We start from the raw sequence: 57,671 nt of genomic DNA, 5'->3' as shown, positions 1-57,671 counted from the left end.
ACAGCCACTTTCAGTGCCAATATTGGCTTTAGACCGTTCGAACATGGATTTATTAATCTCGCAGCTGAACTAAGGGACAAAAATGCCACTAACCGCTCTGGTATTGACCAACGTGAACAATATGCGCGTGACGGAAACGATAATCTTGACACAAGAGAGTTCTCAGCACAGCGTTATAATCACCGCTTTGGTAAGCCAGAAACCCAAGATCTCGCACTATTTTACAATGCAGGTTTAACGCTTGATGGTGATGCTCAGCTATATTCTTTTGGCAGTTACTCAGCCCGCGAAGGAAACTCAGGGGGGTTCTTTAGACGTGCAAAAGACAGTAGAAATGTTTCTGAAGTATACCCTGATGGATTTTTACCTCAAATAGAGTCTGATGTAAAAGACCTTTCTTTTGCTATTGGTATTTCTGGAACTCACGGAAACTGGGATTATGATTTAAGTACAAATTACGGTCGGAATGACTTTTCATTCGCGGTGGTCAATAGTATTAATACTTCTATGGGCCTTGCGAGCCCAACAGAATTCGATAATGGCGCGCTTATTTATGGACAATGGCTAGTTAATGCTCAAGCAAAAACAGATTTTGATTTAGGCTTGTACGACAGTGTATTTTTTACCGTCGGTGGTGAGTATAGAGATGAAAACTACAAGATCAACGCTGGCGAACTTGCGTCATACCTTACCGTGCTTGATTCACAAGGCCTACCTGTTGCCGCAGGAGGCGCACAAGTACTTGCTGGTTTCTCACCGGCCAGCGCGGTGAACGAATCAAGAGATAACATTGCATTGTTTGCTGAATTTGATACATATATCAATGAAAGCGTAAACGTCATATTCGCAACCCGTTTTGAAGATTATAGCGATTTCGGTTCAACATTAACGGGAAAACTAGCATCGCGTTATGTCGTAAACGAACAACTATCGTTGCGCGGTGCCATTAGTTCTGGATTCAGAGCGCCTTCATTGGCACAAACGTCCTATAAATCTGTAGCCACTGTTTTTGAAAATGGCGTGCCCAATGAAGTTGGCTTATTCCCCGTTAATACAGCTGCCGCCCAAGCGCTTGGCGCTAAGCCGCTAGAAGCTGAAAAGTCCACCAATATGACCGGTGGGTTTATTTATGAACGCGACCAATTTAGCTTTACGCTCGATGCTTACCAAATAGATATCAACGACCGAATTGTACTATCTGAAAACTTAAGTGGACCCGCGGTAGAGCAAATATTAACAGAGGCAGGTGAAAATAATGTTCAGCGGGTACGCTACTTCACCAATGCCATTGACTCTCGCACTAAGGGGGTCGATATAGTAGCGACTTACAATTTTGATGTTAAAAACCTAGGCCAATTAAGGCTCAGTGCCGCGATAAACTTTAATGATACTGACGTTACAAATGTCAAAGCAAACCCTGCAGAACTTTCAGCATTAGGTGAAAGTTATCAGTACTTTGCGCGTCGCGAAATTGCCCGTTTTGAAGAAGGTACCCCTAAAGACAAATGGAACCTTGTTGCAAAGTGGCACTATCAGCAATTTACGACAACGCTAAAAGCAACACGTTATGGAGAAGTGGTTGATTCATCGAGCAACATTGATAACGACGAGGTGCTTGCAGCAAAATGGATCGCAGACTTAGATGTCGCTTACCGCATTAACGAGCAATGGCGCATTGCCATGGGGGCAAACAACCTATTTGACCAATATCCTCAGGATACCGTTAGTAATATTGGATTTAGTAACTTTAATCAAATATTCCCCTACTCTGGCTTTTCAGCTTACAACACCGATGGGCGTTTTGTTTACGCGAAAGCATCTGTCACCTTTTAATACGCCGCCATTAAAAGAGCCAAACAACAGTTTGGCTTTATATTTCTTTTAGTTTGAGAAAGACTCTAGTGCAACGCAGCTGTAAATGGAATACTCTTACAGATCTCAGCTTCGGCAATTAACACCTCTTCTAAGCGCGTATCAATGAGTGCTTTATCGAAGTATTCATACGCCAATTCAACAAATAGATTCTTATGCTTTTCTTCTGATTTAGCAATGGCCACATAAAACTCTTTTTCTTTGCCTTCAGGCAAAGCTTCTGCGACCAAAGAGAACCGTTCGTGTCCTCTCGCTTCTATAACAGCAGCAACCAATAGGCGGTCAATTAAAAATTCGTCTTTACCGTTTCTAAAAATGGCTCTAATTTTTTTTATATAGGGGTCTTTTTGATCATTACCTAAAATTATTTCTCGCTCATTCAGCAACTTTAACACTTGTTTAAAATGGATCATTTCTTCAATTGCGAGATCAGCCATCGCCTTCACTAATTTTATTCTGTCTGGATAATGGCTCAACATAGACATGGCCATACCTGATGCTTTCTTTTCTGCTGCGGCGTGATCTTGTAAAAAGGTGCCAAAGTCTTCAAGTACTTTATGTGTCCATTCAAATGGTGTGTGATATTTTAATTCAAACATACTTACTTCTCTTTTATCCTACCTTTCTACTCATTCATAAATATCTAGTAAAAAGCACTAACTAAAAATTGCGTGCATTCTATCGCACATACCAGCGATGACAAAGGCTAAACTGGCGATAATAACACCGTATCTTTATCGACTTTGCCTTCTCGAGTAGAAGACACTTTGAGTGGGTGTTTTATCATATTCCAAGCCGTCACTTTGCCCTTTTTATTCAAAAACGGCATTGTCGCTTGCGTTTCTACCTGTAAAAATTCAGCAAGCTTACTCATTGCATCATCCGTCGCTAAATTTAATTCAATATAATCGAGGTTGTGTTCATTGAAAAAATTAATCGCTATTGCTTTATGCTCATTGTAACACTGTGTTAGAAATTGATTATCGCTTGTATTATTAGGCGTGAGGCCATAAAACGTCGTTAAATAGCACCGCTTAATGGTGTCATTAAATCCACCTTGCTCACTAAATAAATTGTTCGACATACGTGTTAGTAACTGCGATATAGAAGGAAGCCACTGATCAAGCGCTCTATCCAAGTATATGTATTTGGCATCTGGATAGCGATTAGCTAACATTCGATAATCATTAAAGATTGGGGTGTCTGCTAAGACTTCAGCATTTTGAAACGTTTGTCTCGTATAAGCGGTATGTGCCGTCTTAAACCCCAGCTCTAAACATGCTACACATACGCTCGTCGTACCTGTTCTAGGCAGGCCCACTATAAACACTTTTTTCATCAAACGATATACACTATTAAACTCGTTGCACTGAGCCCTAATAATACCAAAAACGTTAACGCCATGCCCACGACTCGAAGTTTTAAATTCTCTCGCTTAATCGCTTGCCAATGAATAACCCTAGCTACAAGAAACACAACGCCAGCAGTATGCACTATCCAAGAGCTAATACCTTGAAACTCTAATATAAATAATAATATAAGGGTAAGCGGAGTATACTCACTAAAATTTGCGTGGGCCCTAATGGCATTCGTTAAAGACTGATTTCCACCATCCCCAAGCCCTACTTTTTGTTTTTTGCGAATCGCTATAATTTCAAAGCTTAATTTAATATAAAATAATATAAGCAAAGCCGCATACAGGCTGATCGTCATAGGTCACCTTGTCATGAATTAGTGTAAAGTGGCCAATATAGCGAAAATAAACGTAGAGCACCGCTTTTATTTAGTTATCAATTGTGTACACCGCATAGACTTTGGCATTTAGTGTTAATGCTCCAGTGTTATAAGCTTGTTCAACATTTCCTGATGATGCATGCATCAGCTTCATTGACTCAGCACGTGCGTATGGCGTACGAGGTGTTTCCATGGGCGAGAATGATACAGAATACAAGCCATCTAATTTAACTTCAAAATCACTCGCAAGCTCTTTTGCTGCCAATTTAGCATCCTTAATTGCCGCCTTGTTTAAGTCTTTCATTAACGTACTTCTATTACTGACTTCAAACTGGGTGTTATTAAACTCGTTAATGCCTGCATCAACCAATTTTTGTAGTAATACAGGATAGTCCTCAAGCTTTTTCAACGTCAATGTGAGTGCACGGCTGACTCGAAAACCCTCGAACTCTTCTTGATTAGTTGTGCGATTATAACGAGTTTGCCTATAAACATTAAGCTGTTCAGCATGAATATCGTCCACTCGAATATGGTGAGACTTGGCGATAGCAATTGCATTGGCCATTATATCATCCACGGTTGTCTTTGCCTCTGGAAGCGATTTGCTTTTTTGCGTAATTGCAACTCGAATAACCGCCTGATCAGGTTGCACCTGCATATGCGCATTGCCTTGGACATAAAGGTGAGGAGTTAGTGGCAAAGAGCCTGCATAACTGTGTGCACAAAACAGTGCTGCAACAACGGTCGAAATTAGTTTCATATTTGTATCCTTATATATTACTGCTAAACATTGAAACATAATGGCCTTAATCATGGCTGAATATTATAGGCATCTCTTAACCCTTGCTCTATAAACACCATCTCCTGTTTAAAAAACAGACCTTTATGTGCGTCAATAATCATTTGCTGCAAAGCGCTATTTTCAAGTGCTAGCTCGAACAAACTAACTGCCTTTCTGCCTTGTTCTGAGTTAGCACAAGCAATATAGCCAAATATAGTGAGGTCCGCACTCTCTATTTGATGATAAGTCACGCCATCACGTTGTGCTTGTTGTTTATGATGCTCTATGAAAACTGACGTATATTCAATAATACCATCCAGCTTTCCTTGAATGAGCATTTCACGCAGCCGATAAGCACTATTAGCCCCCTCTCCTACAATCAAATTATTACGGTAGGTTGCTATAAAATCGTCTACTTCCTTTCCATAAGAACGCCCTTTAGTCACACCCACACGTAACCCTTTAGAAACGACAATATCTTTCAAAGAAAGCTTTTTTGGTAAATTAGGATGACCACGGAGGATCAACCTATTGGCTGGAAATGCCATCAACGGATATTCAACAAACAAAGCGATTGCTTCACGCTCAGCTGTTTTTACTTTGTTATATAAGCAAATATTCGGATAGGTCTCAAGCTCACGCCACTCTCTAAGGCGGCTTGCTGGAATAAACTCTAATGACACTCTACCCTGAAGTTCGCGTTGCACGTTCAACAATAGCATCGTAGCTAAGTCTCTTGGTTCTTCACCTAAGCTTGGATTGTAATCTGATGCAATTTGAATTTTCAACGGCCGAGTATCCGCCATTGATGTAAATAAAACCAACGCTAGCAAACAGATTTTGAGCATTTATGCCTCCAGTTAGGTGAATAAAATGCATATCTCCTTAGCACTTGAACTATAAGTATAGAGTATTTTTGATACAAAAAAGCCAGCATGTGCTGGCTTAAATAAAGTGAATTAGATACTACAACGTTTATAATTCCTATATTTCGGTAGCCAGTAATTTCGATTAATAGCAGCCCAAATCGCATCATCATCCATTTCAAGCGCAACACCTTCTTCCATTGCGGCTTTAGCAACTGCGAACGCAATGCGTTTACTCAGCGCTTCAATCTCAACTAATGCAGGAAGTAAACTGCCTTTACCAGTATTGGCAAGCGGTGACGACTCAGCCAATGTTTTACTTGAAACCATTAACATTGCGTCTGTAATGCGTGTCGCTTTAGCTGCAATAACACCGAGCCCAATACCTGGAAAAATATAACTATTATTACATTGTGGAATTGGGAATGTATTACCCTCAAATTCAACAGGATCAAACGGGCTCCCTGTGGCAACAATTGCTTGTCCTTTAGTCCACTCAATAACATCTTTAGGGTGTGCTTCTACTTGACGAGATGGATTGCTTAGAGGGAAAATGATTGGCCGTTCACAGCCACTGTGCATTGCACGGATCACTTGCTCAGTAAATAATCCAGGCTGACCTGATACACCAATTAAAATATCAGGTTTTGCACAGTGCATAACATCAAGTAATGAAGCAAAATCACCACTGTAACTCCAATCTGCAAGTGCGTCTTTTGATTGCATTAATGCAGCTTGGAAATCACGTAAGTCACTCATACCTTCAGACAGTAATCCAAAACGATCTACCATATAGATTTGGCTGCGCGCTTGCTCGCTTGAAGCGCCTTCGGCTACCATTTGGCTAATAATTTGTTCGGCAATACCGCAACCTGCAGAGCCAGCACCTACAAACACCACTTTTTGTTCTGAGAGCTTTGCACCTTTAACACGGCAGGCCGCTAACAATGAACCAACAGTAACTGACGCAGTGCCTTGAATATCATCGTTAAAGCTGCATATTTCATTTCGGTAACGTTTAAGTAGCGGCATTGCATTAGGCTGCGCAAAGTCTTCAAACTGGAGTAACACACTAGGCCAACGACGCTTTACAGCATCAATGAACAAACCTAAAAACTCATCATACTCGTCTTGCCCAATACGCTTATGACGTGCTCCCATGTACATAGGGTCACTTAGTAACTTCTCGTTATTAGTACCAACATCTAACATAACAGGTAAGGTGTACGCTGGGCTTATGCCTCCACATGCGGTATATAATGACAATTTACCAATTGGGATCCCCATACCACCAATACCTTGATCTCCTAAACCAAGAATGCGCTCTCCATCCGTCACAACGATGACCTTGACTTTGCCTTTAGTCGCATTTCTTAAAATATCGTCTATTTGATAACGATCTTCATAAGAAATGAACAGACCTCTAGAGCTGCGATAGATATCAGAAAACTTTTCACACGCATCACCCACCGTTGGTGTGTAGATGATCGGCATCATTTCTTCTAAATGGTCACGTACCAACCGATAATAAAGTGTTTCATTGTTGTCTTGAATAGCACGCAAGTATATATGCTTATTTAAATTATCATTGAAGCTAGAATATTGTTGATAACAACGTTCAACCTGTTCTTCGATTGTTTCAAAGCGCGGTGGGACCAATCCCGTTAAATTAAAATTCTCTCGCTCACTTTGGCTAAATGCACTGCCCTTATTAAGTAGCGGCGTTTCAAGAAGATTAGGGCCAGAGAAAGGAATATATAGATAATTTGGATCTGTTTTTTTAGTCATATTTGCAGGCTTGACACATTTTAAAAGGCTAAGAATTTATTATTGCTGAAAGTGACCAAATATCAATGAAATTCGTTCACATCAGACCAATACAATCGACTCTGTAAACACATTGTTAAGCGTAGTACAGAGCCAACTATTATAGCGTAATTCTTTCTGCAAACCTATGACTATTAGTTACTTTCACCAAGAGCAATACCTTCTCGACGCGGATCAGCGCCACCTAAAAGCACTCCATCTTGGACTTGGATCACATGCAGCCCGGAATTTAAGTCTCGTATTTGTACTTTATGCCCTCGTTGTTCAAATGTTTCTTTTTGCTCAACAAGATTTGTCCCCTTCTCAAGCGTTGTATAACGATTTCGATTCGTGATTTTTGGCAAATTGATAGCTTGTTGTGGGCTTAAACCCCAGTCGAGTATTCCAATAATCGTTTGAGCCACATAATTAATAATACGGCTGCCACCGGGGGAACCTACGACCAATTTCAAACTCCCATCCATGTTAAACACCATAACCGGCGACATCGAACTTCTTGGTCGTTTATTCGCCTCAACCCTATTTGCCATCCACTTGCCCCCTTTCTTAGGGCTGAGTGAAAAATCGGTTAGCTGGTTGTTTAACAAATAACCATTAACCATGACCGTAGATCCAAATCCCATTTCAATCGAGCTGGTCATAGATACTGCATTCCCTTCCTCATCTACGATAGAAACGTGGGTTGTTGACGGCAACTCATAACCATCATCTTTTGCGTACACTAACACGTCACTTTTAGGAAGACCGACAGGTACATGATGGTCATCTTTATCAGTAATGAGTTGAGACCGCTTCTTTAAATAGCGTGAATCGAGTAATGCTTTGGTGGGTACATCAATAAAATCAGGATCGGCAACATAGTGATTTCGATCCGCAAAAGCTAACCGAGATGCTTGAGTAAATAGATGCAATGCGTACGCATCATTCGCTTTATATTGACTCAGCTTCTTCTCTTCTAACAACTTCAGTATTTGCAGCACAGCGATCCCTCCGCTACTGGGTGGCGCCATAGAGCATACTTTGTATTGATGGTAAGGAATGCAAATCGCATCTCGTGTTTTACTCGTATACTTAGCTAAATCACTGAGCTGCAATGTCCCCGGCGCAATTGCCGAAGTTTGCACAGCATCCACCATCTGTTTGGCATACGGTCCATTATAAAATGCATCAATGCCGTTGTTAGCCACTTGTTGGTACAATAGTGCTAGCTCTGGATTATTTTTTAGTGTGCCAGTGGCTAATGCTTGACCATTTGGATAAAAATATTCCTTGGCCGGCGATAGTTTTGACAAGCCAGGGTTAAAGTTCTTTTCGAGCAACATATTAAGCCTAGGGGAAACAACAAACCCTGATAAAGCAAGCTCAATTGCAGGCTCAAATAGCACTGACCAGCCAAGTTTACCATGGTCGTTATGCGCACTTTGGAAGGCGTGAAGTAAACCAGGTACACCCACAGAGCGTCCGCCGACAACGGCATCAATCCAACGGACAGGCTTTCCGGTTTTATCTAAAAACAGTGTATGGTCAGCGCCTGACGGGGCTGTTTCCCTACCATCATACGTGATTAGTTTCTTGGTTTTGTTATCAAAATACATTAAGAATGTCCCACCGCCAATACCCGATGACTGTGGCTCAACTAACGTCAAGACCAGCTGAGTGGCAATAGCAGCATCAACTGCATTACCGCCTAAGGCTAGCATTTTTTGACCTGCTTTAGTGGCGTAAGGGTTTGCCGCTGCAACCATAAATCTATTTGCGGTAACTTGTTGTTTGTTTTGTAGCCCCGTCGCCCCTTCTGGCTCTCGGGTTTCTCTTTGCTGTTTTCCTCCCGAAATACACGAAGAAACCAACAAAGTAGAGGTGATGGCGACGAGTAATGGCACAGACTTAATCATTTTATTCACTTTTGTATTGTTCTAAGCATTGGCATCATAAAAGTAAATAGGCACAATATGCAAAAAATAAAGATGCTTATAACCAAATTATTATGCTCGACTTACCTTTTGATAAAAAATATATTTTACCACCTCTTTGCCTAATATTGCTAAGTACACTGTTAATGCTGTTCAATAACAATGCATTATTAGAGTTTAACCGCAGCCTCATCGAACAACATCAGTGGTGGCGGCTATTCAGTAGTCAGTTTGTTCATGCCAATTGGACTCACTTAGGGTTAAATGTACTTGGTATTGTATTTATATGGATCCTTCATGCAGAGCACCGTAGCCCGGTTTGTTTCGCGTTACATACGCTATTTTTAGCAATTTGGACCGGTACAGGCATATGGCTTTTTTGTCCTGATATCAATATTTACACCGGATTAAGTGGCTTGCTTCACGGCGTAATAGTTTGGGGGGCTATCAAAGATATCAGCGTGGGAATGCGCTCGGGCGCTTTACTGTTCATTGGCATTTGGATAAAACTAGGTTGGGAGCAATGGCAAGGTCCTAGCGCTGATGTTGGCGCGTTAATCGAATCACGTGTTGCGATTGAAGCACATTTAATTGGTGCTCTCGGTGGTTTGTTGTTAAGTGCGACGTTACTCTACCCCCCAAAAAAAGGCAACTAGACTAGAAACTTTCCAGGATAAAATAAAAAACGCCAACTCAAAATGTTGGCGTTTTATACATGCAGCGTACCTTATAAAATCATAAATTTTCTTTAAATAGCTTGTATATACGGCGATATTCATCTAGCCAACTAGAAGGTTGTACAAAACCATGGGGCTCTACGGGGTAAATAGCCGTTTCAAAGTCTTGCTTTTCAAGTTCAATTAATCGCTGTACGAGTCTTACTACATCCTGAAAGAATACATTGTCATCAATCATTGGCGCATTGATCAACAAGTCATTCTTCAAGCCTTCAGCATGATAAATCGGTGAACTTCTGCGATATGCAATTGGATCAACATCAGGGTGATTCAAAATATTCGAGGTATAGGGTGTATTGTAGTATGCCCAATCAGTTACAGGACGCAGTGCTGCACCCGCCTGGAATAAATCTGGTTGCGTAAACAAAGCCATAAATGTCATAAACCCGCCATATGAACCGCCATACGTGCCGACTGCATTGGTATCAACATTCGCATGTTCTGCCATCCATTTAACGCCATCAGCTAAATCTTCAATTTCTGGTTTACCCATTTGACGGTAAATAGCGGTGCGCCAATCTCGACCATACCCTTTTGATGCGCGATAATCCATATCCATAACTACGTAGCCTTCACTTGCTAACAGTGAGTGGAACATGAATTCACGGAAGTACCCAGACCACCCCATGTGAGAGTTTTGTAAATAACCCGCTCCATGATTAAAGATAACGGCTTTACGTTTTTTGCCGACTTCACCTTCAACATAATCAGCCGGATAGTACACTTTGGCATACACTGGCTGTTCGGTGTGACTTGAAGGCACTGCCACTATTTTTGGCGCAATCAATTTCTTATTCAAAAATGCATCTGATACAGTATTCGTCAAACGCGTTACCTGCGCGTTCGTTTTAGCATCGGCCACATATAGCTCATTCGGCATCATTATTTTTGAATGATTTAGAAGTAGCTTTGATTCATCCGGACTCAAACTATAATCAGTCATACCATTTAAGTCTGTGAGCGTTTCTTTCACGCCTGTATTTGGATCTACTCGATAAATTTCATATAAACCAGGGTGCTCAATATTCGCTTTGAAGTAAATTGCGCTATCGTCTTTACTCAATGTTAAATGCGAAACGACATAATTACCTGACGTTAACTGTTTAGACTTCCCCGATAAGGGCTTTATGTATATGTGGCTATAGCCTGACTCTTCAGATAAATAATAAAGTGTGTCTGAATTATTCAACCAGCCAAAATCATTGTATGTATAGTTTACCCATGCGTCATCATGCAGACGATGCTGTGGCACAAACTTATCTGCATCAAAATCTACAGTTGCAATCCAGCGGTCTTTGTTATCCCATGCTTCAAGCATAACAGCAACCTCAGTTCCAGATTGATTCCATTGAATGGCACTTTGATCCCAGCCCCAATCGCTTATCAAGTTAATAGCACGAGGTGCTTTAACTGCTTTGTATGTCTCTCCTAACGCTTTCGCATTCTCAGCTTTGACAGCGGCCAATACGTCCTCATCAAAACCAGGTAACGAATTATAGCTCAGGGTAACTTGATTATTTCGGGCCAAATCAAGTAGTAGTACGTCGGAACTTGTTGCTTGTGCTTGCGCTACACGGCGACGCGCTTTAACAGGGTCGATATCTCCATTTTGGCTGACATAGTTAGGCATAATGTCAGTAGCCGCTCGCCAATCTGCGTTATTTGCTGTAACTACAATCAATTTATCACCTGCTGGTGATAAACTCGCTGATACTAAATACTTGTCTTTCCCCAAGTAAAAATGACTATTCGCGATCGTCGTATTCTGTTGTTTAAGTTGCTCTAGGCGCTGTTCTTTGTCTTTGCTATTTTTATGCTGTAAAGCAACATACTGAATCAGATTATGCTGCTCTTGTGCTATATAGCCTTTAGGCTCCAACGTACCTTTAGGCGCATCATCTAAGTGCAACTTTACTAGCTCTTTTGATTGGCCGGTATTGACATTAACTGTATAAAAAGTATTTTCAACTCGATATGCAATATCACCCGTTAGTAAAAACTTCAGCTGAGATGCACTTTCTGATGAGAAGGTAAGCTGTTTTATTTCACCAGAACTAATGGCTTTTACAAATATATTACCCTTAAAAGTATACGCTTGATGTTTTGCATTATCAGAATATATTGCGTTATCCGCACCAAGAGAGTGCAACTCTGCCAAAGTTACAGGAACCGGCGCGCTATTGTTAGCTACGATAAACGTATCTTTTAAATCAGTTCCTTCTTGCTTTTGTTTAAACACAACAGTGTTACTATCAGCTGCCCAAAACGCACTTTGTGGACTTCTCCCTAACCAATCTGGGTGAGCCATCGCTTGTTCTAATGTTATTTTTTTACCACCAAAGTCGACGGGGGTGGTGACAACGGTTGCAGGTGTTATTTGTGGCTGAACCTTGTTAGAAGAGTGACTTGTTGTTTGGCAACCAGTTAAAAGTAAACTTGATGCTATAGCGGCTGAGATAATAGATTGTTTAATCATTGCGCTTCTGTTGTTATGAAAATTGTCTCATTTAAGCAAATATGTCTTCATATTTCGACTTATTTAAGACTAACAACCAAGTTTCAAGATAAAAAAAGGCCAGTAAAGGTTACTGGCCAAATACTCTCTGCGCTCACATAATCGTTGATGGACAACGAGTATGAAGTGAGGCCTATCCACGCCTCATAAAATAAGACCGCCGAAACCACAAAAGAGTTCCAAATTAAATAAAACTTTTTACGAAATGTAACCATCTTTTATTAGTAATAAAAGCACACTGCTTACTATGATCCATAAAATCATGGCCATAGCGAATGGCCGCCAGCCAGTTTCTATGAGTACCTTTCTCGAAACGCCAGCACCAATCAAGAATAAAGTCGCAACCAAGATGTGTTTTGCCCCCGAGTAGACACTCTGCCAGACAACTTCGAACTGCTCAAACCACGTATTGCATAATGCCGCAATTAGAAACCCAAATATAAATAGTGGAATGTTGGCCTTTTCTTCACTTTTCCAAAATACGCCAGCCAATGCTGTATAGGGAATTATCCACATCGCCCGCGTTAACTTTATCGTTGTTGCAATACCCACCGCCAATGGGCTAAATGTTGCCGCTGCAGCAACCACACTACTGGTGTCATGAATAGCCAGTGCAGCCCAAACAGCAAATTGCTGTTCTGAGAGTACAAAGTAATGGCCAATAAGGGGGAATATTATAAGGCCTACCGCGTTTAACAAAAACACCACTGCAAGCGCAACAGCAATCTCATGTTCTTTGGCTTTAATAACTGGCGCCATAGCTGCAATGGCACTACCGCCACATATTGCGGTACCAAAAGAGATTAAAATACCGGTGTTTTTATTTAGTCTAAATAGTTGAGTCAGTATTTCTCCTAAACCAATGATTGCGGTAATGCTAACAATGGTTAACACGATTGAACTGCGACCGACTTCTAGTACATCATATATATTGACATTAAAACCGAGTCCAATCACTGCGACTTTCAGCATCCATTTACTGACTTTGCTACTCCAAGCCTCCATGGGGTTTCCCCAGCACCACGTATACAGCATCCCCATGGCAAGGGCCAATGCGGGTCCAACGAAGGATGTAAAACTCGCAATAAATAACAACAAGAAACTACATTGACTAAAAGTCATCATATGCCACGTTTTTAAATCCAAAAAAAGCCGGATATTAAATCCGGCTATTGGTTAATTTAGAATAAGTTGGTGCCCAGTCGCGAGTACACCGGGGTAGTACTCCTCTGGCAGAAATTCTGCAAGTTCACCTAGCTTTTCTCCCAACTCATGCAGCGAGTTAGCTGACACATTAATGTGCCCCATTTTTCGACCAGGCTTCGCAGTTTTACCGTACCAATGGCTCGTCACGCCATCGACGGTTAGTACTGTACTCGGAATGCTTTGCTGACCCAACACATTGATCATCGCTGTCGGCCTAATCAAGGTGGTCGAACCCAACGGCAATCCAGAAATTGCACGCATATGGTTCTCAAATTGACTTGTATGACAGCCCTGTTGTGTCCAATGCCCTGAATTATGAACACGTGGCGCAATTTCGTTAACCAGCAGCTCCCCTTGTACATCAAAAAACTCGATGGCTAAAACACCCACATAATTAAGCGAATTGGCCAATGCATTAAAAGCATCTTCAGCTTGTTGCTGAATATCATTTTTCTCTTTACCTGCAATCGACAAGGTCAACACACCATCCGTATGTTGATTTTCAGTCAATGGATAGATTTTACACTGTCCGTTACGATCACGAACACCAATAATCGATACTTCACGATCAAATGGGATCATTTTCTCAGCAATAATAGAATGTGGACTCAGTGTTGTACCTGTCGATAAAAACTCAGCCATTTCTAACCAGATTGACTCAATATCCTCGACTGATTTAACACGCCACTGCCCTTTACCGTCATAACCGGCTTGACACGTTTTGACAACCATAGGCAAAGCCAATTGTTCTACGGCATCTAAAAAGTGCTGTTTTTCGGTGATCAATTTATAAGGCGCACATTTCACTGCCGCTTTATCAAGTAACGCTTTCTCTTTCGCTCGATCACCGCCAGTCGCTATGGCTTGCGCACCTGGATAAAACTTCCCGCTGAGTGAACATTGTTCAAGCACATCATGAGGGATATGCTCAAACTCAGCCGTGATTGCGCAACTTGATGCAATCGCCTGTGATAACGATTGCTCACTAAGCTGACCGGTAACCGGATTAACGACCTTTTTAGTGCTAACGTCATACGCTAACACATGTAAATCTAAATGCGTCGCAGATAAACTCATCATCCGCGCTAACTGCCCTGACCCTAAAACTAATATATTCATATTATTCAGCTGGATTCGGGTTAGCTAGAATTGTTTCCGTTTGCGCTTTACGGAACGCTTCAACTTTTTCGAAAATCTCCGGTTGCTGACAACCCAAAATTTGTGCAGCAAGCAATCCAGCATTAGCAGCACCCGCATCACCTATCGCAAGGGTACCAACAGCAACACCTTTTGGCATTTGACAAATAGAAAGTAATGAGTCAACTCCGTTTAATGTTTTAGATTTAACGGGAACGCCTAATACGGGTAAACTCGTAAAAGCAGCAGCCATACCTGGAAGGTGTGCAGCACCACCTGCGCCTGCGATAATGACTTTAATACCACGCTCAGCAGCAGTGGATGCATAGTCAGCCAATAATTGAGGAGTCCGGTGCGCTGAAACAACTTTAGTTTCATACGCAATGCCAAATTTGTCTAACATATCTGCTGTATGCTGCATGGTAGGCCAATCTGATTTTGAACCCATAATAATGCCAACCGTCATAGTAAATCCTCGGTAATAGTAAGTTAAACGATACAATATAAATCACAGTTTTGAATGTATGTTGGGGTAATCAAAACTATGTTAATTTTTGCGCGGTATTATACCTAAGTGCGATGCTAATACCATTTTTATTGCCGCTTTGTGATATACAGCCTTTGATATTAAAAACGACAATAAAGCGCGTAACAAAAAACCGCACTCTACAGCGCGGTTGATTAAGTTATGCCAGTTCTTGTGATGCAAGGTACTCTTCGTAACTACCTCTAAAGTCAATTACTTTCCCGTCTTTAATCTCCCAAATTCGGGTCGCAAGTGATGATACGAACTGTCGATCGTGAGATACAAAAAATAACGTGCCTTCGTACTGCTCTAACGCTAAGTTTAATGCTTCAATTGACTCCATGTCCATGTGGTTTGTTGGTTCATCCATCAATAACATGTTGTGTTTGAACATCATTAACTTACCAAAAAGCATACGACCTTGTTCACCACCTGAGAGCACTTTCACCGACTTCTTAATGTCATTTTGAGAGAACAGCATACGGCCTAAATAACTGCGAATAACTTGCTCGTCGTCCCCTTCTTGCTGCCATTGCTCCATCCACTCAAAAACGGTCATATCTTTGTCAAATTCATCAGCATGATCTTGCGCATAATAACCAATATTGGCATTTTCAGACCATTTAAAGTCACCCTCTTTTAGGTCAAGTCTACCAGCAAAAGAATGCAATAGTGTTGATTTACCAACCCCATTCTCACCAATGATCGCGATGCGTTCACCTACTTCAACTAACCCTTCAAGGCCAGAAAATAATAACTCATCATAGCCTTGGCCAACGTTATTAAGTTCAAGTGCGTTTCTGAAAAGCTGTTTTGACTGTTCAAAACGGATGAATGGTGACTGACGAGATGATGCTTTAACATCATCTAGCTGAATTTTATCTATTTGTTTAGCTCGAGAAGTCGCCTGTTTAGCTTTCGATGCATTGGCAGAAAAGCGTGATACAAACTGTTGTAGCTCCGCAATTTGCGCCTTTTTCTTGGCATTTTCACTGAGCAGCTTTTCACGTGCTTGTGTTGCCGCGAACATATATTCGTCATAATTGCCCGGGTAAACACGTAACTCACCATAATCTATGTCAGCCATATGTGTACACACTGAATTTAAGAAATGCCGATCGTGGGAAATAATAAGCATAGTACAATCACGTTGATTCAAAACGTCTTCCAACCACTTGATAGTATAGATGTCTAAGTTGTTGGTTGGTTCGTCTAGCAGCATGATATCTGGATCAGCAAACAACACCTGCGCTAACAGCACTCGCAGTTTAAAACCAGGCGCAACTTCAGACATTAAGCCATAGTGCTGCTCAGTTGGAATCCCCACACCTAACAGCAATTCACCTGCTTTAGCTTCGGCGGAGTAACCATCCATTTCTGCAAATTCCGTTTCAAGATCTGCGACCTTCATCCCGTCTTCTTCACTCATCTCTGGTAATGAGTAAATACGATCTCGCTCTGCTTTTATGCTCCAGAGTTCTTTGTGACCCATAATAACCGTGTCAACAACGGAGTACTCTTCGTAAGCAAATTGGTCCTGATTTAATTTAGCTAGACGGGTGTTAGGTGACACACTTACGTTACCAGCGCTGGCTTCAAGTTCGCCACCAAGGATCTTCATTAACGTAGATTTACCACAACCGTTTGCACCGATAAGGCCATAGCGATTGCCATCTCCAAATTTTACAGAGATATTTTCGAATAATGGTTTTGCACCAAACTGCATGGTGACGTTAGCTGCGCTTAAAATAACAGGCTCCTCAGGATTATCTGAATTTACATTTTATCAGTGCTTGATTTTAAACTAAACGCGCGCGTAAAACCACGAAAGTTCATAGTGAAGTACTTGCTTTATGCTTTCTAAATGTATTTTTTATTGGGGTTCAACCATTCTCCAGCGTTCCACAGCAATTAAATACCGATATTAAAAAAGAGTAGCAACATACCTGCTGGGCATAGCACCTCCTTCTAATAGCGAGCGTAATCGCCATGGATGAAAGTAAATAACTGAAAATAGTCCATGTCCAAATATCTGAGACACAGCACGTTACTTTAAATTGAGCGCACTCATAAAAATAATTGAGCGCGCTCATAAAATAAGCATTTTATGTGTTTGTATAAAAATAGTGCTAAGATATTTGCTTCTTCGGATAGGGACTATTATGAATAAAAGAGAAAAAACATACTCTGCAATTTTAAACGCAAGCTGGGACCTATTTAACGAGTATGGGTACCACGACACCACAACTCGGCAAATATCACAATATGCTGGTGTAGCAACTGGCACGGTGTTTAGCCATTTCCCGTCAAAAGCCGACATACTGAAAGTCGCAATGTATCGCAAAATAGATTCGGTAATACAGGAGGCGGCAGAAACAGATACGCACCATACACCCAGATTAAAGCTTCGCCATTATGCCAAATATTTGTATGCCTTTTATTTAGAAAATAAAGAGTTTAGTAAAGAGCTAGTGGTTTGCATTTTATGGCAACAAGCGTATTTTCTAGATCAATTGAACGCATTTAAATTAATGCTATATTCCGAACAGCAATATGATGCGACACAGGCAAACGTCATGATGGATTGCTATTTCATGACTTTATTACAAGGGTTATGTGACGACAATACCACTGCACAGGAGATGGTCCGTACTCTCAGCAATAAATTACATTTGATCCAAAAGTAATGTATCTGCTCCCTGCTCGTACATAGCATTCGGATCTGCAGCTTCTAAGAGCATGATATATTCATTTACGTTCGATTGCGTAAACATCAAGCGTGTTAATAGTTTTATGCAGTTCTTATTTAAACTCTCAACTTTTGCTCTTACCAGCAAAGGAAGCGCATTCTGTGCGATGTTTTCAACTAAATAGTTAAATAGGCACTCGAGTGCTTCACGCATAATACCTTTTCCCCATTCGGATGGCGAAAGCTCGAAACCTAAAAAGCAATGCTTTTTAATAATATCATGGTCATAGATGCCTAATGTGCCTATAAATTCATTTGATATTTTATTAATAATAACAAAGCGCGTACCTGTTCCCTGATAAGCTTGCTCAAGATCCCATTGGATCAATGATTTTGCTTCATCACGGCTCACTGTTTGCCCATAATCATTATACTGAGCGATCAATGGCTCATTAAGTAGCCGCAACAGGGCATCTATATCTCGATGCGAGATAGGCCTTAAAAATAAACGGGTGGTTTGTAATACCATCGGAGCTACATAGATTGGAAAATTCTATAATTAGTATAAACTATCTGCGCAAAATCAGTCCATCTAGGAAATATAATGTCTGAAGAGTTTAAAGTGATTCAACCCACCACGAAAGTCTACTGCCCTGAACGCGGCGAAGGTTGGACACTAACCGGAATAACAGGTATTGATGAACAAACTTCTGTTATGTTTAATGGAGTCCGCTATACCATTAGTGCAAAAAAAATTGTCGAAGAGCTATTACCTAACTATATAAAAATGAACAACAAAGCGTAACCCCCACAAAAAAACCAACCCTTTAGTACCAAATAAATGTTGATAAAATGTTTTTAAGTGTAGATAATGACCTCAGATTGCAAAGTCAATAACGGAAGCACTCGCCTCAAAGGATTAAGAAATCACACCTGCGATATGGACCGGGTGTGACATTACTTTGTGTTGTATTAGTTGTTCAGGATGAACTACCTTGGATACTACACCATGACAAAAACTTCATTAACCATGCCTGCACTATCACTCATAGCTATTAGTATTTGCGCTCCGAGCTATGCAAACGAATGCCTAGGGGAACTCTATGGGATCAATGCCGGTCGCGGAGATTTAGGTCTGCTCTTCAGCCTCAATGAGGAAGTGCAATCAGCGCAAGCTAAATCAATTGCTAAGTTCAGCTCTAGTGCACTCGCCTATGATAACAGTAATAACCGAATGTATTATGTCGCCTCCCCGCGCCCAACAGAGTATGAGGTTGACGTGAGTGCCTTGGCGATTAGCGCCGATGAACTTGCACACCTACCAATTAAAGGTAAAAGGTACAAATCAACAAAGTTAGCTTATTATGACTTTGCAAGCCAAAGCCATACTATTGTTGGTACAACAAAATCAGTAATAGGCATGGTTTATGATAATCAGAATGATACTTTACTCGCCAGCAGCTACAGTAAGCTGTATCAAATAGACAAGCAAACTGGTGAAGCAACCGAACTTGCTAGTTTAGGTAACCTATCAGGTAAGTATCGTGGTGACTTGGTAATTAAAGGCAGTCAACTGCTGCTCGTGACGTCAAGCTCAACCTACGAAATCAACCGCAGTACCTATGCACTAACTTTACTTTCTAATCACGGCTTAACTTCAGTTACAGGCGCAACCCTAAATCAAGCAGGCGATGTGGTGATCAGTCGGACACTCATTAACGACCATGGGCACGCTAATAAGTCGCAAATATATATGTTGGAGCCTAATACGGGGTCAACTTGCTTACTTGCCACTGTGCCCGTTAGATTAAATGATTTAGCAACTAATACTAATCAACCTGTCGCATGCTACACAAACGTGCAATGCGGCACTGCACCCAAACCCACTTTTTCACTTCAACCCGTCACAGACTCGGTTGTCGAAGGTGGAACACTGACATACAATGCAACAATAAGTACAACATTTACTGAAGATATTACGGTTGCATTGTCGGTGACGGATGGTACAACATCACCAAGTGATTACACATTATCAACGGCATCCGTGACAATTCCGTCTGGTCAAACAAGTGCCGCAGTCTCTATTCTAACAATTGATAACACTGTACATAGCGCAGATAAAACGCTAACCGTTAATGCTGTTGCACAATCAGGCATTTCTGGACAAAGCAGTGCCGGTGGCACAATTGTTAATGATGACGCTCCATGCACGCCTGCAAATTACACGCGTATTAATTATCAATTCGTTTCTGAAGATTCATTATTTAATAATGACTGGGGTATAAAAGTGAATGGTAGTTATGTCAAACTGCTTGATGAGTATGGTGCAAATGGCAGTTATGATGTGTTGCAATCGAGCTCAATCTCATACGTTATGGCTATCAATGGTAACAGTGGCCAATTAACGACTAATATGAGGCAAAGTGGTAACATCCAGTATTGGGAAGATCAAAACGATAGTGATTACAATGACTTTGTAGTTAGAGTATCAACTCAAACTGTACAAAAAGGATGTAATTAACCTCAGGTTTGGGTAAAGGTTTTGGAATAGAAAATGTTTTGAAAACAAACTTACGTACAACCCAATGATGATATTTTGTTCAATATCAAGGCGCTTTTATGCAGTAATAGCGGGCTATTACAAATGAAAGCAACGCCGAGAGTGAGAAAAATAGCTTTATTGGGCAAATTCGCTTATCCAGAGCTGAGATTAATTAAGCTTCAGTACTATCTCCAACCTGTAGCACGCAAAGCCAAAGTGAACCTTTCACTTTGGCTTTTTATGTATTTAAAGATCAATACCAAATAAGTTGGTCAATGCAGCATGGATCTGCAAGGTAGGGGTTTCTTCTGTGTAAGGCGCAACAGCGAGTAAAGGGGCGCTTATTCGCTGTCGAAGAGACGCTAAGTTTTCGTCAAACTCAGCCATATCTCTATCAATCTGATTGGCAATCCAACCTACACACTTTACGCCTTGAGATTGCAAAACCTGCATCGTCAAAAGTGTATGGTTAAGGCAGCCAAGTTTCATACCTACGACCAGTATGACAGGTAATTGCTCAGCAATTACCCAGTCGTAAAGGTATTGTGTATCATTGATTGGTAACGCCCACCCGCCCGCACCTTCCACGAGTCTAAATTCGGCACCCAGGTCATCTAACGCGAGATAGTGCTTGTGCAAAACTTGAACAGAAACTTCAAAACCAGCCCGTTTTGCAGCAATATGTGGTGCAATTGGAGGGGCAAAACAAATAGGATTTATTTGCTCATATTTACCGTGTACCGACGCACATTCCATTAAGCTGAGTGCATCTTCGTTGACTAATTGGCCAAAAGCTTCCTCAGCCCCTGCAGCTATGGGTTTAAAGCCCAAAGCTTTCCGCTTGTGCTTGGCTAAAAACTTCAGTAACAAAGAGGTTACGTAGGTTTTGCCAACCTCAGTATCTGTACCTGTAATAAAAAATGCGCTCATCGTTTGAATAACTCCAATAGTGCGACTTGGTAGGTCACAGGCGCACAGCTATCTGTAATTGGATACCCATCAAGTACTTTTCTGTACGCTTTTCGCCCCATCAAGCCTTTCTTTTCTCGGCTACCTTGTAACTTATTTGCTCCAATATGTTTGATTGATTGTATTGCTGCTTTCGCATCAGGATACTCGTCTACCAACGCAATTTGCTTAGCACTGCCAATGTCGAAGCCAGCCTCTGCTGCATACCCAATCAGTGCCGATAAAGTCAAAAAGTGATTAACATGTGTTTCACAATCATTTGCCTGCCATGCTACCGCTATCTCATTTAGCGAACCAGTTAATACAGATGATAGGACAACCTGCCCTCCTGACTTACATACTCTCGCCAATTCTGTAAACAACTGAGCTGGGGACTGACTCCATTGAATTGCAAAATTTGAAAACACCGCGTCAAAAGTTTCAGATTGAAATGGCAAGGCATCCATATCAGCGCACACACGTCCTGTCGTATTTGGTCCCTGCATTAACATGGCATGACTCAAATCCATATGTACTACATCGGCGGCCCGGGCTGCTAATATATCATGGTGTAGTAGTGGCCCCGCCCCCAAGTCTAGTATATACCGATTACTTAAACGCAACTTAGTGAATAATAATGCCGCTGCTTTAGTTTGTACTTTTGCATATTTACCATAATTATCAGCCGCTTTGGAGAAGCATTCAGCCGTATGTTGTTTAATAGCATCTGACATTACACTGCTTTTTGGTGAGTGGCGGTTCATAATACCTCCCCCAAAACTTGTACTAAATAGTGTATATCATCACTTTTATGGGCTGCTGTTAAGGTAACTCTGAGCCGTGCCGTATTGTGAGGTACCGTCGGTGGCCTAATGGCCGTCAACCAAATATTATGTTCTTTAAGCTTTCTCTGAGCCTTTAAAGCATTCTCGGCGGACCCTAACACAATAGGTTGTATCGGTGTGTTCGATGTCAATAAAGGGATATTTACGTTTGCACATAACTGTTGAAATAGCGCAATATTTTGTTGTAACTGAGTACGTGCGTCATCTGCATTAATCACTTTATCTAACTGTTGTAACGCACTATGTGCCATGACTGGCGACATTGCGGTAGAGTATATGTAATCCCTATTTACCTGTACTAGATAGTCAATAACATCGTGGCTAGCCAATACTGCAGCGCCTTGGCAAGCCATTGCTTTACCAAATGTGATCACTAATATGTCCGGTTTGTTCTGTGTTTGTGCACTACCTAGTCCCTGCTTCCCGGTAATACCAAAAGCGTGCGCATCATCAATCATTAACCAAGCATTATGCTGCTGCTTTAATGCATGTAACTGCGCTAATGGCGCGCTATCACCATCCATTGAAAACACCCCTTCACTCACGATCAACTTATTTAATGCGTTACTTTTTTCTAAACGTGCTCGCAAGTGATTCATATCATTGTGATTAAATCGAATGTGCCTTGCATCACTGTGCAATGCGCCATCAATTAAACTGGCATGATTGAGCTTGTCTTGAAAAATAGCACTGTCTTTTGCAACTGATTGTTCATTAAAAAGCGCTTTTAATACACTGCTATTCGCGCTAAACCCACTGCTAAATAACATTGCATCATCGTAACCCAACAATTGACATAAAGCATGCTCTAGCTTTTTATGAACATCTAAATATCCCGTTACCAATGAAGAACTTCGGCTCCCCGATAATACGTCGTTAGCCAAAACCGGGCCACCTAAGCCTAAATAATCATTGCTGGCAAAATTCAAGTAACGTTTTGAGTCAACGTTAATATACCTTGCATCACTGCTTTGTATACATATACGACGGCGTAGCAACGACTTAGTACGTCGTTGCTCGATACTGTGCTCAATAAAATCAAACGCCATTAATTTGCTTCGTAAAATAGCTCTGAGGTTGCTTTATCAGCGATGGCTGAAGATAGAGATGCCTCATAAGCTTCATCAGAATAATCATGACGTTCTTCAGGCTTCATTCCTAACTTTTTCAGTAAGTTCATATCTGCATCCGCTTCAGGATTTTCAGTAGTCAGCAGTTTGTCACCATAAAATATTGAATTGGCACCAGCGAAGAAACACATTGACTGCATTTGCTCATTCATTGCCGTGCGACCTGCAGAGAGTCGTACGTAACTAAATGGCATCATAATGCGCGCTACTGCAATTGTGCGAATAAATTCGAAATGATCTAAATCATCCACATCTTCCAGTGGCGTCCCTTTAACTTTAACCAGCATGTTAATTGGTACACTTTCTGGTTGTTGGTCTAAATTCGCTAATTGAATTAGTAAACCGAAACGGTCAGACGCTTGCTCACCCATACCAACGATACCACCTGAGCATACTTTCATGCCTGCATCGCGCACATGGTCAATGGTGTCAAGTCTGTCTTGATAAGTGCGGGTTGTTATTATTTGCTGGTAATATTCTGGTGAAGTATCTAAATTATGGTTGTAGTAATCTAGCCCAGCGTTTTTAAGCGAGTGAGCCTTATCATTGTCTAGCATGCCTAATGTCATGCAGGTTTCTAAACCCAACTCTTTAACTTCTTTAACCATTTTCTCTATATATGGCATATCACGGTCTTTAGGATCTGACCACGCAGCCCCCATACAAAAACGCGTTGCACCTTTATTCTTAGCTAAACGCGCTTGCTCCACCACTTTCTCAACTTCCATCAAACGTTCACGTTCAAGGTCTGTTTTATAATGACCTGACTGAGGGCAGTATTTACAATCTTCAGGGCATGCCCCTGTTTTTATAGATAGCAGGGTTGAGATTTGCACTTCATTGGGATTAAAATTTTCGCGATGAATACTTGCAGCCTTAAATAGTAAATCATTAAATGGCATTTCAAATAGTGCTTTTACTTCTTTATGAGTCCAATCGTGGCGAACTGTGATCATATTGTTTCTCTTTATTCTTGTAGCAAGTGTCTAAATTATGTGCACTTAACTTGACGGTGATTGGCTTAGTCTACTGAGTGACGTAGTATTGTCAACGACAAAGCAAGTAGCAGGGTTTACAAGTGAGTAAAAATAACGCAGTTGATTTAGATTTTGACAAAGAGCATATTTGGCATCCTTATACATCCATGATTGACCCACTCCCCGTTTACCCAGTGAGTCATACGGATGCCGCACATATATATTTAGAAACTGGAGAACAACTCATCGATGGCATGGCATCTTGGTGGAGTGCGATTCACGGCTATAATCACCCAAAACTTGTGAAAGCCATCACTGAACAAGCGCAGTCTATGAGCCATGTTATGTTCGGTAGTATTACGCATGCGCCAGCGATCAATTTATGCAAAAAATTAATCAACATAACGCCAGAACCATTACAAAAAGTATTTTTGGCCGATAGTGGCTCGGTCAGTGTTGAAGTGGCTATTAAAATGGCGCTACAATTTTGGATGAGTCAAGGGGCGCAACATAAAACGAAACTAATGACGGCAAGAAAGGGTTACCATGGAGATACCTTTGCGGCAATGAGCGTATGTGATCCCGTTAATTCAATGCACAGTATGTACCAAGGGTTTTTACCAGAACATATTTTTGTGCCAGCACCAGCATCATCATTTGGCGGTAATATTAATCATGATGAATTAGTAGAATTAGAAAATAGCTTTAAGCTACATCATCATGAAGTCGCGGCGTTCATTATCGAGCCTATAGTTCAAAATGCAGGCGGCATGAATTTCTACCACCCCGCTTATTTAAAAGAGCTACGCATACTCTGTGATAAATATAATGTGTTATTGATCCTCGATGAAATAGCAACAGGTTTTGGCCGTACAGGGAAATTGTTTGCTTGTGAACATGCGAACATAAGTCCAGACATACTGTGCATAGGCAAAGCCTTAACCGGTGGAACCATGACACTATCTGCAACACTTACCACAAACCATGTCGCCACCGAAATAAGTAAAGGCAATGCCGGTGTACTTATGCATGGGCCCACATTTATGGGCAACCCATTAGCCTGTGCTGTGGCGTCAGCAAGCATTGATTTATTATTTGAAAATAACTGGGAAGCGCAAGTAACGAGGTTATTTGGTGCAATGCAACATCTTCGTTTGTGTGAAAAGCTCGACGCAGTAGAAAATGTGAGAATACTCGGGGCTATAGGTGTGGTGGAAGTAAAGCACACTGTCAATGTTGCCAAAATTCAGCGATACTTTATAGACCAAGGACTATGGATCAGACCTTTTGGCAAGTTAATTTATATTATGCCTCCTTACATTACGTCAAACCAACAAATTCACGCCCTATGTAATGGTATTTATACTGCTTTAGAGCAACAACAGTATTAAAAGACTATGCTCTAAAGGAATAGGGCTAACGGTTTTATTGACTTAACCCAGTCTATCAAATTATTGCAAATTCTAGTATTTACACTGAAATTTGTTCCTAAAGATGATAGGCTATGTCCTTTTTGAATCTAGCAAGCTTAAAAGGGCAAATATGCATCAAACCGTCAAATTGCAGCCAGTCGAAGCGTATAAAGCGCCTCGATTTACCGTTTATCAACATCGTCAAATCGACAAGATTGAACAGCTAGACAAGCTACCAGAGCACCTTCGTTTTGAAATGAAAGTTGTGGCTAACGTCTTCCCATTTCGGGTAAACAATTTTGTTATCGAGGAATTAATAGATTGGGACAAGGTGCCCAACGATCCAGTATTTCAGCTTACCTTCCCTCAACGTGGTATGCTTGATGATGAATCTTATGATGAAATGGCTGCTTTGTTGCAAGGCGATCATACACCTGAAGATGTGTTTAATCTTGCCACAGAACTTCGCCAAAAGTTCAACGCACACCCTGCGGGGCAAATGGAAAAAAACGTACCTGAATACGAAGGCGAACGGGTTGACGGTATTCAGCATAAATACAAAGAAACCGTCTTATTCTTCCCTTCTCAAGGTCAATATTGTCACTCTTATTGTACTTTTTGTTTCCGCTGGGCCCAATTCGTAGGCAAAGCAACTCGATTCAACAATAATGATGAAGAACTGTTACATAATTATCTTGCAGAACACACCGAAGTCACTGATTTACTCATGACCGGTGGTGATCCGATGGTAATGCGTACCGTTAAATTGCGTAAATATTTAGAAGCATTAAAAGAACCCCGCTTTGATCATATTCGCACTATTCGTATTGGGACTAAATCTTTAACGTTCTGGCCATTCCGTTACGTTACTGATCCAGATGCACAAGAGTTACTCGCGCTTCTTAAGGAGCTGGTTGATGCAGGCAAACATGTATCCATCATGGCGCATATCAACCATAAGCAAGAATTACGTACCGAAGTAACTAAAGAAGCCATCCGTTTGATCCGTCAAACTGGTGCACAAATAAGAACCCAAGCTCCTCTTCTGAACAACATCAATACCGACCCTAAAATGTGGTCTGAAATGTGGAAAGAACAAACTCAAATGGGCATGATCCCTTATTATATGTTCATTGAACGTGATACCGGTGCCAAGCGTTACTTTGAGTTGCCTCTTTATAAAAACTGGGAAATATTCCGTGAGGCTTATAAAGAAGTATCTGGCGTAAGTAGAACTGTGAGAGGCCCATCAATGAGCGCTGGGCCCGGTAAAGTAGAAGTTTCAGGTGTCAGTGAAATAAACGGTGAGAAAGTATTTGTTTTACGCTTTATTCAAGCGAGAAACCCTGATTGGGTACAACGGCCTTTCTTTGCAAAATACGACGAGAAAGCCACTTGGCTTGATGGCTTAGTCCCCGCGTTTGGAGAAGAAAAATTCTTCTGGCAAGATGAATACGACGCAATGTAAATATTTATATATACATTAAACAGATGCATTATAAAGCCGATTAAATAGCAGTTTCAATTTTATCGGCTTTTTAAATGAACATACACTTTTGCTCACGTGCCATCAGGCTTAATGACAAACCCTTTCTCAATACCACTTTTGAACCCTACAGACTCATAAACACGGTGCGCCGCAGTTAATTTTTCACCCGATAATAGCATCACTTTACAACAACCTAGCTGCCATGCCAACGCAACAGCATATTCTAGTACCTGGCGACTAAACCCTCGTCTACGAAACCCACTTCCAGTGACTACATGTTCTATGATTGCAAATGGTTTTCCACCATTAGCAATGCTTCTATTTAAACCTAACGCACACGTTGCGGCTATCTTCCCCCCAGCTTCTGCAACAATTATATGGGAATGCTCATCATCTATTAATTCCGCCCATTTCTTTTTCATAACTTCCGGTTCAAGTACTGGATCATGTGGCCTAAGCTCATCATACAACCCCAATACACCAATTAAATCATTTATATTTGCTAATCTGATCATAACCGCCACTGATTTATCGTTCTATCACTATGAAACGGCTTATTATTGGGCACCACCTCACAGCACATTTGTCCCTAACTTTTGACCATAAATAAAATTTACTAGTGCGTCAACCATCTACCCCGCCGTTACTTATTTTTGGCCGCATGATTTGCTTCATTAAACACTGTTTAAATAAAGGAAAGAATATCCACCCAAATGAATTAAGCCAAGACTAAATTTGGCTCAGAGTACCTATTTAACTGCTGATTATTTTACCTTTCTCAATAAATATTAAAAATAAATAAACTTTATTGTAATAAAAACAACTTTAAATTTTTTCATACTGTGAATGTATTTATTTACCTACAAACAATTAGTTAGGTAAATGGTATGGGTTTATGTAACTTAGTTTGTTACATTTTTATTGCGAAAAATGTCAACATGTGAAAATAAAGTATTTTTGATCTGAATCAAACTATGTTTAAATTGCTTTTCAAGGACTCAAAAACTTATTCTTTTAATAACAATAAGTTTGCTACATGGAGGTGTATTTTAAGAACAACAATCATTGTGGTAATCAATATGAATAAAAAACTACTTTTATCTGCAGTACTCGCACTATCATCAACATCTTTACTTGCGTCTAACCAAACATTTCAAGCCAGCATAAATGGTTGGAGTGAACCCACATTTGCAGAAACAAATGCGCTACATTTCGGTAAGATTCGTCTTGCTGCAGGATCAGCCTGTACCATGGATAACGCAGGGGCGGTAACCGGCGACTGTGATGCATCTGATGCAAATATTCAACTTGGTGGTATTACAGTGTCGGGTTTAGCACCAAACTCGGCAATGAATATTACCGTTTCAGGTAGTTCAAGCGCCAATTTAACTTTTGCACCAGCAACGACCGCAACTGACGGCACATCAACGGAAACCACTGCGGATGGCGTTGCAAGTGCATTCACAACGGACGGTTCTGCGTCTGATATTACTATCAATGTATACGGTCAAATGACAGTTGATACAGCACTAACGGCTGGTGGTGACTATGACGTAGACTATACTGTAGATGTGTCATTCCAATAAATTTATGACCTTTATTCAATGGGTTAGATAATTTTTTTATTCGAACTTGTGGAATGTCACTCCGCAAGTTCATTTCTTTTTTTAGTCTGTAAGCTGTATTATGACCTGCAAAAAACACATCGCTCTTCTGCTCGTTTTATCATTAGTATTCTCCAGTAAGGTATTCGCCAATTTAGCACTATCGGAATACCGTTTATATTTTGATAATCGTACAAAAAATAATTCTCTTATGATCAGGAATACATCTGGTAAAACGTTAGATTTTAGATTAGTACTTACCCATAAAGATATGACGGAAGACGGCGCACTCATTGATGTACCACTGTCTGAAGTTACAGGACGCTCCGCCAAAGGCATGCTCAGATTTTCTCCAAGAAGAGGCCAAATTGCAGCTAAAGAAGTACAAGCTATTCGAATGACGGTTCGTAAAAAAGCCGACTTAGCGCATGGTGAATACAGAGCAGTTTTAAGGATCATCGCCTCGGAATCTCAAGACCCGAATGCCTCAGGGATCAGTATCAAGCCCAAAGTTGCCTATAGTGTCCCCGTCATAGTAAGGCATGGTCAATTAGAGGTTAGTTCTCAACTTATCAATCCACAACTTGTTACACAAAATGGCCGCTCGAATGTGCTGGTATGGCAAACTCTTCAAGGCAATCGCTCTTTATACGGTGATTTCAAAATACTGGATAGTGACAAACAAATTGTAGGTGAAATCAGAAACGTGGGCGTATATACGCCACTGAATAGACGGAAAGTGTTCATCCCACTACAAACGTCAGTTCAAGGGCCTGTCACGATTCAATATATTGAGAATAATAAGTATGGCGGTTCTATTGAGTTAGAAGTACCGATGCAACTTTAGGCGCTACTTCAACTTGATCAACACATTATTATATAGACTACAGCTTATCGTGATTGTGGGCTGTATTCTCTTTAGTTTGCCATTACACGCACAACCGTTACAGCCTTTGTATCAGTGGACTGTTGACGATGACGCTTTTGTCATCGTCAATGTTAAATTGAATGGCAGCTCGGTCATATCCGATATGGAGGCGTACTACACAAAAGATAATCGACTGTTAATGCCAATACACTCGGTGAGCACAACATTAGGTATTACATTAACCATAAAAAACAATATCCTCATAGGCCAACTAGAACATAGTGACAACCCCTTTTCAGCGGTATTACACAACAATGCGGGCGCTCAAAACGCATGGCTTTGGGCAAAAGACGACTTTGATCATTATATTGACCTCGAGATATTAAATAGCGTATTAAAAACTCAATCTAAATTTAACTACTCACTCATGCAGCTTTCTTTTACAAGTTCGCTTTTAAAAGCTAAAAATAATAACGCGACAAGTACACCTGTTAGCTATCGTAATAAGGCCATCCAATTTGACCACAGTATTCCTGATTTATACCAAACAATTTCCTACCCTATTACTGAATACGCATTAAATACCAGTTATAGCTCGCGTACAAAACGCTCAAAAGGGTTAGTGAGACTTAACAGTTACTTTGACTTACTTGAACATCAAGCCGAGTTGCGCTTTAACCAAAATAAGAATCAAACCAGTACTTTTTTCAAAGTTAAAAAACACATTGATTTATTTAATAGTGATGAGCGACTTATCAACACCCACTATCAAGTGGGTGATATTCAATCTAGCAGAGATCCACTGGTCATGTCTGCGACTCAAGGTCGTGGCGTTACCTTCTCAAATACAAACCCAAATACATCACAAAGCTTCTCGACCATAACCATCGAGGAACCCACCCTCCCTGGTTGGATAGCCGAACTCTACCGCAATGGGCAATACATTGCGTCATCAGTTTCCCAGAATGAGAATGTAGTCCGCTTCGAAGACATTGAAACCTTCTATGGTAACAACGTATTTGAGATAAGATTATTCGGCCCACAAGGCGAACAACTCACTAAGAAACAAAAAGTAACCGTGGGAGAAAATGCACTTGCTCCAGGTAAATTCAGCTATAAACTTGAAGCGATAGATGCCCAAAAAAGTTTATTCGGTAATAAACAATCTAATACAACGCCTTTTGAACACGCTTTAAATGCTAACCTTTCATATGGTTTAACCGACAAACTCACGTTCGACTCAAGTATAAGTGCCTTAAACGCCGAACACCCTAATCGCTATATAAGTGCGGGCATAAATGGAATTTCTGATAGTGGCAGCTATAAAGTCATTGCAGCCAAACAACTCTCAGCTGGGCACGCATTATTTACCGGTTATCGAGGTATCATAACTGGTCTAACGGACCATGACATTAACATCAATGCACAGGCGAGTTTAATCGACAACTTTACCAGCGCTATTTTCTCAAAACAAAAACACTTACTTAAAAGGCGCATGTCTGTGTCTCTTAATGGAAAGTCATCATGGATAAGTGACCTGAATTGGGACTTTCGTTGGCTCAATGAACATCGAAATAACAAGTCCGAACGTAATATTACCTCTTTTGGCGTCAATAAGAATTACCTCGGTGGCACCTGGTCGAGTCAATTTCAGTATGATGACTCTCAAGATATGCTGACAAACCGTGCTTACTGGTCTCTTGATCTCAAAGGCTGGCGATGGACAAATTCAGTTGATTGGCTGCCAGTAAATGACCGCAAATTGAAAAGTTTCAGAAGCAATTTACGGTGGCCACAAACCCAAGATAGCTTCAACCAAACTCAAATCTCATACAACCCAAATGCCAATGCTAAATTATTGCTAGGGCATCAATACACTTATCGACATCATGATTTTAATGTTAACTTTTCAGGTCAATACGACAGTGAAGATGATTGGCAAATATCGATTGGTTTAAGCGGTACATTCAGTTTTGACCACGTTGAAAACACATTTGAGTTTGACTCCCCTAGGACACTTAGTAGCGGGCAACTTGAAGTATTATCATTCGTAGATTGGAATAATAACCAAGTCTTTGATAGCGACGATCAACCTGTTTCTGATGCTATTTTAACGGGTAATTATCGCTGGAAAGACCTAAAAACCAATGATAATGGTCGAATACTGCTACCCAGCAGCAGTGGAGGACAAATTTTGGAAGTCGACGTTCGTTCACTCTCCAATCCATACTATCAGTCATCATATGGTAAAATAAAAACCCTCTCGCACCGTGGCGGCATTAGTCGAGTGAATATACCCATCTCTGTTTTCAATGAGGTTGAAGGCACACTTTATTTTGCAAATTCAAATGCAAGTAAGCCAGCTGCTGGGGTGTCTGTTATGCTATTAGATGTAAATGGTGATATTCAATATGAGACAATCTCAGAGTATGACGGATACTACTTTTTCTCCAATGTTTCTGCCGGTAAGTACACGGTTAAAATAGAGTCTAACCAGCTTAACATTGCTAATTTAATAGTAAAAAACCTACCTAATGAAATAATAACACCAAAAACCGGTGACACACTGATCCTAAAAGATATCATTTTATTGGAACAGCATGAGCAGCTGGAACACTCTCATATACTGACAAATCAAGATATTTCTGAGAATAGCTACTTTGTACAGCTCGGTGTTTTCAAAAAGTTCTCTTCTGCGCTAATTGTTGCCAAAAACGTACCAAACAATCTCAATAAGTTACACATTTATCATAATCAGTTAAATATGAATTACTATTTAATATCAGGATCATACGCCTCTAAAGCGCTTGCGCAACAGGCTATCAATTCAGTATACGCAGTGCCATCCTTATTCGGCAGTTTCATGGTTGATGCAAGACGCTATGACGCTAAAACCTGGCATAACCTTGGCACTATTAATCAAGATAGCAACCACCGCTATTTTTTCTGTGAATATGCACGCTACCGGTCAGCAAAACAACTCAATCGTGCTTTAATAAACTCAATAGATACCCTCTTTATTCTTAAATTAAATCGCAACGCTAAAGCCAATTTTCAAGTGCTTTCCGGTCCACATGATAGCAATAAGGGTAAACAATGTGATCCACATACAAGTCAATTAATCAAGTCACCGCTGAAGGTTAAAAAGCTCAGTTGGCATAGTGTTATTTCAGGTTTACGAGATGCTCGTGAAAAGGTTACTGCTGAGGATTAAACACCACGTTATGTGTTTTATTGAAGCTATCTAATTGAGAACAATGCACTTCGCATTTCGCCCCAAATGATTCTAAAACCCAATTGCTTTCTATTACCTTTATATAACACGCAGATCTAATTTCATCTTGTTTTTTCGCTGAAATCACCCGACACATGCTAAAGCTGCCTAATACAGTAATCTGAGCATCAAAATATGACGTTTGTGCAATGACACCTGCTTTAAAACCTTGATTGGTAGCATGAACCCGTTTTTGCAAATTTAATGAGATGAAAAGAAAGCTTATGAGCAGTGCGGTCAATAATTTGTGTTGCATCGTTAAAACTCAGGATTTATATGCTTATAAGTGTAGTGCAGCATCAACCATTCAACGAATCTGTAGCGCGTATATTTAGCAGCACTAAACGCTTAAAACCTTCAAAACACAAATACATTACTTGCATCGCTAATACTTTTCTACATCGTGAGGCCGTTTCCGAACGGCAAAAAGGAACTTCCTACTATCTGATTAAATTGATATTATCGCAGATAATATGTTCCACCTCTGATCTCAGCTTGGTTTAGCACGTCAATGAAGAATATAAATATCCAATATTTTAAACACCCTTACGCAGAGTTTATTCTTGGTTCCTTTGACAACACCTTATGTTTGTGTGACTTCAGGTATAGAGCGATGAGGCGCACGATCGATACGCGGATCAAGCATGCCCTCAATGCGGATTTCATAGAAAAAAGTGACGATATTACAACCGCAGCTGAGCAGCAACTTACGCAGTATTTTATGGCCGAACGCCGCCATTTTGATATTCCTTTACGCATGGTTGGTAATGATTTTCAGCAGTCTGTGTGGCAAACACTTACCAGTATTCCTTATGGCGGCACTGCAACATATGACGATTTGGCTAAGCACTTACCAGCAAAGTACACGACCCAAAATATACACCATGCTAACGGGGCAAATGCATTGGCTATCATCGTACCTTGTCATCGGATCCTAGACATTTCAGGGTCCCTCGTAGGCTACGGTGGGGGCTTATCATTAAAGAAACGTTTGCTTGATTTGGAGCATAATCTCTTCAATCCACTGTAGCCTAAAGAATATCAATCCACCCGTTACAGTTGTGCGCAGTTTTTGCTAGGTTTGATTTCTACATATTTAAACTCAGCAAGTCCATTCTCAATTCGATAATCTGAGTGTGACAATTGTAAAACAAGTAACGCGTCTTTCTCTGTTGGCGCGCAAAAAAACCGGCATAATTCGCTATTAATACACATACCTTGTTGCCTATAAATAGCAATATTCTTGCATAATCCCAAGCAGATTCATTGCTATAATTTGGGATATCAATTAACTGCGTTTTAAAAATCGTCGCGAATGTTGTCGCTCGCTTAAAAACTAATCCTCATGGGTGATTAAGCTTAGCTTTAGTAACATATTCGCAAATGGCAAGTATTTGTTATGCGTAAAGCGAATCCCTTCGTCATACTTATTTTTATGGGATTTAGACAGAGTGGGCAAATACAGAGCCTGCGCGCGCCCAATCAACCTGTTTGCGCACTATGTTAAACTGTTCATGTACAAATTTAATAATGCTTCGCTATCAACATTAGTACAAATTGTTTGCTTTGGATGATTGCTCCACTCGTCAATTGGAAATAGCCTATCGCTTTGTTTAAATAAAGTATGCCCTGTTGCCACACCCTCAGTAACGACTCTTATGTTGCCTCGCTCAGTTGTAAATATTTCAGGTGCAATCGCATAAACTATTGCCGATGAGTCATGTACATAAAATCCATCCAACCCTAAGTCCGCATGATAAAAGTGCGCGTAAAACGCTGATATTTCGGAAATGAATGCGCCATACTTCGGTGATTTACATTTAAGTTTATTGATATATGCGTTAGTCATAATTGATTGCTGAGTGACATCTAAACCGACCATGGTCACAGGCCAATCAGCAGATACAACGATATCTGCCGCATGCGGGTCGCCATAAACATTTGCTTCGGCAAACGGAGTCAAATTACCTGAATGTCCATTGAAGCCAAAAGCGCCCCCCATGATAATCACTTCTTTGACCAACGAAGCAATTTCCGGTGACTTGTTTAATGCGAGTGCTAAATTAGTTAAACGACCTATCGCAACAAGTGTAATCTCGTGAGGATGCGCTTTAACACTATTTATAATGTAGTCATGGGCCGTTTGACTTACCGCTTGGTTTTGTTGTTCAGTCGGAATAACAATATTACCCAACCCATTATCCCCATGCACAACCGTCGCTGGAGGGCTGGCAGGCAGTACCAATGGAGTATTAGCACCTTGTGCTACGATTGCTTTTAAACTGAACTTATCCTTTAAATAAAGTGCATTACGTGTGCTATTTTCAATCGATGCATTACCAAACGTTGTTGTTATTCCAATTAAATCAATTGCATCACTTGCGTCAGCAAGCAAAATGGCCATAGCATCATCGATGCCCGGATCCGTATCTATTATTATTTTTTTCATAATATCCCCTTAACTATAAATGCTTGTTAATTATGGCAATAAAGTTGATAAGTACACACTGTATAATACTCAACAATTACAATTAAAACGTTCCAAGCGGTGCTTTAATAACGTTTATTCTAACTAAAATCCCAGAACTACCCTTATACTGATACCAAATGTAGACTTTGCTTAATCGCATCCTCTAATACGTTTTTTTCACTCCCAGGTCCAATTGTGAGTAGTTTTGCACCAGTCGTGGGTGACCCTTTATATGGCCTTATGTAAACTTCTCCATCAGGACTGCGCTCAAAGTATGTAAAATGTGATTCATTTGCAATTTGAGTGCATCCTTTCACACGTAAAATAGTACTGGGCAACAGCGTACATATTTCTTTAATGCAGCTATATACAGGCAAATTAGGTAAATCAGTTGAGCAAGAAGCCCAATGCGCTTTGTGATGTGCGAGCTTTTTAATATCGTTATCAATAGGCGTAACTTCAGGTAATTGTGAAAGATCCAGTGTTTCGATGGGTAAAATCGTGGCACTTGGGTTAATGGCTTTAATTTCAGCGGTAACTTGAGCAACTCTACTTAAGGGTGATTGCTCTAAATGCGCCAAAGCGATTATTGAAGATACTTGAATTTGGTTCGCTTCCAGCTCATTATGTTCGCCTCGCATCTGCCAGTTTTTTACATCAATAACAGACAATTGAATAGGCGGTAAAAATCTGCCGTCTATCCCCACACCTAAAAACCCCATTAATGAACAGGCATCGGTGGTGCCATTTGACTCTATTAACGTGATACCTTTTGGCCGACTAGGGATCCGATTAACCGTATCTCGTAACTGAGATATACCACTGCAACAAATACAGCTTCCACTTAATGACTTTAACGACTTAGGGTCAATATCATCACTGAGTTGATCAATATCTAAATTAGCGTTTTCGTAGTCGTTTAATATGACAAATGGCTGCCAGTTTTGCACTAACGCACTCTTAATGAGGTTTTTTAAAAGGGTTGTTTTCCCTGCGCCTAAGAAACCGACGATGACAACGATTGCTTCCACAGCGAATCTCCAAAATTAAAGCGTGCCTCAGCCACAAATGACCTCGGCACTGCCGGTGAATTAAAACTTGGCGATTAACCAATTTTTATGGTGTGAAAAATACAAGGTACGCACCTTTCCTTTGCCTTCAATATTGACCATATTCACTTGGGTTGGCCATAAATTTCTCAGCGTACCGTTAAATAACTTAATCCCTTGTATGTTTTCGGGTAAATTAGCTTCTTGATATACCCAAAAAAACTTACCGTCGACCTCATACCCTACATTGTTTAATATCAGTGCTTGCTCAGATAAGTCTCGCGCAAAAAACTGCTGTGAAACATACTTTGCAAACTGTTGTTGAGTCTGTTTAGAATCCAAAATATCTGCTTTTTTATTAAATAATTTCTGCACAGCATGCTCAGTGTCATGCAAATAAAACCGATGCATGACTTCCAGCTTATTAGATTGTTTATTAAATAAAACGGTCGTTTCAGCTGATTTCTTTTGATGGCTAAATGCTGTGTCAAAAACAAAAATAGCCAACAACACAAATAACAGGTTCAGCGCTTTCATTTTTTATCAACCTTGCTATTTTTCTGTTTAAACTCATCAATGCTCTTCAATGGCGTTTTAATATCTTGCATAATGTCTCTGCGTACTTTCTGCTTACTCTTTTTCGCTTTGTATGCCTCAACACGAGATGGGATAATACGACGCGGATAATAGTTGTTCTCTACATCTACATCAGCAGTTTCCCAACCTGGATCGACCGCGACATTAAGTAACTCTTTATCTTTATCAGTTACAATCAATTTGCGAACATTGGCAGGAGTCCTACGCCAAATTTCAGCAGGAATATAACGATTCTCGCTGGTCCCGTCCGTGTAATTTAGCTCAAGCAATATCGGCATCACTAACCCACCAATATTTGAAAACTCCAAAACATAGTAGTTTTTATCTTCTGCAACGGCGCGATCAAGTGTTTGACGCTCCCAAGGCTTTAGTTCACTTAAAAACTCATGGTATTTATTACGTTCTTCGTTTGTGACTGTAAAACGATCATGCTCATCGTAAAAATCTCGAATGCTGGGGTTTCTATCCAACCACAGTGTTTTCCCTTGCGCTTTATTTCGTTCAACAAACAGTGACGATGGTTTACTCTGCTCGGTTTCTCGTAATCGCTTATAATCAATATCAGGGTTATGTGTATCAAGGCGCATTTTGTAGATTCTATCTATCGATATATCCACGTGATCGGTTGAATAAAACCAACCGCGCCAAAACCAATCTAAATCAACACCTGATGCTTCTTCCATCGTCCTGAAGAAGTCAGATGGGGTTGGGCGCTTAAACTTCCATCGCTGTGAGTACTCTTTAAAGGCAAAATCGAATAATTCTCTTCCTAAAATAACTTCACGCAATATGTTCAGCGCAGCCGCCGGTTTTGTATACGCATTCGGCCCTAGCCTTAATACACTGTCTGATTGCGTCATGATTGGCACTTGGTTTTCTGATTTCATATAACCGACAATATCTCGAGGCTCAACACCCCAAGGGATCATTGGATCCCACTCTCTACCCGCAACACCATCTAAAAAGCTATTAAGCCCTTCATCCATCCAAGTCCATTGGCGCTCGTCTGAGTTCACCACCATTGGAAAGTAAATGTGACCAATTTCATGGATGACTACGCCAATTAAAAAGCGCTTTTCTGCTTGTGAATAAGTACGAGTACCATCTTTTTGCAATTCGGTGCGAGGACCATTAAACGTGATCATTGGATATTCCATACCCCCGACAGGACCATTTACTGACTGTGCTGTTGGATACGGGTAATCAAAAGAAAAGCGAGAGTAAACGTCCATAGTGTGAATGACGGACTCAGTTGAATACTTTTTCCAAAGATCACCACCTTCTTTAGGATAAAACGACATTGCCATAACGTGTGGCATCGTTTCGCCCTTTTGCTCATACCCTTTAGCGTCCCACATAAATTTACGAGACGATGCCCATGCAAAGTCTCGTACATTCTCAGCTTTAAACTTCCATGTTTTTCGCTTATTGGTCGCGGCTTTTTCGTTCTCTAAGGCTTCTTCTTCAGTGACAATGAACACGGGATGTTTTGCTGTTTTTGCAGCTTTTAAACGATTTCTTTGGGTTCTTGTCAACACCTTTTTAGCATTGCTCAACACCCCAGTTGCACTAACAATATGGTCGGCTGGTACATCAATTTCAACCTCATAATCGCCAAATTCTAAAGTGAATTCTCCACGACCTAAAAACTCTTTGTTTGTCCATGCTTCATAATCTGTATAGGCATGTAAGCGAGGAAACCACTGAGCGAGCAAAAATATATCGTTACCTCCTTCGCGTGCGTCATCTGGAAAATGCTCATACCCAGAACGTGCCGAAAGCGCATCTTCTTCAACAATATTAAATGCAAAAGCAATAGAAAACTCCACCTTCTCACCCGACGGTAGTGGCTTAGGTAAATCTATGCGCATTTGTGTACCAACCACAGTGTGATTCAGGCTGTTACCGCGCTTATCATTTACTGCTCTTATTTCATAACCTAAAGCGTTGTCTGACATGAATTGTTGACGACGTAATTCTTCCAAGCTTAATTTAGCACGTTTATCTTTATCTCCGGCTTTCGTTAATGGCCCTCGCCTGCCAATACCACCAAAGTTATTAGCTTGGTTAGCGATAGAATCATCTTTAAATATATTTTGATCCAGTTGGACCCATAAATATTTAAGCTGGTAAGGTGAATTGTTGTGATAGGTAATTTTTTCTGTACCTGTTAAGCGTCGCTTCACTTCATCAAGAGATACTTTGATCTTGTAGTCTACTTTCTGCTGCCAGTAGCGCTCTCCCGGTTCACCTGCCGCATTACGATAGACATTAGGTGTAGGGAGCACCTCTTCAAGCTGACGAAATTTGTCTTCAAAATCGCCTTTTGTTTGTTTTATTGCGGAAGCATTTGCATTACCGAATATAACAAAAGGCAGAAGCATTGTGAGTATTGACGATGTTATGATCTTCATATTTCAACTTCTTATTATTGGTTATTTACCTAAAATTTTCATCAGATATCGTTATTTCTAATCCGAACGCACACCGAAACCTAAACCTCGTAATTTTAAGTGCAAGTACTGGTAACAAAAATAACGTGGTAATTGATATTTCAAAGCGTGAAAATGCGAACATTATCGATACGAAAAATCAACACGCTGCGGCGATGCGATAAATAGTGCCATCGCCTCTTCCCTGCTCAAATGAATATTCAATACTGAATACCTGTGATTGAACGTGGTTAAACTAGCAGGACACTTCAATGCCTCGTTACCCTAATTACCACCACGCCATTGTAATGTTATAATATAACACAATCTAAAATAACGCGATGAACTGCGTAAATTTACGATTAGTGGAATAAAAAATCCTTCCAAAAATTATTCGAGAATATATTTCTTTTTGCTAATAATTGACAAGCCACAAAAAAACAATAAATTAACAATTAGCTTACGCACGCAGCATAAGTTTATAAATATGAATACACATAAGGATATAAATATGAATACACATAAGGATATAAATATGAAAACAATTAAGTACCTTCACGGTACAAAAATACTTTCAGCAATCAGTTTGGTCTTTAGCTCATTTGGTTTTACAAGTGAAAGTATCGCGCTCTGCAACACCTGCTCTGATCAACAAATGCAAAGCAAAGCCATTCAGTATGCCCCCAATGGTGGGAAAGTGCATGTCATTGATTACACGGGTAATAGAATTAAGGCATTCCAGACAGAGCGTGAAGAAGGCCTATTGATGTATTGGCCAATTCCAGTGAAGCAAGCAATTAAAACATCGGTTAATCAAGCCAAACAAGTGTCAAATACAATCAAAGATTTAGCCAATGGCCAAGTAACCATTGATCACCTTCGTCCATTTTTAGGGTCGTATACAAATATAGCTAGCGCGCACTCAGTTGCCAAGTCAGTGTATGAAAAGCAAGCAATTCAGCAAGCGTTGAGCGATTACTTTACGGGTAATGTCGCTGGGGCGCTTACCTCTGCGACAGTCACCTTGGGTAATTCAATAATAAATCAAGTATTGGCGGTACAAATGGCCGTTGATGTGGCTTTTCCGAGTGATGGCACAACTTATACCTTTAAATTCAAAGGGGTGATCAAAAACCTCAATGGTAAAGTCTCAATCGCGTTCGAACCCGTTGCTTTTTCTGGCCGAGATAAGGGAATTATGTTATCTGAAGGGAATTATTCTGGGTACCAAGCACGGGGATCCTCAGAAGCGTTGCAACGTATAATCAATCATATGGTTCAATCAGGGGTGAAAGTCTATATTGAAGGGCGTATTTATAATGGTGGTACCGTGATAATTAATGACATCATATGCAGTGATGAACCGCCTAAAGGGTGTAAAGCGTCTAAGTAAGCTATTTTTTTATGTAACCTCAGCTCTGGATAGGCGAATTTGCCCAATAAAGCTATTTTTCTCACTCTCAGCGTTGCTTTCATTTGTAATAGCCCGCTATTACTGCATAAAAGCGCATTGATATTGAACAAAATATTTCCTATTCCAAAACCCTTGTCCAAACCTGAGGTTATGTACTTAAGCTGCTAAATTGAAAATACTCACACTTGATCTGCATGTTCACTCGTATGCAAAGCACCTAAAGCAAAGCCGACTCTACAAGGTCGGCTTAATGAACACACTATATGAAATCGCAACACTACCACTCAAACATATATGCCATTTTACTAATGGTTTTTAACGCCACGCCATGGGTATTTCGCTTTGCATACAGGTGTTGCAGTGATTTATCTTTCACTTCTCCAACAATGACCTCTTTTACTTGATAGCCCATTGCCGTCGCTGCAGTGCTATAAGCCACGAACTCCCATTTACGAATGTTGGTGTTATCGAGAATAATCAGTGGGATCCCTTCTGCCAACGCATTAATAAAGCGCGCCAAGTTTAAATTATGAAACTGGGGCAATTTGAACTTTTGAAAGTGGTATTCACCTTCTTCATTATAAAAGTAGTCATCGGTTGAACAGATAAAAAACTGGCTCTCGTCACCCCCAACCATCTCATCTGATAGAGACTCAGCGTAGTGACTTTTACCGCTTCCCGGCAACCCTCTCAGGATAAAAACTTGTTTCATCGACAATTGTTATTACCTATGCTCTTAAGCAAATAAAGTGAGTCTTAATACGGTTATAATGCCATAAATCTTTAGAAGAATCATGAACTATAGCTGACTCATAAAGCAATTATCCTAAAGCGAACAAATTACACTCGAAAAAAATGTAAAACTGTCGTTAATTTCAATAAATTTGGGACTAGATGTAAAAGAGTTGCCTCAGGCGGTTTTTTTATTGCCGTATCAAAGGTAAGATACGGTTCTTGTGCCTACGAATGACCGTAGGTACACTCGATTAATTTAGGTAACTTATATCATTGGAGTGAAGATGAGCCACATAGCGATAACGGAGCTACTAAAAGGCACCGTTGCGGTAGACAGCCAAGTAACAATTAAAGGTTGGATCCGTACACGCCGCGATTCAAAAGCAGGTATTTCTTTCTTAGCCGTTCATGACGGTTCTTGTTTTGACCCTATTCAAGCTGTCGTACCTAATTCGCTCAATAATTATGACGAAGTTACGAGTTTAACCGCGGGTTGCTCTGTGAAAGTAACGGGTGTGCTTGTACAATCTGAAGGTACTGGTCAATCGTACGAAATTCAAGCAAACTCAGTTGAAGTACTTGGTTGGGTAGAAAACCCAGATACATACCCAATGTCTGCAAAGCGTCACAGTATTGAATACTTGCGCGAACATGCTCATTTACGACCTCGTACTAACGTAATAGGCGCGGTTACACGTGTTCGTAACTGTTTATCACAAGCATTACATCGCTTCTTTCACGAACAAGGTTACATGTGGATCAGCACACCAATCATCACAGCAAGTGACTGTGAAGGTGCGGGTGAGATGTTCCGTGTTTCAACACTGGATATGAATAACTTGCCTCGTACTGATAAAGGCGATGTAGATTACAGTGAAGATTTCTTCGGTAAAGAAGCATTCTTAACGGTTTCTGGTCAGCTAAATGGCGAAACATACGCCAGTGCAATGTCGAAAATTTACACCTTTGGTCCAACTTTTAGAGCTGAGAATTCAAATACATCTCGTCACCTAGCTGAATTTTGGATGGTTGAACCAGAAGTAGCATTTGCTGACTTAGATGACGTAGCAAACCTTGCTGAAAGCATGCTGAAATATGTATTCAATGCTGTATTAACAGAACGCCGTGATGATATGGAGTTTTTCGCTCAACGAATCGAAAAAACCGCAATCTCGCGCCTTGAAGAGTTTGTAGAAAAAGACTTTGCACAAGTTGATTATACCGACGCAATTACCATTTTAGAGCAATGTGGTAAAAAGTTTGAATTCCCAGTTAAATGGGGCGTTGATTTACAATCTGAGCATGAGCGTTATTTGGCTGAGGAACACTTTAAGTCACCAGTTGTCATTAAAAACTACCCACGTGACATTAAAGCATTCTACATGCGTCAAAACGAAGATGGTAAAACAGTCGCAGCCATGGATGTAGTCGCCCCAGGTATTGGTGAAATTATTGGTGGTTCTCAACGTGAAGAACGGTTAGATGTTCTTGATGCACGTTTAGAAGAAATGGGACTAAATAAAGAAGATTACAGCTGGTATCGCGATCTTCGTAAGTATGGCTCAGTGCCACATTCAGGTTTTGGACTTGGCTTTGAGCGTTTAGTTGCATATGTTACCGGTATGGGTAATGTCCGTGATGTTATCGCTTTCCCACGTACCAAAGGCAGCGCAACGTACTAAGGTCATGCTCAATAGCCAGTGACACGTACAAAATAAAAAACCCTGCTCGGCAGGGTTTTTTATTTTAGCTATCTTTTAGTATCTCAACCAACCACTATGGACAAAGCCAGCCTGTTGGGCATCGACACTCACTCAGTGGTCCAAATGTATTGGGATAAAGACGGCCGCCCGCTACTTGTGGCGTATTTTCTGATGCTAAGTCTAACTTCTTATCAAGCAATTTTAGTTTAGATTTTTTTAATTTTAATTTTAATTTCATAACAATATCCTTTTATTTATTATTGCACTACCATCCTATAGTGTCGTAGGTTAAATAACAACCTAGACAGTTCCTACTAGGTGGACTCGAGTGCGTTATGAAATAAACACATTCGTATTTACAAAAAGTGATGGATTTTCGAGTTCTTTTAACGTTAGTTCACTAGGCAAAATATCTCGGCTTATATATTTCTCGAACATGGGATCTGGATCACATAACAGTATATCTAAGGCAAACCGATTTTTGCCATAAAGACCCCGATGGATCATGTTAGCGGAAAAAACCAGTATATCTCCGGCCTTTAAAGAAATTTTAACTGCACCTTCTATGTCTTCATCGTTTGTATGACCATTGTTTTGCAACCTAATATCTAGCTCGTCATTACGGTCCCAACGTTTATGGGTTTCCGGTACTAGCTCTACGCTGGGGTCATCTGTCAAAGCCACTCTATAATGCACAACATTAGGGCCTGTTAGCGCCAATTTTTGCTCTTCAATTGTTAGATGATATTGTGAGTCTCTATGCCAATAATTTGCTTGATTGGGATTCAAAGGATCGAAAAATAGCTGAGTATTCATAAATGCCGCATCAGGTCCAAGTGTATCATCAATGATATGACGCAATTTATGAGACCCAATCACATTAAAAAGTAGTGCACGCTTGCCCTCAGGTAAATGCGCTTGATGAGTTAAATAAGCGGAATTTATCGCTCCATTTTTATATGCTTCGTCGTTTTTTTTCTTCCATAATTTATGGTAGTACTGCGTAGCTTCCTTAATTGGCGCTAACTCCTTGGCAGTCAGCGCATTTCTAATCACAGCAAAACCACTTTTTTCAAACTCTAACGTCACGTCCACACCTTTCTAATAATATGTTGCACCCGATTTGCACTGAACATTACTCCCTTCGAATAAATTTCAATCATTAATTTATAATGATTAAATCTTTATCAAATATATCAATGCTTACTACCCAATTCTCGTAACCTAATCATCTCTTTTGCCACTAGTGCCGCTGACGGTAAGAACATAGTACTGACAATTCTTTGGTCAACAATAACCTCATGCTTATCAACCAATAGTTCTTTATTTTGTGCTTTTGCGCCATTTTTGTTTAACTGGCTTTCTACCAAAAATGGTAACAAAGTGCCCTGCTTCGCCCATGACTTTGATTTTTCTGTTGAGTCAGGAAAACCGGCTACTTTCTTTCCTTGCACTAAGTATGCGCCACTCGGTAAAATCACATTGGCAAATGCTCCAGCGCCATGGCCACTTGATCCAATAATTCCTCCAGCTTGATACACAGCAGCAATGATGGTTTGCATACTTTTATTGTTAGCAATATCAAATAAGGGACCATAACCTCCTCCAATAAATACGCCCCAATATTGACTTAAGTCTAGCTGTTTAGGTTTTAAAGTTCGCTGTGTTTTATCAGCAAACCCTTCATATTTAATTGTATAGCTGCTGATCCCAACGGGGTTCATCATAAATTCAGCCTTTCCGCCATTGGGTGAAACAAAGTCAACAGAATACCCATGACTCATGAAAACATGGTGTGGAGGCGCGACCTCCCATAAATTATTCCGTGCATCATGTTTTTCTGGATCCCCCATATCTAAAGTATTCGATACCATGACCAGCACTTTCTTTTGCTCTACTGCAACCACCTCTCCCACATAACACGCCAATATCCACGCAATTAAGAGCCCACTTATCGTTTTCATAATTTCCCTACCTAATTGTTAAATGCCTCCTCTTAGACGCTGTGATTTAAAGAAAGGTTTAAACCCACTACAGGAGATTAGCAAAGTCTTCGTATCTAAAACTAGGCTACGCGTTTAACTAACCTCAGGTTTGGATAAGGGTTTTGGAATAGAAGATGTTTTATAAACAAACTTACGTACAATCCAATGATGATATTTTGTTCAATATCAAGGCGCTTTTATGCAGTAATAGCGGGCTATTACAAATGAAAGCAACGCCGAGAGTGAGAAAAATAGCTTTATTGGGCAAATTCGCTTATCCAGAGCTGAGGTTAATTAATAAGACGACTTAGTCGCGTATGTAACAATCTCTGCTATACCTAGTTAAGAAAACTAACTAACCTCAGGTTTGGATAAGGGTTTTGGAATAGGAAATATTTTGTAAACAAACTTACGTACAATCCAATGATGATATTTTATTCAATATCAAGGCGCTTTTATGCAGTAGTAGCGGGCTATTACAAATGAAAGCAACGCCGAGAGTGAGAAAAATAGCTTTATTGGGCAAATTCGCTTATCCAGAGCTGAGGTTAACTATAACCAGTAAGTGGGTGAACTATGGATTTATTACGAATAATAATTGCGATATTGCTGCCGCCTTTAGGGGTGTTTTTACAGGTCGGTTTGGGAGGGGCTTTTTGGTTGAATATTTTACTCACCCTATTTGGTTATGTACCCGGCATTATTCATGCGGTTTGGGTGATAGCGAAAAAATAAACACGCCTTTCATAAGATAATTCAATATTTATATTAATAACCAAACGACCATGTAATACTTACATGGTCGTCTTACAGTGACGCCTATCAAACGATTATGCAGCGTTATTTTCGTTCACTCTGGTTAATAACCGCGACAAGTAACGCTGGTAAAAAGGTCAAGCTTAATACTGTTGAAACCAATATACCACTGAGCACAATCACCCCTACACCTCTATAAAGTTCAGTACCTTCACCTGGAATAAGTACCAAAGGTGCTAACCCAAATATCGTTGTTGCTGTTGACATCAAGATAGGTCTTAAACGCTTAGCCACTGCTTGTTCAACAGCTTCACGGACAGGCATAGCCTTATCTATAATGAAGCGTCGAGTTTGATCTACAATAAGAATCGGATTGTTTACCACCGTACCCAATAAAATGAGAAAACCTAGCATAGTGATCATATCAAACGGTTGGTGAAAAGCAGCGATACCGAGCCCTGTCAGCATACTATTGATCCCATTAACAGTAACCAGCCCTAGCAAACCACCTGCCATACCAAGCGGTACCGTTGCTAAAATAAACAGAGGATAACGCCAATGTGTAAATATAGCCACAAGCAGCAAATAACTTAAAACCAATGCAATCACAAAATTGCCTGACAACGCGGATTTAGTTGCCTCAAGTTGGTCAGCTGCACCACTAATATTGAGCTTAATACCTTGTGCAATTTTACCTTGCTGCCACAAATTTGGCAGTAACTGTTGGCGTACAATTTCTTCTGCAGTTTCTAACGCAACGTCTCGTGGCGGAATAATGTAAACCGTGACTGTACGATTTCCATCAACACGGCGTACAGAGTTACTATTTTTACTCTCCATCAAATCTGCCAATGCATTTAACGGTAAAACCTGCCCATGGGGGGTAACAATTGGTGTATTAGCCAATTCAGTTAAGTCTTGTCGGTTTCCTGCACCACTAAACAAGAACATGTCGACTTTGTCATCATTCAAAATGAACTCATCAACATATGCTCCATCACTCATCGCTGCCACAGTATAACCAAAATCACTGTTACTGATCCCAAGCTCTGCTAATCTATGCCATCGCGGCTTTATTTCAATTAAGGGCTGCTCCAGCGCCAAAGAGCCAGGGTCTGAGTCAATTTGTGGATTATCAAATAGTCGCTCTGCCTCGCCATATACCGCTTCCGCCGCACTATATAATTCGGTGATATCGCTACCGGCTATATCAACAGCAACGGCACGCGTACCACCATCATTACTTGAAATAATTGACCCACGAGCAGAGAATGCACGCATACCATCATAGCTTTTAAACTTGGCTGTAATTGCTGACATCATCGCATTGATATTTTTTGAATCTACCGGTGCACTTAAAAACCAAATGCGGCCAACAGACACTGACATAGAGTAATACTCAAGTGGTGGCATTGTGGTTTTACCCGTATCATAAGCCACACTATTCGCTTCAACATGCGCATCAAAAAAGGTTCTTAACTCACCGCCAATTTTTTCCATTTCCGATAGGTTGTAGTTAGGCGGCGCAATCATCATTGAAAAAGCTTTCGGTTCTTCTCCTTCTGGCAAGTACTCCGCGGCAGGCATCAAAGTATAAGCCAATCCTAAAATCCCAATAATGAATGCTACGCTAATAACACGTGCTTGTCGCTGCGAACGCATAAACTGTTTAGATATTGATAACCACCATGTTCCAAGTTCAAACTGTTGTTTTTCATCTAAATCTTGTTTTTTGCCAAAATGTGCAAGCGCCACTGGTACAACAAATAATGCAACGAGCATCGATGCAATGATGGCCCCTGAAATAGCAATGGCAATATCAGAATACAATTGCCCAGCTTCTTGCTCAACAAATAGTATTGGCGTAAAAACCAACACAGTTGTGGCTGTTGAGGCTAATACCGCAGGCCAAACTTCGGTCACACCTTTCACTGCTGCTAAACGCTTACTAAGTCCTTCTCGCTTTGCTTGCACAATAGACTCAAGTACCACAATAGTATTATCAACGGTCATACCGATTGCAAATGCAACACCAGCTAGAGAGATTACATTAATAGTACGACCGAAACTCATTAACGCAAAAAAAGCAGCAACCGTACATAACGGTATCCCCATTACGCCTACTAATGTCGCGCGCCCTGAGCGTAAAAAGAAATACATCACAAGCGTGGCCAATAATGCGCCTAATGCCAAGTTAGTCCAGACGTTTTGCAATGAACTTTTCACGTACTTTACGTCATCACTGAGCAACTTCAGTTCCAAGCCGTTCTGCGTTAATAGTTGCGCATTAAGCTCAGCTATAACCGGCAACATTTGCTCTTTTATCGCTAGTACATTAGAACCACTTTCTCGCCTAACCGATAAACTTAACGTGCGTTCACCATCTGAATAAGACATACCGCGCGTCTCAAAGTGGTCAAGCGACACACTGGCCACATCTTTGAGTAACACATTAGCAGAACCGATTCGTTTAATAATGAGGTTCTCTAGTTCACTAAGTTTATCAAAACGCCCAACAACACGAAGTAAGTAGCGGCTCTGCCCACTTTCAATATCTCCGCCCGAAGCATCTCTATTTCGTGTTCTAATAGCATTTCTTACCTCAGTTAAGCTGATCCCACGCTGCGCTAACCGTGATGCATCAACTTTAATTTGGATCTGACGTTGTGCGCCCCCTCCAACTCGAACCTCAGACACGCCCGCTACACTTTCCATACGGGGGCGAATAAAATCTTCAGCAAAATCTCGTAATAAATCCATGTCGAGTTGTAACGGATTACCTGGTTGAGGTTTAAGCAAAAAATACATGAAAGCATTATTAGAGAATGAGCTGGAAAACAGCCTTGGTTGGTCAACGTTTTCAGGATAAGCGGGTACTTGGCTTAATGCATTATTAACGCGAATTAGCGCGTCATTCACTCCAACACCAAATGGAAACTCTAACTCTACCGTTGCCTCACCCATTTCTGCATACGATATCATCCGCTTTAAGTTAGGCAGACTTCTTAAATAACGTTCTTGCTCAATCAAGATTTCTTTTTCTACGTCTTGCGGTGTCGCACCCGGCCATCCTGTCTGCACCGTGATCGTCCGTACTTCTAAGTCAGGGATCATCTGTACTGGAATATTTAGCGCAGAAATCAATCCTAATATTGTCGTGATCAGTACGACAACCGTGACTAGCGTTCCGCGTTTTACGGCAGCTTCAATCATAGCGCACTGCCTACTGTAGATTTAATGGTTAACGATGAACCATTCTTAAGTAATTCAACACCTGAAACTACAATATGTTCAGTACCATTTAATCCAGTCACAGCCACTTTATCAGCGTGTGATTCGATAATATCAACTAAATATCTCGTTGCTATTCCACTTTCAATTGCAAATATACTACTTCCGCCATCTGGATGCTGTTTAATCGCACTTTTAGGTAACCACACGGTATCTTTTTGAGACGCCATATGTATTTTCGCTGTTGCAGACATACCTGTGATGAAGTCACCTGTCGCCATATTGTTGTTTGGTAAATCTACATGTACAACAAACGTCCTGCTTATAGGGTCTGCAACTCCGACTATACGGCTCACAGTAATCTCTATTGCTCTGCTATCTAGTGTATCGGCATTTACCGTCGCACTAAGGTGAGGCTGTTGTATCATTTGAGTATAGTATTCCTGCGGTACATCCAATACCAAACGTAAGTTAGACTGGCCTACTAACGTCAGGACGCTATTTTGTGGTGTGATCCACTCTCCAATATCCACCTCTCTTTTTGCGATAATCCCTGAAAAAGGGGCATATAGTGTATGACGTTGTATTAATTCTTGTTGTAATGATACGGCAGCTTGTTGCTTAATCACTTCAGCTTGTGCGTTAGCCAAATTCGCTTTTCGTTCACCAATAAGTGTTTTTGCAACGCTTTGCCGGTTAGATAAAGCGACAACTTCGTTAAGGAGACGTTCAGCTTCTATTTTGGCAATATTAGCCGCTTGTAAACTCGCTTTCGCCTGATCTAATTCAAGCTTAGCTAACGTGGCGTTCAATTGCAGTAACTTATCCCCTTTGGCTACCTCAGTACCCACATCAACAAACAGCGTCGAAACCGACCCCGCTTCCATGGTTGCAATATTTGCATGTTGCGCTGACTCTATCGAGCCCGTCAATTGGATCGTCTCAGGGGAGCGGTCAAGTGTGGGCAGAAAAACATCAACCTCTGTTGAATTGGCATAGCTATCACTAGCAACACACATAATGGTAGTAGCCAGCAAACATAATACGGCACGAGCAGCGACTTGCATAAAAACCTCTAATGATAATTATTTCTATTTAATTCTAAACACTTCGAAATTTACCGCACCCTATTTGCGATAAATTACTAATAACGCCAGATGTGATGAAAATTACGCTTTTTTAGATTTAATAAACACAAAGGCAGGCTGGCTGGAGAGCTTTCTATATGTTGCTGAGCACAGCACTTCAGCTTCTCGTGCCACCTGCCCTTCCGTCAGTTGTGTGACCACTAAACCCGATTGAGTTATCGCAGTGAATAATTGTGTCAATGAGCGTCGGAAAAACTGTACTTGTACGGGTTTCCCTATCGTTCCCCATACATCCGTCACCCTTTCTGTTGCAAAATAGTTGTTGGCTTGGCTCAATTCAGCCTCTGAACACGGGTGATGCGTTGAAAAAACAATATGTCCTGATGGCTTTAGTACGCGATACACTTCGTTAAAAAAAGGCACCAAGTCTGCTAAGTAATGCACCATTAGCGGACATATAATTAAATCTTTACTATTTGATGCTTCCCGTGGGAGCCCATGCGTTAGGTCTTGCTGATAGACATTTAACTGTGCACCTAAACGGTTTCGCACAAGTGCAACCATCGCATCAGAAATATCTACACAGGTCACTGATTTTGCATTTCGAGATATTAAATAGTCAGCATAAATACCTGAACCACAACCAAGATCTAATACATCTAAGTCTTTCACTCTATCTATTAGCGCTTGCAAAGAGGGCCGTTCATAATGCGCATTATATATATTACTTTGCACTACTTGGTCATATTCTGTTGCAAATTCGGTATACAGTTTCGATGTCATATTGCCTCTTAAATTCGCGTTCATAGCTACCTAAAGCCTGCGAAATCTCATACTTTTAAAATAATTACGTATTGTAAGTTTCTAGAAAGCTTCGTGCTTTACATTACCTACATCAACTCATTCTGTCGTTAAATGAACACAATAGCACGGAATAACATTTTACCTACTTGCAAAGGATATAGTATGACTTTAACAAAAATCGGTTACATGACTTGTCTACTCGCTTGCTCTACATATGTGCACGCCAACACTCCCTCATCCGAATTAACATGGAGTTTAGGCATTGCCACAATCTCTCAAGACCAAGGCTATGTAGATGTAGGAAACGAAACCAATTTGATCCCGATAGTTGGACTACAATACGGTAATTTCTCTTTGCTCGGTCCGCGTGCCAGCTATCAATTTTTTGCCAATCAAACCCTAGAAATCTCTGCCGTTGCCAACCTGCGCTTTGATGGTTATGAACAAGCCGACAGCGATATATTCAAGGGCATGGAAGACCGCGATATGAGTTTTGATGCGGGGGTTGAAGCGGAAATAGACACACAATTTGGTGAGTTCGGCGTTGAATTTACGCACGATATATCCAGCACCCATAAGGGATATCAATTAAGCGCAAGTTATGGCGTGCCTTTTATGCTGAATAATGGGCGAATAATGCCTTATATTGGTGCAAATTATCAAAGCGATGATCTAGTAGATTACTACTTTGGAGTAATGCAAAACGAAACGATCAGTACTCGCCAATTTTATCAACCTGGGGCTACAACAAGCTTTGAGATAGGCGTAAATAGCACCTGGATGTTCAATAAAAAGCACATGATAAAAGCGGATATTAGTTATTTATCTTATGGCAGCGATATCAAAGACTCGCCGTTAATTGATAAATCAGGTTCTGCACAGATTTTGGTTGGCTACGCGTATGTATTTTAATGAGAGTGTATTTAAATACCTATACTTGGTCACTGCATGTGCCACTTTAATCGGGTGTAACAAGCAACCTTTAGAAACCGAGACGTTAGGTGATAGCGTAGATAAGCCAGCTACAATAGTAAGTAACAGTGTTTACGCCACGCGAGTCAACAAAGTACCTGAACAGATTTTCTATGGCCGCGTTCAAGGCTACACCAGTTATGATGTGGCCTTGTTTGTCGATGGTAGAATCGATCACGTTGTCGTACGAGAAGGTCAACTGGTAAATAAAGGAGATGTACTAGCAACGCTGTACTCTCCAACCCTATCTCAGCGTGTTGCAGCAAGAGAATCTGATTATCAAAGTGCAAAAGCAGTGTTGCTTCAAGCTGAGGCGCAAAAAATACGCAGTACAGAACTGGTTCGCAAAAAGTTACAGTCTGATGCAATGCTAGAAGATGCCATTCGTGCACTGCAAGTGGCAAAACAGCAAGTTAACAATACACTTGCACAACTTAATGAAGCGCAGAATCAGCAACAAGAAACCCAATTAGTTGCCCGCCACTCAGGCGTAATTGCAAAACTGTATTTACGCGGAGGTGACTATGTACATTCAGGTAGCAATATATTGCGATTTGAGTCAACCGAGCGACAAAAAGTGACATTTTCAGTCCCTGAACGTATCGCGATTAAACTTGAGAGCCAACAGCAAGTAGCAATAACATTACCCAATATTAATGCGACTTTTAATGGTCAAATCTCAGAGCGCAGTTTGCCAAGTATTGGCGAACTTGCGTTATTCGATATAACCGTGTCTATACCAAATAGTACACCCAATAATGTCGGCCTTACAGCGCAACTACATTTACCCATTACCAATCAAACCTTATATAAAGTGGTACCATCAGCACTGCGTTATGATGCCCTCGACCAAGCTTACTTACTCACCGCAGATGGCACGACCCAATACCCTGTCTCGGTAGTCGCAATAGAAGAAAATGGTTTGCTTGTCACAAGCACCTCCTCACTTGAACAACCCCTCAGCCTTGTCTCTGAAACAAACAGTCAATTAAATTTGGCCACACTAGTTAAAAGGTAACTTTATGTCTATGTCCCAAACCAAGTGGTATCTACAAGCGCGGTTAGTTCTTGGTATCGTCGCTATTTTAACGATGACAGGTCTTGTTGCATGGCATAGTGCCAATGAGCAAGAAGACCCAAGCTTCCCCTATAGAAATGGTATGATATTACTGGTTAAACCAGGCATGGACATCACACAGCTGACAGATGAAGGAGTCAGACCTATTGAGCGAGTGCTCAGCGAAATAGACGAAGTACAAACCTTCAGCGCGCGAATAAAGCAAGGTTACGCAAATATTGACCTTGAACTGAAGGAGCACATTTACGATACCGATCCAATTTGGCAGCGGATAAAAGATCGCATTCGTCAACTTGAGCCTCAATTAAACCCTATTAATATTTCAGTACATGATCGTATTCAAGACACACAAGGCATTGTGTTATCTGTAAGCACAGGGAACGGCATACTCCATGACCATCGTTTCGCTTTAAAAATTGAGGACGAGCTACTCTCGCTTTCAGATGTTCGTACAGCAACCTTGATAGGTGCGCCTAAAGAGCAATTACAAATAGCATACTCAGCACAAAGCATGAGAGAAACAGGAATAACGCCAACAAAAATAGCAAAGCATGTAGCCCAGCTCAATACCGAAGCGACCCCACCAATTTTACAAAACGGGTCATTTACAACGGGTTTGAACTCATTAACCCGGATCTCTACGTTAGATACAATCAAGAGTACGCAGATATTTTCACCAAATGGCAGTGCTATGGTACTGGCAAACATTGCCGATGTAGCCTACCGAATAGACCCAATTAGTAATGAACAATTTTGGATTGATGGCAAACGTACTGTGGGTATTGCACTTACATTACCCCCAGATACTATCCAAGTCACCGCTGTTGGTGCACGTATTAAGCAGAAAGTCGCACAATTGAATCACCAATATGCTCCTTTCAAAGTGCATGTTCATTTATTCCAACCTGATTGGACTCAAAAGCGTCGTAGTTCACTCTTAACCTCATTGTTAGTCAGTTGCTTGGGTGTGACAGTGGTATTAATGTGCCTCATGTCATTTCGTAGCGCATTAATTGTTAGTGTCTCTATTCCAGCAATTGCGCTCTCTGCACTTGGTATATTTGGCATGTTTGGGGGGGTTATTCATCAAATGACAATTGCAGGTTTGGTTCTCTCGTTGGGGTTAATGGTTGACAATAGCATCGTCACGGCTGAACGTATTGTTCATCACTTAGAGCAAGGCGCGTCTCGAGTGGCAGCACCTTTAATGGCCATTCGAGAGTTGTATAAGCCATTAGCAACTGCGACGCTTACCACCATTGCAGCATTCATTCCTATGTTACTGTCAAAAGGCAATGTTGCTGATTTCATCGCCACAATCCCAGTTCTGGTGATTATGTGTATTGTTTTAAGCTATCTAATTTCATTATCACTGGTCCCCGTTATGAGCATGTTTTTTGCCCGTAATTCCAAGCCTTACCGCACGACTAATCACCCACTTAGTACAGTTGCAAAGGGTATCGCGTTGTGGTCTTTAAAATACCCAAAAAGCACATTAACAATGACTGTTGTATTCATTGTACTCATAATGAATTTGCCAAGCAGTCATGGTGAGTTTTTTCCGAAAACAAGTAGGAACCAAGCATATATTGATATTCAACTTCCTTTTGGTACCTCCGTCGACGAAACCACAAGAATAGCTAAACACATTGCTCACAAATTGAAAAGCAATGATAAAATTACCCATACCTATCTATTTTCAGGTAATTCAGGGCCCCGTTTTTACTACAATTTGGCACAACAGCCCAATGAAAGTCATATCGCACGTGTCGTCTTTGAAACAACACCTGACACGCTAGTTTCATCAATTGTAGAACACCTTAACAAGCAATTTGTCGTCCAGTACTCTGATTTTATTGTTATCGCTCGTGAACTTGGCCAAGGGCCTCCTATTTCTAGCCCCATTGAATTGAGAGTACTTGGTGGCAGTGAGTACGCGAACTTAGCCGCATCGGAAGCTATATATTCTCTCCTGTCACAGCATCTGGATACTCAAAACACCCGACGTAACTACGGATTAGGCAAACCTCAGCTTGCACTATCAGTTAACAAACAACAGTTACAACTGAGTCGCCTTACTGAACACGACCTAAATAGTTATTTGGCTTGGCAAAGCTCGGGGTTAACTGCAACCACATTGAACTACACAACAAACCCAGTTGATTTAGTCATAACCGTTCCAAGGCCGGTTAACAACTCAACCGAATTGCTAAACACGCAAGTTATGATGCAAGATAATCGCTTTATTCCCCTTTCATTGCTTGCAGAACAAACAGTTACCGCAGCACCACCTGTAATTACTCGCTACAATGGCTTTTATGCTCGCACCCTATTCGCTGATATGCACCATAATGCAGACGAAGAAGACATTATTGATGCTTTGCAAGGTCAAATAGACGATTTGGCGAAACAGTACGGCGTTACCATAAAGTATGGTGGTGAAGCACAAGAGTCAAGTCAGGCAAATAACGCGCTATTGGTCGCAATGCCCGCAGGCATCGTATTACTCTTTGTAGCGCTAATTTTGCAGTTTAATTCATACAGGTTAAGTTTATTGGTCATGCTGAGCATCCCAATGGGGATCATCGGTGCACCCGCAATGCTGTCATTAGTGAATATCCCGTTTGGTTTTATGTCGATTTTAGGCGTACTTGCATTAACCGGGATCGTGGTTAACACCGGTATTATACTAATTGAAAGTGCCATTAATGGACTAAAAGCAGGCTTAAGTAAAGAATTGGCAATAACCACCGCGGTGCAGCAACGCTTCAGACCTATTTTGTTGACCACAACAACCACCATTATTGGTATGCTACCGTTAACGTCATCGCAAAGCCCACTTTGGCCGCCATTGGCATGGGCGGTTATTGGCGGATTAATAACCTCCACAGCTTTAATGATGTTTGTGATGCCTCTGGCACTTAATTTATTACTAGAAAACACCGTCAGTGAAGTAGAAACACTGAAATGATTGAGATAAAGGAAATAACCATGCGTGTTTTAATAACAGAAGACAATCAACAGCTTGCTGAATTTATACAAAAAGCAATAATGCAAGATGGCCATGCCGCTGATATCGCGTTAGACGCCGCGACCATGATGACTCAACTCACTATGTGGCAATATGATGGGGTTGTTTTAGATCTAGGATTACCCGATAAAGATGGATTAGATGTGATCAAACATTTGAGAGCGAATAATAACCCGATCCCTATATTGATCCTCACAGCAAGGGGTGGCATAGATGATAGAATTAAAGGGCTCGACTTAGGTGCTGATGACTACCTCAATAAGCCGTTTTCTGTTGATGAGCTAAAAGCGCGACTTAGAGCACTAATGCGTCGTCCGGTCGATTATTCAGGTAACGACCTAACAAGAGGAAATGTTACCGTTGAAACTAAATCTCGACGCGTCACGGTGAATACAAAAAATATTACCATGGGGAAAACCGAAGTCGCCATCTTAGAGTACTTATTAAAACACGCGACACTCACTGTCAGTAAAGAGTCTTTATTTGATGCCATATATGCTATGGGGTTCGAAGTAACCGATAACGCGATTCAGGTTGCAGTCCATCGCATTCGCAAGAAACTGGAAGGTTCAGATGCAACAACACAGATTACCACCATTCGAGGCATAGGATACATTTTGTCATGATTTTCAACAAAAGCTCTCTTTCATGGCGTTTGCTAAAACACTTTTTGCTGATCGGTGGCGGTGTGTTCTCGCTTATTGCCATCATGCTGTATTTAATGTCAATTAACTTTGCCAATCTCGCGGTAGAAAAAAGTATGTTTGGTATGGCGGAAGATATTCAGTCCAGTTTAGTTTTTGACGAGAACAATCAACTTGTCTATCACCCCGACCAAGTGGCAGAAGTCTGGGGATACGATGCATTATATAATAACCTCGGGTTTCGTATAACGGATATACACTCTGGTCAGGTAATATTGCGTTCGTATACAAATCCTAAAGTAGCAACTATTCTAGACGCCATGCCCGACATATTGCCAGAAGGATACTCGAAAAGTATCAATGAAAATGGCTCACGTACAGACATGTATAGAATTGTTTTTCAGCTTAAAGAGCATCTTTTAGCTGTTGATTTGGCGCGTAAAGACCTTGTTGGTGAGCTTGCCAATGAAGCTGTAAAACCCGTCTTAAGTTTTGTCTCAGCACTCACTATGGGCGCCGCATTTTTGGTATTTGTTAGTGTCACCCTCGTTTCTATTCGTTCGCTGATACGGCCTGTTAACAATGTCACCTCTCAACTTTTACAAATCAAGCCAAATCAACTTGATAGACGTTTATCAACAGAAGATGTACCAACGGAAATATTGCCTCTAGTGTCGGGGCTCAATGATGCAATGGAGCGCGTAGAGCAAGGATTTGAAGAGCAGAAACGCTTTGTCGCCAACGCAGCGCACGAATTACGGACACCGTTAGCCATACTATCGACACGTGT

General features: G+C 40.8%; 50 protein-coding genes (2 of these 50 only partly in view). 19 read left to right on the top strand and 31 right to left on the bottom strand.

Annotation, left to right across the window (positions count from 1 at the left end):
- Positions 1-1,833 carry the 3' portion of a TonB-dependent receptor plug domain-containing protein gene (locus PAUR_RS08880; RefSeq protein WP_192507410.1) on the top strand. 675 nt of this gene lie to the left of the window's left edge, so only the last 1,833 of its 2,508 coding nucleotides appear in the window; the start codon falls outside the window, past its left edge; it ends in the stop codon at positions 1,831-1,833.
- 65 nt (positions 1,834-1,898) lie between these two features.
- Here PAUR_RS08880 and miaE read toward each other — a convergent pair whose 3' ends face one another.
- The 7 genes from miaE to ggt all read right to left on the bottom strand — a co-directional run bounded on the left by miaE (position 1,899) and on the right by ggt (position 8,975).
- Positions 1,899-2,471 (bottom strand): tRNA-(ms[2]io[6]A)-hydroxylase, encoded by a 573-nt coding sequence (miaE, locus tag PAUR_RS08875; RefSeq protein ID WP_192507409.1) that lies wholly within the window; start codon positions 2,469-2,471, stop codon positions 1,899-1,901.
- Between the two features lie 107 nt (positions 2,472-2,578).
- Positions 2,579-3,211, bottom strand: coding sequence for a sulfotransferase (locus PAUR_RS08870; protein WP_192507408.1), 633 nt, complete (start codon positions 3,209-3,211; stop codon positions 2,579-2,581).
- Entirely contained in the window at positions 3,211-3,585 is a 375-nt protein-coding gene (locus PAUR_RS08865; protein WP_192507407.1) for an MAPEG family protein, read from the bottom strand. The genes PAUR_RS08870 and PAUR_RS08865 overlap by 1 nt, the downstream gene beginning before the upstream one ends.
- A gap of 70 nt (positions 3,586-3,655) precedes the next feature.
- Positions 3,656-4,366, bottom strand: coding sequence for an SIMPL domain-containing protein (locus PAUR_RS08860; RefSeq protein ID WP_192507406.1), 711 nt, complete (start codon positions 4,364-4,366; stop codon positions 3,656-3,658).
- Positions 4,367-4,416: 50 nt separating this feature from the next.
- The gene (locus PAUR_RS08855; protein ID WP_192507405.1) at positions 4,417-5,235 is read right to left on the bottom strand and encodes an ABC transporter substrate-binding protein; all 819 of its coding nucleotides are present in this window, start codon (positions 5,233-5,235) and stop codon (positions 4,417-4,419) included.
- 111 nt (positions 5,236-5,346) lie between these two features.
- On the bottom strand, positions 5,347-7,041 hold the full coding sequence (locus PAUR_RS08850) for an NAD-dependent malic enzyme (protein ID WP_192507404.1): 1,695 nt from the start codon (positions 7,039-7,041) through the stop codon (positions 5,347-5,349).
- Positions 7,042-7,214: 173 nt separating this feature from the next.
- On the bottom strand, positions 7,215-8,975 hold the full coding sequence (ggt, locus tag PAUR_RS08845; RefSeq protein WP_192507403.1) for a gamma-glutamyltransferase: 1,761 nt from the start codon (positions 8,973-8,975) through the stop codon (positions 7,215-7,217).
- A gap of 92 nt (positions 8,976-9,067) precedes the next feature.
- Here ggt and rrtA point away from each other — a divergent pair, with 92 nt between their 5' ends.
- A complete protein-coding gene (rrtA, locus tag PAUR_RS08840; protein WP_192507402.1) occupies positions 9,068-9,649 on the top strand; it encodes a rhombosortase in 582 nt (193 codons plus the stop codon).
- A gap of 79 nt (positions 9,650-9,728) precedes the next feature.
- Here rrtA and PAUR_RS08835 read toward each other — a convergent pair whose 3' ends face one another.
- The 5 genes from PAUR_RS08835 to PAUR_RS08815 form a co-directional block, all read right to left on the bottom strand.
- On the bottom strand, positions 9,729-12,206 hold the full coding sequence (locus PAUR_RS08835; RefSeq protein ID WP_192507401.1) for a S9 family peptidase: 2,478 nt from the start codon (positions 12,204-12,206) through the stop codon (positions 9,729-9,731).
- A gap of 237 nt (positions 12,207-12,443) precedes the next feature.
- Complete coding sequence (locus PAUR_RS08830; RefSeq protein ID WP_192507400.1) at positions 12,444-13,370, bottom strand: YeiH family protein; 927 nt, start codon at positions 13,368-13,370, stop codon at positions 12,444-12,446.
- 51 nt (positions 13,371-13,421) lie between these two features.
- Positions 13,422-14,570, bottom strand: a complete 1,149-nt coding sequence (locus PAUR_RS08825; RefSeq protein WP_192507399.1) for a 5-(carboxyamino)imidazole ribonucleotide synthase — start codon at positions 14,568-14,570, stop codon at positions 13,422-13,424.
- Between the two features lies 1 nt (position 14,571).
- The gene (gene purE / locus PAUR_RS08820) at positions 14,572-15,054 is read right to left on the bottom strand and encodes a 5-(carboxyamino)imidazole ribonucleotide mutase (RefSeq protein ID WP_192507398.1); all 483 of its coding nucleotides are present in this window, start codon (positions 15,052-15,054) and stop codon (positions 14,572-14,574) included.
- A gap of 220 nt (positions 15,055-15,274) precedes the next feature.
- Positions 15,275-16,864, bottom strand: a complete 1,590-nt coding sequence (locus tag PAUR_RS08815; protein WP_192508543.1) for an ABC-F family ATPase — start codon at positions 16,862-16,864, stop codon at positions 15,275-15,277.
- Positions 16,865-17,276: 412 nt separating this feature from the next.
- On the opposite strand from PAUR_RS08815, the gene PAUR_RS08810 reads away from it, so the two are divergent.
- On the top strand, positions 17,277-17,801 hold the full coding sequence (locus PAUR_RS08810) for a TetR/AcrR family transcriptional regulator (RefSeq protein ID WP_192507397.1): 525 nt from the start codon (positions 17,277-17,279) through the stop codon (positions 17,799-17,801).
- Here the strand turns inward: PAUR_RS08810 and PAUR_RS08805 are convergent.
- Positions 17,781-18,332: a GNAT family N-acetyltransferase gene (locus PAUR_RS08805; protein WP_192507396.1), complete on the bottom strand. Its 552-nt coding sequence runs from the start codon at positions 18,330-18,332 to the stop codon at positions 17,781-17,783. The two genes, PAUR_RS08810 and PAUR_RS08805, sit on opposite strands and share 21 nt — an antisense overlap.
- 75 nt (positions 18,333-18,407) lie before the next feature.
- Between PAUR_RS08805 and PAUR_RS08800 the strand changes: the two genes are divergently transcribed.
- Together PAUR_RS08800 and PAUR_RS08795 are read left to right on the top strand one after the other, a co-directional pair.
- The gene (locus PAUR_RS08800) at positions 18,408-18,608 is read left to right on the top strand and encodes a hypothetical protein (protein WP_192507395.1); all 201 of its coding nucleotides are present in this window, start codon (positions 18,408-18,410) and stop codon (positions 18,606-18,608) included.
- Positions 18,609-18,812: 204 nt separating this feature from the next.
- On the top strand, positions 18,813-20,324 hold the full coding sequence (locus PAUR_RS08795) for a DUF1735 domain-containing protein (RefSeq protein WP_192507394.1): 1,512 nt from the start codon (positions 18,813-18,815) through the stop codon (positions 20,322-20,324).
- Positions 20,325-20,591: 267 nt separating this feature from the next.
- Here the strand turns inward: PAUR_RS08795 and bioD are convergent, their stop codons facing one another.
- From bioD to bioB, 4 genes are read right to left on the bottom strand one after another with little or no spacing between them, the layout of a single operon-like run.
- A complete protein-coding gene (gene bioD / locus PAUR_RS08790) occupies positions 20,592-21,275 on the bottom strand; it encodes a dethiobiotin synthase (RefSeq protein WP_192507393.1) in 684 nt (227 codons plus the stop codon).
- Positions 21,272-22,057, bottom strand: coding sequence for a methyltransferase domain-containing protein (locus PAUR_RS08785; RefSeq protein WP_192507392.1), 786 nt, complete (start codon positions 22,055-22,057; stop codon positions 21,272-21,274). The genes bioD and PAUR_RS08785 overlap by 4 nt, the downstream gene beginning before the upstream one ends.
- On the bottom strand, positions 22,054-23,187 hold the full coding sequence (locus PAUR_RS08780) for an aminotransferase class I/II-fold pyridoxal phosphate-dependent enzyme (RefSeq protein ID WP_192507391.1): 1,134 nt from the start codon (positions 23,185-23,187) through the stop codon (positions 22,054-22,056). Before PAUR_RS08780 ends, PAUR_RS08785 begins: the two co-directional genes overlap by 4 nt.
- Positions 23,187-24,224 (bottom strand): biotin synthase BioB, encoded by a 1,038-nt coding sequence (gene bioB, locus PAUR_RS08775; RefSeq protein WP_192507390.1) that lies wholly within the window; start codon positions 24,222-24,224, stop codon positions 23,187-23,189. Before bioB ends, PAUR_RS08780 begins: the two co-directional genes overlap by 1 nt.
- A 122-nt stretch (positions 24,225-24,346) precedes the next feature.
- Here bioB and bioA point away from each other — a divergent pair, with 122 nt between their 5' ends.
- Positions 24,347-25,636, top strand: coding sequence for an adenosylmethionine--8-amino-7-oxononanoate transaminase (gene bioA, locus PAUR_RS08770; protein WP_192507389.1), 1,290 nt, complete (start codon positions 24,347-24,349; stop codon positions 25,634-25,636).
- Between the two features lie 151 nt (positions 25,637-25,787).
- A complete protein-coding gene (locus PAUR_RS08765; RefSeq protein ID WP_192507388.1) occupies positions 25,788-27,125 on the top strand; it encodes a KamA family radical SAM protein in 1,338 nt (445 codons plus the stop codon).
- Positions 27,126-27,217: 92 nt separating this feature from the next.
- On the opposite strand, the gene PAUR_RS08760 is transcribed toward PAUR_RS08765, so the two are convergent.
- Complete coding sequence (locus PAUR_RS08760; protein WP_192507387.1) at positions 27,218-27,661, bottom strand: GNAT family N-acetyltransferase; 444 nt, start codon at positions 27,659-27,661, stop codon at positions 27,218-27,220.
- A 564-nt stretch (positions 27,662-28,225) separates the two neighbouring features.
- Between PAUR_RS08760 and PAUR_RS08755 the strand changes: the two genes are divergently transcribed.
- The 3 genes from PAUR_RS08755 to PAUR_RS08745 all read left to right on the top strand — a co-directional run bounded on the left by PAUR_RS08755 (position 28,226) and on the right by PAUR_RS08745 (position 32,832).
- Entirely contained in the window at positions 28,226-28,732 is a 507-nt protein-coding gene (locus PAUR_RS08755) for a hypothetical protein (protein WP_192507386.1), read from the top strand.
- A 100-nt stretch (positions 28,733-28,832) separates the two neighbouring features.
- Positions 28,833-29,597, top strand: coding sequence for a fimbrial biogenesis chaperone (locus tag PAUR_RS08750; protein ID WP_192507385.1), 765 nt, complete (start codon positions 28,833-28,835; stop codon positions 29,595-29,597).
- Between the two features lie 13 nt (positions 29,598-29,610).
- Positions 29,611-32,832 carry a carboxypeptidase-like regulatory domain-containing protein gene (locus tag PAUR_RS08745; RefSeq protein ID WP_225738320.1) on the top strand — a complete coding sequence of 1,074 codons (3,222 nt, stop codon included), beginning with the start codon at positions 29,611-29,613 and terminating at the stop codon, positions 32,830-32,832.
- Here the strand turns inward: PAUR_RS08745 and PAUR_RS08740 are convergent.
- Positions 32,816-33,148, bottom strand: coding sequence for a hypothetical protein (locus tag PAUR_RS08740; protein WP_192507384.1), 333 nt, complete (start codon positions 33,146-33,148; stop codon positions 32,816-32,818). The two genes, PAUR_RS08745 and PAUR_RS08740, sit on opposite strands and share 17 nt — an antisense overlap.
- Before the next feature lie 357 nt (positions 33,149-33,505).
- Between PAUR_RS08740 and PAUR_RS08735 the strand changes: the two genes are divergently transcribed.
- Complete coding sequence (locus tag PAUR_RS08735) at positions 33,506-33,922, top strand: methylated-DNA--[protein]-cysteine S-methyltransferase (protein WP_225738319.1); 417 nt, start codon at positions 33,506-33,508, stop codon at positions 33,920-33,922.
- Positions 33,923-33,945: 23 nt separating this feature from the next.
- Here PAUR_RS08735 and PAUR_RS08730 read toward each other — a convergent pair whose 3' ends face one another.
- The 5 genes from PAUR_RS08730 to PAUR_RS08710 all read right to left on the bottom strand — a co-directional run bounded on the left by PAUR_RS08730 (position 33,946) and on the right by PAUR_RS08710 (position 39,392).
- Positions 33,946-34,107: a hypothetical protein gene (locus PAUR_RS08730; protein WP_192507382.1), complete on the bottom strand. Its 162-nt coding sequence runs from the start codon at positions 34,105-34,107 to the stop codon at positions 33,946-33,948.
- A 283-nt stretch (positions 34,108-34,390) separates the two neighbouring features.
- Positions 34,391-35,341 (bottom strand): nucleoside hydrolase, encoded by a 951-nt coding sequence (locus tag PAUR_RS08725; protein WP_225738318.1) that lies wholly within the window; start codon positions 35,339-35,341, stop codon positions 34,391-34,393.
- 143 nt (positions 35,342-35,484) lie between these two features.
- Positions 35,485-36,393 carry a GTP-binding protein gene (locus PAUR_RS08720; RefSeq protein ID WP_192507381.1) on the bottom strand — a complete coding sequence of 303 codons (909 nt, stop codon included), beginning with the start codon at positions 36,391-36,393 and terminating at the stop codon, positions 35,485-35,487.
- A gap of 60 nt (positions 36,394-36,453) precedes the next feature.
- Positions 36,454-36,939 carry a DUF6702 family protein gene (locus tag PAUR_RS08715; RefSeq protein ID WP_404821695.1) on the bottom strand — a complete coding sequence of 162 codons (486 nt, stop codon included), beginning with the start codon at positions 36,937-36,939 and terminating at the stop codon, positions 36,454-36,456.
- Positions 36,940-36,944: 5 nt separating this feature from the next.
- Complete coding sequence (locus PAUR_RS08710; RefSeq protein ID WP_404821694.1) at positions 36,945-39,392, bottom strand: M1 family metallopeptidase; 2,448 nt, start codon at positions 39,390-39,392, stop codon at positions 36,945-36,947.
- A 583-nt stretch (positions 39,393-39,975) separates the two neighbouring features.
- On the opposite strand from PAUR_RS08710, the gene PAUR_RS08705 reads away from it, so the two are divergent.
- Positions 39,976-40,833 (top strand): hypothetical protein, encoded by an 858-nt coding sequence (locus tag PAUR_RS08705; protein ID WP_192507378.1) that lies wholly within the window; start codon positions 39,976-39,978, stop codon positions 40,831-40,833.
- Positions 40,834-41,131: 298 nt separating this feature from the next.
- Here the strand turns inward: PAUR_RS08705 and PAUR_RS08700 are convergent, their stop codons facing one another.
- Positions 41,132-41,566: an AAA family ATPase gene (locus tag PAUR_RS08700; RefSeq protein ID WP_192507377.1), complete on the bottom strand. Its 435-nt coding sequence runs from the start codon at positions 41,564-41,566 to the stop codon at positions 41,132-41,134.
- 307 nt (positions 41,567-41,873) lie between these two features.
- Here PAUR_RS08700 and asnS point away from each other — a divergent pair, with 307 nt between their 5' ends.
- Complete coding sequence (asnS, locus tag PAUR_RS08695) at positions 41,874-43,271, top strand: asparagine--tRNA ligase (RefSeq protein WP_192507376.1); 1,398 nt, start codon at positions 41,874-41,876, stop codon at positions 43,269-43,271.
- 94 nt (positions 43,272-43,365) lie between these two features.
- Here the strand turns inward: asnS and PAUR_RS08690 are convergent, their stop codons facing one another.
- The 3 genes from PAUR_RS08690 to PAUR_RS08680 form a co-directional block, all read right to left on the bottom strand.
- The gene (locus tag PAUR_RS08690; RefSeq protein ID WP_192507375.1) at positions 43,366-43,530 is read right to left on the bottom strand and encodes a hypothetical protein; all 165 of its coding nucleotides are present in this window, start codon (positions 43,528-43,530) and stop codon (positions 43,366-43,368) included.
- 95 nt (positions 43,531-43,625) lie between these two features.
- Positions 43,626-44,381 (bottom strand): phytanoyl-CoA dioxygenase family protein, encoded by a 756-nt coding sequence (locus PAUR_RS08685; protein ID WP_318782603.1) that lies wholly within the window; start codon positions 44,379-44,381, stop codon positions 43,626-43,628.
- Between the two features lie 107 nt (positions 44,382-44,488).
- Positions 44,489-45,256 carry a type 1 glutamine amidotransferase domain-containing protein gene (locus tag PAUR_RS08680; RefSeq protein WP_192507373.1) on the bottom strand — a complete coding sequence of 256 codons (768 nt, stop codon included), beginning with the start codon at positions 45,254-45,256 and terminating at the stop codon, positions 44,489-44,491.
- A 597-nt stretch (positions 45,257-45,853) separates the two neighbouring features.
- Here PAUR_RS08680 and PAUR_RS08675 point away from each other — a divergent pair.
- On the top strand, positions 45,854-46,012 hold the full coding sequence (locus PAUR_RS08675; RefSeq protein WP_192507372.1) for a YqaE/Pmp3 family membrane protein: 159 nt from the start codon (positions 45,854-45,856) through the stop codon (positions 46,010-46,012).
- 105 nt (positions 46,013-46,117) lie between these two features.
- Here the strand turns inward: PAUR_RS08675 and PAUR_RS08670 are convergent, their stop codons facing one another.
- From PAUR_RS08670 to PAUR_RS08660, 3 genes are all read right to left on the bottom strand, one after another.
- A complete protein-coding gene (locus PAUR_RS08670) occupies positions 46,118-49,246 on the bottom strand; it encodes an efflux RND transporter permease subunit (RefSeq protein WP_192507371.1) in 3,129 nt (1,042 codons plus the stop codon).
- Entirely contained in the window at positions 49,243-50,331 is a 1,089-nt protein-coding gene (locus PAUR_RS08665) for an efflux RND transporter periplasmic adaptor subunit (protein WP_192507370.1), read from the bottom strand. The genes PAUR_RS08670 and PAUR_RS08665 overlap by 4 nt, the downstream gene beginning before the upstream one ends.
- Positions 50,332-50,433: 102 nt before the next feature.
- On the bottom strand, positions 50,434-51,135 hold the full coding sequence (locus tag PAUR_RS08660; protein ID WP_192507369.1) for a class I SAM-dependent DNA methyltransferase: 702 nt from the start codon (positions 51,133-51,135) through the stop codon (positions 50,434-50,436).
- Between the two features lie 183 nt (positions 51,136-51,318).
- On the opposite strand from PAUR_RS08660, the gene PAUR_RS08655 reads away from it, so the two are divergent.
- The 5 genes in view from PAUR_RS08655 to PAUR_RS08635 are tightly spaced (at most 20 nt apart) and all read left to right on the top strand, a layout consistent with a single transcriptional unit that may run on beyond the window.
- On the top strand, positions 51,319-52,068 hold the full coding sequence (locus PAUR_RS08655) for a MipA/OmpV family protein (RefSeq protein ID WP_192507368.1): 750 nt from the start codon (positions 51,319-51,321) through the stop codon (positions 52,066-52,068).
- Positions 52,058-53,146, top strand: a complete 1,089-nt coding sequence (locus PAUR_RS08650; RefSeq protein WP_192507367.1) for an efflux RND transporter periplasmic adaptor subunit — start codon at positions 52,058-52,060, stop codon at positions 53,144-53,146. Before PAUR_RS08655 ends, PAUR_RS08650 begins: the two co-directional genes overlap by 11 nt.
- 4 nt (positions 53,147-53,150) lie before the next feature.
- Complete coding sequence (locus tag PAUR_RS08645; protein ID WP_192507366.1) at positions 53,151-56,177, top strand: efflux RND transporter permease subunit; 3,027 nt, start codon at positions 53,151-53,153, stop codon at positions 56,175-56,177.
- A gap of 20 nt (positions 56,178-56,197) precedes the next feature.
- Positions 56,198-56,863 (top strand): response regulator transcription factor, encoded by a 666-nt coding sequence (locus tag PAUR_RS08640; protein ID WP_192507365.1) that lies wholly within the window; start codon positions 56,198-56,200, stop codon positions 56,861-56,863.
- On the top strand, positions 56,860-57,671 hold the 5' portion of the coding sequence (locus tag PAUR_RS08635) for a sensor histidine kinase (protein ID WP_192507364.1). Its footprint extends 556 nt past the window's final position; the window shows 812 of its 1,368 coding nt (coding positions 1-812); the start codon lies at positions 56,860-56,862; the stop codon falls past the right edge of the window. Before PAUR_RS08640 ends, PAUR_RS08635 begins: the two co-directional genes overlap by 4 nt.

This window comes from Pseudoalteromonas aurantia 208 (assembly GCF_014858725.1).
Lineage (GTDB): Bacteria > Pseudomonadota > Gammaproteobacteria > Enterobacterales > Alteromonadaceae > Pseudoalteromonas > Pseudoalteromonas aurantia.
The sequence above is the reverse complement of the archived record's forward strand: the minus strand, read 5'-3'. Positions and strand labels throughout refer to the sequence as shown.

Coding starts and splice junctions, on each gene's coding strand:
- PAUR_RS08805 (WP_192507396.1), bottom strand. CDS start 18,332: ATGGTATTACAAACCACCCGTTTATTTTTAAGGCCTATCTCGCATCGA.
- PAUR_RS08755 (WP_192507386.1), top strand. CDS start 28,226: ATGAATAAAAAACTACTTTTATCTGCAGTACTCGCACTATCATCAACA.
- PAUR_RS08655 (WP_192507368.1), top strand. CDS start 51,319: ATGACTTTAACAAAAATCGGTTACATGACTTGTCTACTCGCTTGCTCT.
- asnS (WP_192507376.1), top strand. CDS start 41,874: ATGAGCCACATAGCGATAACGGAGCTACTAAAAGGCACCGTTGCGGTA.
- PAUR_RS08660 (WP_192507369.1), bottom strand. CDS start 51,135: ATGACATCGAAACTGTATACCGAATTTGCAACAGAATATGACCAAGTA.
- purE (WP_192507398.1), bottom strand. CDS start 15,054: ATGACGGTTGGCATTATTATGGGTTCAAAATCAGATTGGCCTACCATG.
- PAUR_RS08705 (WP_192507378.1), top strand. CDS start 39,976: ATGAAAACAATTAAGTACCTTCACGGTACAAAAATACTTTCAGCAATC.
- PAUR_RS08855 (WP_192507405.1), bottom strand. CDS start 5,235: ATGCTCAAAATCTGTTTGCTAGCGTTGGTTTTATTTACATCAATGGCG.
- PAUR_RS08665 (WP_192507370.1), bottom strand. CDS start 50,331: ATGCAAGTCGCTGCTCGTGCCGTATTATGTTTGCTGGCTACTACCATT.
- PAUR_RS08810 (WP_192507397.1), top strand. CDS start 17,277: ATGAATAAAAGAGAAAAAACATACTCTGCAATTTTAAACGCAAGCTGG.
- PAUR_RS08735 (WP_225738319.1), top strand. CDS start 33,506: ATGAGGCGCACGATCGATACGCGGATCAAGCATGCCCTCAATGCGGAT.
- PAUR_RS08710 (WP_404821694.1), bottom strand. CDS start 39,392: ATGCTTCTGCCTTTTGTTATATTCGGTAATGCAAATGCTTCCGCAATA.
- PAUR_RS08780 (WP_192507391.1), bottom strand. CDS start 23,187: ATGGCGTTTGATTTTATTGAGCACAGTATCGAGCAACGACGTACTAAG.
- PAUR_RS08795 (WP_192507394.1), top strand. CDS start 18,813: ATGACAAAAACTTCATTAACCATGCCTGCACTATCACTCATAGCTATT.
- PAUR_RS08825 (WP_192507399.1), bottom strand. CDS start 14,570: ATGAATATATTAGTTTTAGGGTCAGGGCAGTTAGCGCGGATGATGAGT.
- PAUR_RS08680 (WP_192507373.1), bottom strand. CDS start 45,256: ATGAAAACGATAAGTGGGCTCTTAATTGCGTGGATATTGGCGTGTTAT.
- PAUR_RS08830 (WP_192507400.1), bottom strand. CDS start 13,370: ATGATGACTTTTAGTCAATGTAGTTTCTTGTTGTTATTTATTGCGAGT.
- PAUR_RS08645 (WP_192507366.1), top strand. CDS start 53,151: ATGTCTATGTCCCAAACCAAGTGGTATCTACAAGCGCGGTTAGTTCTT.
- PAUR_RS08835 (WP_192507401.1), bottom strand. CDS start 12,206: ATGATTAAACAATCTATTATCTCAGCCGCTATAGCATCAAGTTTACTT.
- PAUR_RS08800 (WP_192507395.1), top strand. CDS start 18,408: ATGTCTGAAGAGTTTAAAGTGATTCAACCCACCACGAAAGTCTACTGC.
- rrtA (WP_192507402.1), top strand. CDS start 9,068: ATGCTCGACTTACCTTTTGATAAAAAATATATTTTACCACCTCTTTGC.
- PAUR_RS08740 (WP_192507384.1), bottom strand. CDS start 33,148: ATGCAACACAAATTATTGACCGCACTGCTCATAAGCTTTCTTTTCATC.
- PAUR_RS08850 (WP_192507404.1), bottom strand. CDS start 7,041: ATGACTAAAAAAACAGATCCAAATTATCTATATATTCCTTTCTCTGGC.
- PAUR_RS08725 (WP_225738318.1), bottom strand. CDS start 35,341: ATGAAAAAAATAATAATAGATACGGATCCGGGCATCGATGATGCTATG.
- PAUR_RS08760 (WP_192507387.1), bottom strand. CDS start 27,661: ATGATCAGATTAGCAAATATAAATGATTTAATTGGTGTATTGGGGTTG.
- PAUR_RS08870 (WP_192507408.1), bottom strand. CDS start 3,211: ATGAAAAAAGTGTTTATAGTGGGCCTGCCTAGAACAGGTACGACGAGC.
- miaE (WP_192507409.1), bottom strand. CDS start 2,471: ATGTTTGAATTAAAATATCACACACCATTTGAATGGACACATAAAGTA.
- PAUR_RS08750 (WP_192507385.1), top strand. CDS start 28,833: ATGACCTGCAAAAAACACATCGCTCTTCTGCTCGTTTTATCATTAGTA.
- PAUR_RS08700 (WP_192507377.1), bottom strand. CDS start 41,566: ATGAAACAAGTTTTTATCCTGAGAGGGTTGCCGGGAAGCGGTAAAAGT.
- PAUR_RS08765 (WP_192507388.1), top strand. CDS start 25,788: ATGCATCAAACCGTCAAATTGCAGCCAGTCGAAGCGTATAAAGCGCCT.
- PAUR_RS08785 (WP_192507392.1), bottom strand. CDS start 22,057: ATGAACCGCCACTCACCAAAAAGCAGTGTAATGTCAGATGCTATTAAA.
- PAUR_RS08675 (WP_192507372.1), top strand. CDS start 45,854: ATGGATTTATTACGAATAATAATTGCGATATTGCTGCCGCCTTTAGGG.
- bioD (WP_192507393.1), bottom strand. CDS start 21,275: ATGAGCGCATTTTTTATTACAGGTACAGATACTGAGGTTGGCAAAACC.
- ggt (WP_192507403.1), bottom strand. CDS start 8,975: ATGATTAAGTCTGTGCCATTACTCGTCGCCATCACCTCTACTTTGTTG.
- PAUR_RS08730 (WP_192507382.1), bottom strand. CDS start 34,107: ATGTGTATTAATAGCGAATTATGCCGGTTTTTTTGCGCGCCAACAGAG.
- PAUR_RS08640 (WP_192507365.1), top strand. CDS start 56,198: ATGCGTGTTTTAATAACAGAAGACAATCAACAGCTTGCTGAATTTATA.
- PAUR_RS08860 (WP_192507406.1), bottom strand. CDS start 4,366: ATGAAACTAATTTCGACCGTTGTTGCAGCACTGTTTTGTGCACACAGT.
- bioB (WP_192507390.1), bottom strand. CDS start 24,224: ATGATCACAGTTCGCCACGATTGGACTCATAAAGAAGTAAAAGCACTA.
- PAUR_RS08865 (WP_192507407.1), bottom strand. CDS start 3,585: ATGACGATCAGCCTGTATGCGGCTTTGCTTATATTATTTTATATTAAA.
- PAUR_RS08650 (WP_192507367.1), top strand. CDS start 52,058: ATGTATTTTAATGAGAGTGTATTTAAATACCTATACTTGGTCACTGCA.
- PAUR_RS08670 (WP_192507371.1), bottom strand. CDS start 49,246: ATGATTGAAGCTGCCGTAAAACGCGGAACGCTAGTCACGGTTGTCGTA.
- PAUR_RS08690 (WP_192507375.1), bottom strand. CDS start 43,530: ATGAAATTAAAATTAAAATTAAAAAAATCTAAACTAAAATTGCTTGAT.